We start from the raw sequence: 56161 nt of genomic DNA, 5'->3' as shown, positions 1-56161 counted from the left end.
GCGGCAGTGCCTCGGACAGGTTGAGCTTGAGGGCCGTGAATCCCTTCTCCACCTTGGCTTTGGCCTCGTCGACGAGTTGCGCGTTGTCGCGGCCGTGGACCCAGGTGTAGACGCGCGCCCGCTCCCGGACCGGTCCGCCGAGCAACTCGTGCAGGGGCACCTCGTGATAGCGACCCTTGATGTCCCAGAGCGCCTGGTCGATCCCGGCCAGCGCACTCGACAGCACCGGACCGCCGCGGTAGAAGCCGCCCTTCGCCATCACCTGCCAGTGCTCCTCGATCCGCAACGGATCCGCGCCGACCAGGTACTCCATCAGGGCCGCGACCGCGCCCTGGACGGCCTCCGCGCGTCCCTCGACGATCGGTTCGCCCCAGCCGCTGATCCCTTCGTCGGTGTCGATCCGCAGGAACTGCCACCGCGGCGCCACCAGGAACGTCTCGTATCCGACGATCTTCACACTGCCTCATTCGGTTGCCGGTCAGGGGCGGACAGGAGCGCAGCGACCAGTTGGTCGGTCTGACGGAGCACGAGTGCGGCGGCCCCGGACGCACCGGCGCGGGCGCCGAGGTCGAGCTCACCCGCGACGACGTCGGCGTCGCGGGTGAGTGACATCGCCGTACGGCGCAGAGTGGCGCGGATCGGATCCAGGATCAGATCGCCCGCCCGCGCCAGCTCGCCGCCGACGATGATCCGCTCCGGGTTCAGCAGATTGCAGATGTTCGCGAGCACCCGGCCGGTCAGCTCACCGGCTTCACGCAGCACTCGTAGGGTGTCCGGCTGACCGTCGGCGGCCGCCGCGAGCAGCTCGTCGAGGCCGGCGTCCTCACCGAGCACCGGCGCGAGAGCCGCGAGTACGGCGGGAAGCGACGCGTACTGCACCAGGCAGCCGCGATTCCCGCACGGACAGGGCGCACCGTTCGAGTCCGCCGACAGGTGGCCGATCTCGCCACCGCCACCGCGCGCCCCACCGTGGTGAAGGTTGCCGTCGACAAGCAGTCCGGACCCGATCCCGGTCGATAACCCGAGATACAGCACGTCGCGGACGTCCCGCCCAGCTCCCCAGGTGAACTCGGCTACCGCCTCCAGTCGCGTGTTGTTCTCCACCAGCACCGGTACGTCGAGACGCCGGCCGAACTCCGCCGCGACGTTCACCCCGGCCCAGGCCTGCCCCGGCAGCGACGGACCGACCACACCGGTCTGCAGGTCGATCGGTCCGGGCACACCGATCGCTACGCCGACCAGGTTGTCGCGAACGCGCCCTGTCTGCTTCAGCAGGCCGTCGAGCAGCTCGATCCCGCCCGCGAGCCGCTCCTGCCACGGGGTGTCCCGAATTACGCGGACGCCGTCGCTGGCCAGGGTCGCGCCGGACAGGTCGATGAGGTGGCACCAGACGCGCTCGAGCGTGAAGTCGAGGCCGGCAGCCGCACCGGCCGCCGGGTTGGCGCGCAGGAAACCGCGGGCCCGGCCGTCGACCTCGGACGCGTCGATCCCGGCCCGGGCGACCTGGTCGCCGACCACCTCGATCACCACGCCGCCGGTGATCAGGTCGGCCGCGATCGTCGACACCGTCGTCCGGGACACGCCGCAGATCCGCGCCAGCTCCGCCCGGTGCAGTGCTCCGTGCTCCATGAGCGCGGACAGCATCCGTTCGGAGTTGGTGCGCCGTAGCGCTCGCAGAGATCCGGTGTCCTTGGCAGCCACACGAAAAGTATTGACGAACTCCGAACCGGCGTCAACAAAACTGACAAACTGAGTTCACACTCTTGACACAAACCGCGAAGTGCTCGAACAATTCCAGCCACAGCTCGAGGATCATTCCCGAGCCCAGAACACCCGTACCTTCTCTGGCGAGAAACAAGAGAAGGCGGTGTCAGTCAAATATGTACTACAATGAGGTCATGGCTGAAGTTCCGATCCGGATGTTGAACCAGGAAACCGCCCGGGTGCTTGCCCGGGTGAAGCAAGGCGAGGAGATCGACATCACCGAACGCGGCGTGGTCGTCGCGCGCCTGGTGCCGGCCGAGCCGTCGCCAACAGCGTGGCTGCTCGCCACGGGGAACCTCCGGCCGGCTCGACTCGTCAGAGCCTTCTCACGGCCGAAGGGTGAGGTGCGCACTGATCACGAGGCCGGTGCTCTCTTGGAGCAGATGCGTGACGAGGAGCGCTACTGATGATCTATCTGGACACAGCGGCGTTGGTGAAGCTCGTCCGACGCGAGACCGCGTCGGACGCGCTCGTCGATTGGCTCAACGAGCAAGTTGATCGGATCTTCGTCTCATCGGCTTTGGTGGAGGTGGAATTGCCTCGCGCCCTCCGGCGATCTGAGCCTGCTCTTCTCACGTCCACCCCATCCGTCCTGGCCCACGTTTCCGTGTACGACGTCGATGAGACGGTCCGTAGCACCGCAGCTGCTTACCAGGATCCGTGGATCCGGTCGCTCGACGCGATTCACCTCGCGACGGCGGACGCGGTTCTGGGCGACGAGCTGACCGCGTTCGTCAGCTATGACCGGCGTCTGCTGGCGACAGCCAAGGCGATCGGGCTGCCCGTTGCCAGCCCTGGGATGTCCTGAGGTCAGCGGTTTGGCGGGGTGATCGGGCGGACCGGGTCGAAGGTGTCGCTGGGCTGGATGGGTTTGTGGACGCCTTGCTGGATCAGGCCGAGGGTGCTGCCGTCGGCGCGGCGCTGGGTGGTGCCGTCGTCGGTGGCGAAGGTGTGGTCCGTGATGCAGTAGTCGGCGATGATCCAGACCGGGTAGGACCTGGCGCGGCCGTGCAGGGTGACGACGAACGTTCGCTGGTCGATGTTGCCGCACCCCTTGGCGCGGGGTGATTGTGGACCTTCCGGCGAGCTGTTCACTCGCTGCCCGAACGCGGTCGCGGTCTCGCTGCCGAGCTGGGATCCAGACACGAGCGAGCCATGCCAGTACTCACAGACGTCGGCCGACGTGATCTGATCCTTCGCATCCAGACCCGTGCCCTGCGGTCCGAGGTCCGTCGGCGGGCAGCCGTAGTAGTCCGTGCCGGTGATCGGACGGGCCGAGTCCAAGATGCGGCGGCGGAGTGCGTCGTCCTTGGTCAGCACGCTGATCTTCGTGCCGGCGACGAGTCGGGTCTCCTCGGTCCACCCGGCGTCGTACCGCTTGATCCCGGGCGCCTGGACGTCGTCGAACCAGAGGTACGGCTGCCGTCTGTTCAGCGGTAGTACGGCGTCGCTGCAGGTGTACCAGTCTTTGCCGAGCCAGCCGTTCAACCGTCCGATCGAGGGGACGGCCGAGTTCGCGAACGTCGTACACGGTGCCGGGCCGGAGATGTACTGCGTCCAGCTCGACGGGACCTGGACCTGCACTGTTTTGTACGACTCCCACCGCCACCCGGCGTCTGCCGGTCCCGGCCGGCTCACCTGTGGGTCGGTCCGCGTCTCGGTGGTGAGGGAGTGCGCCGCGGTGATCGCAGTTGCAACGACCGCCGCGGCGACGACGGCGGTGCCGATCGAGCGACCGGTACGGCGGCGGCGCAGTCGAGCGTGGACGACGGCCAGGAGGTGGTCGTCGGCTGGTGCGTCGGCCGCGTGCTTCGACAGGGTGTCCGCGATCAGCTTCTCGGATGCGTCCATCAGCCCTTGACCTCCTCGGTTCCGATGGTGGTGCGGAGTGATGCCAGCGCACGGTGGATCTGTGAGCGGACGGTGGCGGGCGAGCAGTCCAGGATCACGGCGATCTCCGCGTCCGGGAGATCCTCGTAGTACCGCAGTACGACAGCGGCCCGTTGTTTCGAAGGCAGCGTCGCGCACAGGGTCCACACCGCGTCCTGCTCTGCTTGCGCGTCGGCGTGATCCGGACGGGACGATGTCTGCACCGGATCAGCGGTTGGTGTTTCGCGGCGGAGGAAGCGGCGCCAGCGGGAGATGTCGGCGTTCACGATCGAGCGGCGGATGTACGCCTCGGGATCCTGGCCGCGGCAGATCCGGGTCCACCGGGAGTACGCGGCCATCAGCGCATCCTGCACTGCCTCCTCGGCGCGGGCGTGGTCGCGGGTGAGCAGGTAGGCGAACCGCAGCAGCGCGGCTCCCCGGTGTGCCACCCAGTCGTCGAAGTCGGGCGTTTTCATCCGGTACCTCCCACCCACATCACGCTGGTGGGCGCCGGAACGTTGCAGGGATCAGTCAGGTTCGGGGAGCGTCGGCGTCGGTAGCGCGACTTTCTCGTCCGGCTTCGCGGCCAGTACGTCGTTCACGTACGAGCGGGCCGCCTCCATCGTGTCGACCTCGTTACCGGCCTGCTCGGACAGGAACCAGCGGTGCTCGAGCACCTCGTGGAACACCTCGGCGGGCTCGAGTTTGCGCTTGAGGTCGCGGGGGACCGAGCGGACGACGGGTTCGAAGACCTCGGTCAGCCACTGGTGGGCGACGATCTCCTCGTCCTCGTTCTGCTGGTCGGTCGCGGCGGCGTACGAGTCCAGGTCGTTGAGCAGCCGGCGGGCCTGGTTCTCCTCGACGTCCAGGCCGGTGAGCCTGAGCAGTCGGCGGGAGTGGTGGCCGGCGTCGACGACCTTCGGCTGGATGCGGACCTGGCTGCCGTCCCAGTCGGTGATGATGTCGATCTCGGCGACGTCGAAGCCGAGTTCGTTCAGCCGCCGGATCCGCGTGTCGAGCCGGTGCATCTCGTCTTCCGCGAACTCCTCCGGCGCGGTGAGCTCCTTCCACAGCGCCTCGTACCGCGCGGTGATCGACTCGATGGTCTCCAGCGGATCGATGTCGTCGTCGAGCAGACCGCCTGCCTGCAGGTCGGACAGTTCCCCGAACAGGTTGATCTCCGCGGTGTAGAGGTCGTGCGCCCGCTGCCCGTCGGAGATGTCCTGGTGCAGTTCACCGGTCTCGGCATCAACCAGGTACGCCGCGAACGCGCCCGCGTCGCGCCGGAACAGGGTGTTCGACAGCGAGCAGTCGCCCCAGAAGAAGCCGAGCAGGTGCAGCCGGACGATCAACGCGACCAGGGCGTCGATGAGCCGGTTGACGGTGTCGGGGCGCAGCGTGCTGGAGAACAGTGCCCGGTACGGCAGCGAGAACTGCAGGTGCCGGGTGATCAGGATCGAGTCGATCGGCTCACCGTTGCGGTCGACCCGGTCGGTGATCACGCCGACGGGCTCGACGGACGGCGCCTCCAGCCGTTCGAGGTCGCGGAGCAGGCGGTACTCGTGCATCGCCAGGTGTTCGAGGACCTCCTTGATCGCGTACACGCTGCCGTTGACCCGGACGAAGCGGACCACGTGCCGCGAGATACCGCGCGGCAGCGCGACGAGCTGGTCTTCGGGCCAGTCCTCCAGCGGGACGTCCCATGGGAGCGACAGCAGACCGGTGTCCGGGCGGGTGGCGACGAATCGAGGCACGGCTCCCAGTGTGTCAGGAATCCTGAGCGTTCAGCGAGGTACCGACCACGCCTCCGCTCTCCTGCCTTCCCCCGGCAGGTGGAGAAATTGACGCAAGTACTTGCAAGTTCTTGCGTGAATAGGCGTAGAGTTTGCGTCATGACACGACGACTTGCAGAGGTGGCCAAGAAGGTCGGCGTCAGTGAAGCTACCGTGAGCCGGGTGCTGAACGGGAAGCCCGGCGTGTCCGAGGCGACCCGGGAAGCCGTCCTGACCGCGCTCGACGTGCTCGGGTACGAGCGGCCCACGCAGCTCCGGGGTGACCGTGCCCGGCTGGTCGGCCTGGTGCTGCCGGAGTTGCAGAACCCGATCTTCCCGGCGTTCGCCGAGGTCGTCGGCGGAGCCCTCGCGCAGCAAGGGTTCACATCGTTGCTCTGCACCCGGACGGTCGGCGGCGTGTCCGAGGCCGACTATGTGGATCTGCTCCTGCAGCAGCAGGTGTCGGGGGTCGTGTTCGCCGGCGGGTTCTACGCGCAGGCGGACGCGCCGCACCAGCACTACGAGTTGATCCAGGAGCGGAAGCTGCCGACCGTACTGGTCAACGCGGCCGTCGATCACCTCGGCTTCCCGCAGGTCTCGTCGGACGACTATGTCGCGGCGGAGATGGCGATCGGCCACCTCCGTGCCCTTGGACACCGGCGGATCGGGATGGTCCTCGGCCCGCGCGACCACATCCCGTCGCGGCGCAAGCTCGAAGCGTTCATGGCCGCGGAGGAGGCGGATCCGGGGCTGGTCGAGCACACGATGTTCTCGCTCGAGGGCGGGCACGCGGCGGCGACCAAGCTGGTGAACTCCGGTGTCACCGGGATCGTCTGCGCCAGCGACATCCTCGCCCTCGGTGCCATCCGCGCCGTACGGCGAGCCGGACTGAGCGTCCCCGACGAGGTCTCGGTGATCGGGTACGACGACTCCGCGATGATGAACTGCACCGACCCGCCGCTGACCACCGTCCGGCAGCCGATCGACGCGATGGGCCGCGCCGCCGTCGACATGCTGGTCGCCCTGATCGAACGCGCTGCTGTCCCCGCCGACGAACTCCTCTTCGAGCCTGAGCTCGTCGTCCGCGCCTCCACCGCGCGAGCCCGCATCTAGCCACCTAACACCAGGCAGCCGCTGACCGATGAGGTCGGCGGCTGCTGTCGTTTGCCCTCCCGCACGCAATCTCCCATGGGAAGTCACGATTTTGCAATCCCAGATCGAAGTATTGCGTTCACGCGTCCAGTTCCCTACGGTGTCGGCACGAGTCAAGGGAGAGGGTGGAGATGACCACAACGCGCCGCGGGCTCAGCCTGCTGCTGGTGATGGGACTCGGGCTGGTGGCCGCGTCCTGTGGATCGGACGACAAAAAGGCCGCGGGGGCGGCCGACGGTCCGGTGACGATCACGGTCGGCTGCGAGCCGCCGAAGAGCAACCCGAAGGAGCGCGAGGCCTGGGAGGCGGATGTCGCCGCGTTCCACCAGGCGCACCCGAATATCACGGTCGAGGGCAAGGATGCGTTCCCGTGCATCAACCCGGACACATTCCAGGCGAAGCTGGCCGGCGGGACGCAGGAGGACGTCTTCTACGTCTACTACACCGACGTCCGGAAGATCATCGACAAGAAGCAGGCCGCGGACATCAGCCAGTACGTCGGCACCGTGAAGCCGGTCAACGACCTGCGCAAGGACGTGATGAGCGTCTTCAAGGACGGCGACAAGACGTACGGCCTGCCGCGGAACAACTACAACATGGGCCTGGTCTACAACCGGAAGCTGTTCACGCAGGCCGGTCTCGACCCGGCCAACCCGCCGAAGACGTGGGACGACGTCCGGGCGGCCGCGAAGAAGATCGCCGCACTCGGCCCGGGGTACGTCGGCTTCGGTGAGTACTCGGCCGGGAACACCGGCGGCTGGCACTTCGCCGCGGAGCTGTACGCGCGCGGCGGGTCGATGGTCAGCGACGACGGGAAGACCGCGGCGTTCAAGAGCGACGAGGGCAAGGCCGTCCTGGAGAACCTGAAGAAGATGCGCTGGGACGACAACTCCATGGGCAGCAAGCAGCTGCTGCAGTGGGAGGACCTGATGCGCATGATGGGCGGCGGCAAGCTCGGCATGATGATCGGTGCGCCGGACGTCGTGCAGTCGGTGAACAACGACTTCAAGGGCAAGTTCGAGGACTACGGCGTCACCGCCGTACCGGAGTCCGACGGGAAGTCGTCGCTGAGTGGTGGCGACGGGTACATGTTCAATCCGAAGGCGTCGCCGGAGAAGATCAAGGCCGGCCTGCTGTGGCTGGAGTTCCACGAGCTGACGCCGGGCCAGGGCCAGTTCAACTACGCGCGGTCGAAGGAACAGGGCCGGCCGGTTGGTCTGCCGATCCCGGACCTGTACGGGAACAGTGCCCCGGGCAACGAGATCACCTCGCTGCGCAAGCAGTACGCGACCGTCCCGGTCGACAACTTCACGCCGTACGTCGCCGCGCAGGGAAACATCACCAACAAGCTCGAACCCCCGAAGGCGCAGGAGCTGTACGCCGTGCTCGACGTGGCGATGTCCGCGGTGCTGACCCGCAAGGACGCCGACATCGACAAGTTGCTCAGTGACGCCGAGGGCAAGGCCAACAAGATCCTCGCGAAGAACACGTAATGACGGTGACCGAGGAGCGGGTCCGTCGTCCTCAGTTGGGGGCGACGGACCCGCGATCCGACGACCACGGCGCCCTGCGCAGGGCGGTGGGGCGTAATCTCACCGCCTACGGGTTCTTGTGCGCTGCGCTGATCTGTTTCGCCTTGTTCTCCTGGTATCCGATGTTCCGGGAGATCGTGCTGAGCTTCCAGCAGAACAACTTCGTCGACCCGGGGGAGTGGGTCGGGTTCGACAACTTCCGCACGGTGATCGCGGACCCGGCGTTCCGGGCCGCGTGGCTGAACACCGCGGCGTTCAGCGGGCTGGCTCTCGTGATCGGGTACGCCGTACCGTTCGTGCTGGCCGTTGTGCTCAACGAACTCAAGCACGCGAAGGCGTACCTGCGCTTCGTCGTCTACCTGCCCGTGATGCTCCCGCCCGCGGTCGCCGTACTGCTGTTCAAATGGTTCTACGACCCCGGAGCCGGCCTGTTCAACCAGGCGCTCGACGCGGTGCATCTCCCGCCGTTGAGCTGGCTGGACTCGACGAGTACGGCGCTCGTCAGCCTGGTGATCGTGTCGACGTGGATGAACCTCGGCACCGGCACGCTGATCTACCTCGCCGCACTGCAGAGCATCCCCGGTGACCTGTACGAGTCGGCGGAGCTGGACGGAGCCGGCCTGTTCAAGCGGGTCAGGCATGTGACGATCCCCCAGACCAAGCTGATCCTCCTGGTGATGCTGCTGCTGCAGGTCGTCGCGACCATGCAGGTCTTCATCGAGCCGTACCTGCTGACCGGCGGCGGCCCGGAGAACGCGACCGTCACCGTCGCGTACCTGATGTACCAGTACGCGTTCAACTTCGGTGACTTCGGCGGCGGATCGGCTCTCGGCCTGATGCTGATGATCGTTCTGCTGGTGTTCTCCACGATCTACCTGCGCGTGTCCCGCGAGGAGGCCGAGCGATGAGAACCCTGGTGTCACCCCTCGCGCTCCGCACCCCACGCGGCCGGATCATCTACTGGACGATCCTCACGGTCACGGTCGTCGGCTTCACCGGCGCGTTCGTCTTCCCGTTCTACTGGATGGTGAGCGGCGCACTCAAGTCGCCCGACGAGCTCGCGCAGATCCCACCCAGCTTCTTCCCGAAGTCGGTCGACTTCAGCGTCTACAAGGAGGCCTGGGACCAGCTTCAGTTGGGCGTGTTCCTCAAGAACACCGCCGTGTACGCCGGTGGCGCCTGGCTGTTCACGCTGGCGGTCGACGTGTCGGCGGCGTACGCGCTGTCGAAGTTGCGGCCCGTTCTCGGGAAGCTCGTGCTCGGTGCGATGCTGGCGACGTTGATGATCCCGCCGATGGTCCTGCTGCTGCCGACGTACCTGGTGGCGAAGGACCTGCCGATCCTGCACGCGGACCTGCTGAACACGCCGTGGGCGATCTGGTTGCCCGCGGCAGCGAACGGGTTCTTCGTGTTCCTGCTGAAGCGGTTCTTCGACTCGATTCCTCGCGAGCTGCTCGAAGCGGCCGAGATCGACGGTGCGTCGCCGTTGCGGATCCTCTGGTCGATCGTGCTGCCGGTGTCACGGCCGATCATCGGCGTGGTGTCGATCCTGTCCGTGGTCACGGTCTGGAAGGACTTCGTCTGGCCGCTGCTGGTGCTGCCGGAGACGGACAAGATGTCGATCAGCGTCGGCATCGCGTCCCTGTCCGCCCAGATGCCCCAGAACGTCCTGATCGCCTCACTGGTGATCGCCAGCCTGCCCACAATCCTCGTCTTCTTCGTATTCCAGCGCAGCATCATGGCCGGCCTGACGGCCGGAAGTCTCAAGGGATAAGAGAACCGCCCCTCGCTCCGCTCGGGGGCGGGGTGGAGTGGAGGGGCCGGAAGCCTCAAAGGATAAGGAGATTCGATGGCCGACGAATGGTGGCGTGGAGCTGCGATCTACCAGGTGTACCTGCGGAGTTTCGCGGACGGCAACGATGACGGTATCGGTGATCTGGCCGGTCTGCGCGCGAAACTGCCGTACCTGGCGGAGCTCGGGATCGACGCGATCTGGCTGAACCCGTGGTACCCGTCGCCGATGGCCGACGGCGGGTACGACGTGGCCGACTACCGCGCGATCGACCCGGCGTTCGGCACCCTCGCCGAGGCGGAGGCGTACATCGCGGAGGCGCACGCCCTGGATATCCGGACGATCATCGACATCGTGCCGAATCATGGGTCCGACCAACAGGACTGGTTCGTCCAGGCGCTCCAGGCCGGCCCCGGATCACCCGAGCGGGAGCGGTTCCTCTTCCGCCCGGGCAACGGCGACGGACCGCCCAACGAGTGGCAGTCGATCTTCAACGGACCCGCCTGGTCCCAGGTCGAGGACGGCGAGTGGTACCTGCACCTGTTCGCCCCCGAGCAGCCCGACTTCAACTGGCGCAACCCCGAGGTGGTCGAGGAGTTCCACGACATCCTCCGGTTCTGGCTGGACCGCGGCGTCGACGGGATCCGGATCGACAGCGCCGCCGTACTGTTCAAGGATCTGGACAGCGTCGAGGAGTCGTACACCGACCACGACGAGGTGCACGAGGTGTACCGCGGCTGGCGGCGGATCTCCGACGCCTACGACGGCAGGTTCTTCGTCGGTGAGATGTGGATGCCGGATCAGGAACGGTTCGCGCTGTACCTGCGGCCGGACGAGATGCAGACCGCGTTCAACTTCGACTTCCTGTCCCGTCCTTGGGAAGCCGCGGAACTGAAGGCGTCGATCGACCTCACGCTCTCCACCCATGTCCCGATCGGAGCGCCGCCGACCTGGGTCCTGTCGAACCACGACGTCACGAGACCGGTGACGAAGTACGGGCGCGCGGACACGTCCTTCTCGCACCAGGACCGCAAGCACGGGATGCGGACCGATCTGGTGCTCGGGGAACGTCGTGCGCGGGCGGCCGCGCTGTTGGCGATGGCGCTACCAGGTGGTCTGTACGTGTACCAGGGCGAGGAACTTGGGCTGCCCGAGGTGGAGGACCTGCCCGACGAACTGCTGCAGGACCCGATCTTCACGCGCTCGAAGGGCGCCGACCGCGGACGAGATGGTTGCCGTGTGCCCCTACCGTGGTCCGGCAAGGAGCCGCCGTTCGGTTTCGGAACGGGTACGCCGTGGCTCCCGCAACCGGCCGACTGGAAGAACCTGACGGTCGAGTCCCAGCACGACGACCAGAACTCGATGCTGACTCTCTACCGCACCGGCCTCCACCTCCGCCGCACCCTCCTGGGCGACGGAGCCTTGACCTGGCTCGACTCCCCGCCCGAAGTCCTCACCTTCCAACGCGAGAACCTCACCAGCATCACCAACCTAAGCCCCACCCCCGTCCCCCTCCCACCCCACGAGGAGATCCTCCTAACAAGCATCCCCCTAGACCACGGAGCCCTCCCCCCAGACACCACAGCCTGGGTTCGGTGAACAAGAAGTGGGGGCCTTGCACAGGCAATAACCTGTGCAAGGCCCCCATGAACCGTCAGCTGAGCGGGCGGAATCTCCGCAGTCGCAGGCTGTTCGACACCACAAACACCGAGCTGAACGCCATCGCAGCCCCGGCCAGCATGGGGTTCAGCAACCCCGCGGCCGCCAGCGGGAGAGCAGCCACGTTGTAGGCGAAGGCCCAGAACAGGTTGCCCTTGATCGTGCGGAGCGTGCTGCGGGAGAGCCGGATGGCGTCCGCAGCGGCGCGCAGATCACCACGCACCAGCGTCAAATCACTCGCCTCGATCGCCACGTCGGTCCCGGTGCCCATGCTCAGCCCGAGGTCGGCCTGGGCGAGGGCCGCCGCGTCGTTGACGCCGTCACCGACCATCGCGACCACGCGGCCCTCGTCCTGCAGCTTCTTCACCGCGTCGACCTTGCCGGCCGGCAGGACCTCGGCGATCACCTCGTCGATACCGACCTCACCGGCCACCTTCGCCGCCACCGCTTCGTTGTCACCGGTCAGCAGTACCGGACGCAGACCCAACGACTTCAGCTGAGCGATCGCCTCCACGGACGTCGGCTTCACGGTGTCCGCGACGACCAGCACAGCCCGTGCAAGCCCATCCCAGCCGACCGCTACCGCCGTACTGCCCTCGGCCTCGGCATGCTCCTTCGCGTGCGCGAGCTGTGATGGCAGGTACTGGCTCCACTCCTCCAGCAACCGCGTCCGCCCGACAAGTACGGCGTGCCCGTCGACGATCCCCTGCACACCAAGGCCCTCGACGTTCCCGAAGTCCTCGACCTCCGGCAGCTTCCCCGCCTCCAGGGCGGCCCGCGCCACGGCCTGCGCGATCGGGTGCTCGCTCGAGTGCTCGAGCGCCCCGGCCAACCGCAGTACCTCGGCCCGATCCTGATCCGGAGCGAGCAGTACGTCGACCAACTCCATCCGGCCCGTGGTGACGGTGCCCGTCTTGTCCAGTACGACGGTGTCGACCCGCCGCGTGGACTCCAGCACCTCCGGCCCCTTGATCAGGATGCCCAGCTGCGCGCCCCGACCGGTACCGACCATCAGCGCGGTCGGCGTGGCCAGACCCAACGCACACGGGCAGGCGATGATCAGTACGGCGACCGCGGCCGTGAACGCGACCTCGAGCGGCGAACCGTTGCCCAGCCAGAAACCTAGCGTTGCTAGCGCCAATCCGATGACGATCGGCACGAAGATCCCGGACACCTTGTCGGCCAGCCGCTGTACGGCGGCCTTCCCGTTCTGGGCGTCCTCGACCAGCCGCGCCATCTGCGCCAGCTGCGTGTCCGAGCCGACCCGGGTCGCCCGCACCACCAGCCGGCCACCGGCATTGACGGTCGCGCCGACGACCGGGTCGCCCTCGCCGACCTCGACCGGCACGGACTCGCCGGTCAGCATCGACGCGTCGACCGCGCTGCTGCCGGTGACGACCACGCCGTCGGTGGCGATCTTCTCGCCCGGCCGGACGACGAACTCGTCACCCACGACGAGCTGGTCGGCCGGAATCCGGGTCTCGGTCCCGTTGCGCAGAACGGCGACGTCCTTCGCGCCGAGTTCGAGCAGGGCCCGCAACGCGGCCCCCGAGCGGCGCTTCGCCCGCGCCTCGAAGTACCGGCCGGCCAGGATGAACGTGGTGACGCCGGCCGCGACCTCGAGGTAGATCTCCTCCGCGCCGCTCCCGCGGGACGGGATCAGCGTGAACGGCATCTTCATGCCGGGCTGGCCGGCCGAGCCGAGGAACAGCGCGTACAGCGACCACAGGAACGCGCTCACCACACCCAGCGAGATCAGTGTGTCCATCGTCGCGGCGCCGTGCCGCAGGTTGGTCCAGGCGGCCTTGTGGAACGGCCACGCCGCCCACGTCACCACCGGGAACGCCAGCGTCAGCGACGCCCACTGCCACGACTCGAACTGCAGCGCCGGGATCATCCCGAACGCGATCACCGGCACCGCGAGCACGATGCTCGCAATCAGCCGCTCCCGCAGGGGTTTCAGCTCGTCCGGCTCCTCGTCCTGCGACTCGACGGCGGGCGTCGGGAGCGAGGCGGTGTATCCGGTCTGCTCGACCGTGGCGACCAGATCGTCGGTGGAGATGCCGTCCGCGTACGTCACCTTCGCCTTCTCGGTGGCGTAGTTGACGGTCGCGGTGACACCGTCCATCCGGTTCAGCTTCTTCTCCACCCGGGCGGCGCACGAGGCGCACGTCATACCACCGATGATGAGTTCGACGGACTGACCGGGCTCGGTGCTGGTCATGATGAAGCGCCTCCTCTCAGTGGCCGTGCGGCGTTTCGGCGTGCCCAGGGGTCTGGGTTGCTGTGGTTGCAGTCGGTACGGCGGTCGCGGTCGAGCCCACCTTCACGGTGAACTCGGCGGTGTGGACCTTGCCTGCGTGCTGGAAGTCCAGGAACAGGCTGTACGCGCCGGCGGTCGGGAACGTCGTACCGAAGGTGATCGTCGGTCCGCCCTTCATGCCCGGCTCGGCGTGCTGCGACGGGTGGTTGTGCAGGTAGGCGAGGTCGCCGCCGCGCAGCGAGACCAGGTGCCCGAAGGCGCCCAGGTACGGCTGCAGGTCGGTGACAGGCTTTCCGTTGCGGTTCACCGCGAACGTCAGCTCGGACTCCTTGCCGGCGACCGGGGTGCCCTGCAGCGTCACGTCGTACCCGTCGAAGCTGTAGACGCTCGCCGGTTCGGCGACCGGGACCGGGACGTACAGGCCGGTGACGTTCACATCCGTGCCGAGGGTGATGGTGCTGTCGTGGCCGGCCGGCTGGAAGTCGGCGTACAGCCGCCAGGTCCCGCCCGCGGTGAACGTGAACGGAATGCTCCACGTCCCGTCCGCCGCCAACGTCGGATGGATGTGGTGGAACCCGGACAGGTCCCGCCGCACCACGATCAGGTGCAGGTCCTTCTCGTGGGTCTTCGTGTACTTCGTGACCGGTTTGCCGTCCGGTCCTTGGATCGTGAAGCGCAGCGCGGTCTCTGTGCCGCTGGTGAAAAACGTTTTCTCCGGCGCGAACGTGTAGCCGGCGTCGGACACCGCCAGCCCGGGCAGCTGCCCGGCCGACTCGTGTCCGCCGTGTTCGGAGCTGCCTGCAGGCTGCTCCATGCCACCCATCTCCTCTCCGTGGGCCGGTGCCGCGGAGGTGTCGTCGGCCGCCGCGATCGGGTCGATCGCGGAGCCGATGCCGTACGCCGCCCCGAAGGCGAGCGCCACCGCACCGGCGAACGCGCCGAGCCGGAGCGCGACGGCACGGCTCACGACGCCGCCAGCTCGTAACCCGCCTCGTCGACCGCGTCGCGTACGGCGGCCTCGTCGAGAGCGGACTCACTCGTCACGTGCACCGCGGAGGTGCCACCCGCGACGAGGTCGATCTTCACGTCCTGCACACCGACAAGCTTGCTGAGCTCCTCGGTAACAGCCGAAGTGCAGTGCCCACAGGTCATACCGGAAACGGAGTAGGTCGTAGTGGTGCTCATATCAATGCTCCTTGCTCGAAACGGGGTGATTGTTGGAGATGTGGTCCGGCTGCGGACGAGCTGGTCCATTCGCGGATAAGGCTGGTCCAGTGGCGGGCGGTTGTGGTTCAGCCGCGGGCGGATGTGGTTCAGCTGCTGACGAAAGCGGATCAGCTGCGGACGAAGGCGATCTGCTGCGGTCGGAGGTGGATCAGCCGTGGATTGATGTTGTTCAGCTGCGGACGAGGCGGGCGATTGCGTCGGAGGCCTCGCGGACCTTCTCGTCGGCCTCGGGACCGCCCTTCTGCGCGGCCTCGACCACGCAGTGCGAGAGATGCTCGTCGAGCAGCTCCAGCGAGAACGACTGCAACGCCTTCGTGGCCGCCGACACCTGGGTCAGGATGTCGATGCAGTACTTGTCCTCCTCGACCATCCGCTGCAGCCCACGAACCTGACCCTCGATCCGCCGCAGCCGCTTCAGATGACTGCTCTTCTCGGCGGTGTACCCGTGCACGTGTCCCTCGTCGCTGCTCATCTCGCAACCCTCTTCCTAGCCCTCAGCTACCCCTCCGGGGTATCTCCACGAGGAAGAAGTTACCCCCTACGGGTATAGAACGCAAGCCCTCCACCAATACCACCCAGGGGTATCTCTCAACTGCATCAGTCCCGCGACCCCACCCGCATCAACCACCCCCGCCCCGCGGAGCACGCCGCCGCCAGCGCACAACCGCAGTACGCCAACGCACGACCGCCGTACGCCAACGAACGACCGGCCGTACGCCGGGGCGTAACCGGGTCTCCGGTGGGGCAGCACAGGTTATTTCCTGTCCACCGCCCCCGCCGGGGGTGCACCGGGCCCCACCCGCTCGACAGCGCGCGACTTTGTGCACCGTAGTCGCGTCAACGGGCGCCTGAGCTGCGGATCCCGTGCACAAAGTGGCGTAGAAAAGGCGGCCCGGCACAACAGTTGCCTCGGGTGTTGCGTGTGCGGGTGGTGAACAAAACTGGCACGCTGTGCGTCTGCTCAGGGACGAAGTGGATGAGAGGGGCGTGGATGTCCGAGGTGGCCGTCAGTACGCGGGGGTTGCGTAAGACGTACCGGACGCGGCGGGGGCGCAAGGTGGTGGCGGTGCAGGGGCTGGATCTGGAGGTTCCGGCTGGTGGGGTGCACGGGTTTCTCGGGCCGAACGGGTCGGGGAAGACCACGTCGATCCGGATGTTACTCGGGCTGGTGCGTGCCGACGGGGTCGATGAGGGTGTTCGGTCAGCCGGTGCCGGCGCAGTTGCCGGAGGTGGTGGGGCGGATCGGTGCGATCGTGGAGTCGCCGAAGTTCTTCCCGGCGTTCACGGGGCAGAAGAACCTGGAGTTGCTCGCGGAGGCGATCGGTGCACCGCGTGCGCGGGTCGGTCAGGTGCTGGAGCAGACGTCGCTCGGCGAGCGGGGCAAGGACCGGTTCCGGTCGTACTCGTTGGGCATGAAGCAACGGCTGGCGATCGCGGCCACGCTGCTCAAGGATCCCGATCTGCTGATCTTCGACGAGCCGACCAACGGCCTCGATCCGGCCGGTATCCGGGAGATCCGCGAGACCATGCGCGGACTCGGCGAGCAGGGGAAGACGGTCCTGGTCAGCAGCCACATCCTGGCCGAGGTCGAGCAGGTCGCCGACACTGTGTCGATCATCGGCCACGGTCGACTGCTGGCATCCGGCACGGTCGCGGAAGTCATCGGCGGCGGTACGGCGCCCACGGTGAAGGTTGCCGTCGGAAACGGCACCGCCAACCACGAGTCCGCGACCCGGATCCTGACCGCAGCCGGTATGGCGGTTCGTGCCGACGGCAACTATCTGCTCGTCGAAGGCGCTCCGGATCCCGCCGACGTGACGCGGCGCCTCGCCCATCAGGAGCTGTACGTGTCCGAGCTGACCCCGGTCCGTGCCGACCTCGAGTCGGTCTTCCTGGAGCTCACCGAAGGCGAGGGCCTGTGATGATTCGCCTGACCAAGGTCGAGCTCCGCCGGCTGATCGCGCGCCGCTTGACGGCGATCGGACTCGTCGGCCTGTTCCTGATCACGATCCTGCTGCTGGTCGCCACCTGGTTCGACGCGCGGCCGTTGTCCGCCGCCGAGCAGCAGCAGGCGCAGCAGCAGTTCGAGCTGGCGCACAAGGACTGGGTCGAGCACGCGGCCGAGATGCGCACCCAGTGCGAGGCGGACTGGAAAACGCAGTCCGACCCGAAGCCGAAGCTCGAGGAGATGTGTACCTTCACCGAGCCCAAGGCGGAGGATTTCGGCAAGCCGCCGACCGTGTTCGCGCAGATCATGCCGGACCTGTTGCAGGGTTCGTCGTACTTCCTGGCGTTCGCCGGGTTCCTGATCGGCGCCAGTTTCCTCGGCGCCGAGTTCAGTTCCGGTGCCATCGGCAACTGGTTGACGTTCGAGCCGCGCCGGCTCCGGGTGTACGGCAGCAAGCTGGCCGCGGCCGCGACCGGGTTCGTGCCGATCGCCGCGGTGGTGCTGGCGATCGTGCTGTTCGGAACGTTCCTGATCGTCGACCACCTGGGTGATACGGCGAGTACGACGGGGAAGGTCTGGGGCGATCTGTCCGCGATCGCCGGTCGCGCCGTGGTGACGACTGCACTGGCGGCCGCGCTCGGCAGCGTCGTCGGCCTGCTACTGAGGCACACCGCCGCCGCGATCGGTGTCGTGATGGCGTACCTGGTCCTTGCGGAAGGCGTTTTCGCTGCGTTCCTGGAGAAGGCCCAGCCGTGGTTGGTGAAACTCAACTTCGATGCCTTCGTCCGGCACGACGCGCAGTACTACGTGACGGAATGCAAGACCGGTACCGACGGCAGCTACGCCTGCGACTACGTGCAGAAAACGCTTTCGTTCGAGCACGGCGCCTGGTATCTGGCGATCTTCGCCGTCGTCGTGATCCTGCTCGGCGGCTGGGTCTTCCACCGCCGGGACGTCAACTAGCGGTGCGCCGCCGCCGTCGTACCGCGCCGATCAATGCGATTCCGAGCGTGGCTACGGCGGCGGCTGCACCGATTGCCAGGCCGCGGCGGAGCCCCGGCGGCGTGAACGTGCAGTCCACCCGGTCCGCCGTACCCGTCAGCGGGACAGCGATCAGACCGCCGAAGTCCCGCGGGGTCTGCGCCTTGGCGCCGGCGACCGAGCAGGTCCAGCCGTCGATCTTCGGTACGCCGACCACCGCCCAGCCCTTGCTGCCCGTGGGCAGCGTCGCGTGGAGGGAATGACCGGTCGTCTCCACGTCCGTCGCCCCGGTCGCCCGCAGCTTCTTCACCGCGCTGTTCAAGGCCTTCTGATCGAGGCAGCCGAGGGCGTTCCGCGGCGGAATGCCCTGCGGGTCCTCGCCGAAGTTGACCTCGACCAGCACGATCCCGGTTGCCGGCACAGTGCCGAGGCCGATCATCGCGCTGCTGGTGTTGATCCCGGGACGACGTGTCGAGCTCAGCTCGTGCCACTGGCCGCCGGCCAGCCGGGCGCGTCCGCCGACGCGCCGCATGAACAGGTACGCCGTGCTTCCCGGCGCACAGGCAGCGACCAGCTTGACGTCACCGGTCGCGAACCGGGTGCCCTTGTACTCCGGGACCTCGTACACCTTGGTCCCGAGCAGGCGCTCCTGGGCGGCGTACGCGTTCGGGGCGTTGGTGTCGACCGGAACCGCCTCATCGAGCCGCCGCCGTACCGTGACCAGCGGCGGGACCGTCGTCAGGGTGATCTTCGGGTTGCCGTCCTCGACGAGCCGCATCCGGGCCCCGACCGAGAAGATCGTGTCGGTGACCGGGTTGTCGAGCGTGCGCGCCGCGCGACCGTACCCGGACCAGCCGAAGCCGAGTCCCGTCATCATCTCGTTCACCGAGTGCGGCAACAGGCTGCTGTATAGGCCGGCGCCCTGACCGCCGAGCAGAATCGGATCGTTCGGCGTGACGGACGTCCCCGGCTCGGTCCGGTACTTCGGCCACCCGTCGGCTTCCCGCAACGCGTCGTACCGCGTGGTCTGCTTGGCGTCCCACGCCGCGTTCGACGTACTGAGCACCTTCGAGCGCTGCTCGTCGGTGATCACCGCGGTCCACGTGGTCTCCGCCGCCACCACGAGCAGCAGTACGGCGAACGCGGCGACCACCGGCCACTTCACCCGGCGCGTCCGCGGGAACCGGCGCAACGTCCAAATGGTGCCGAACGCAACCAACCCCACCGCCGCGGACGCGATCAGCACCTCCATCCAGTGCTCGGTCAGGAGCGGACTGCCGTCGGACAGTACGGCGATCAGCGCCAGCAGGACCGCACCGCCCAGAAGGGCGATCGGGCCGGGCAGCTTGTGGGCGACCGAGACCCACGCGACCGCGACGAGCAGGCCGCAGAGCACGAACGCCTCGCGGTACTGGCTGCCGTTGGGGGTGTCGAACGCGTGCCAGAACTTCTGCGTCGGCGCCCAGCGGAACGACAACGCCACCAGGACGGTCGTGATCACCCAGACCGCCTTCGGCCGCCACGGGACGAACTTGTTGAACGGCATCGTCAGCGCGAGCAGCAGGGCGATGGTTCCGACGTACAGGCTGGCGGTTCGGCCGACGCCTTCGGACAGGGGGAGCAGTCTGGAGAGGAACAGGTCCATCGCCGAGGCGTGGAAGATCCCGGACGGGGACGGCGTTGCGGCGCGGTTGGTGGTGATGATCGGTAGCAGGATGGGCGCGACCAAGGCCATGCCGAGCACGAACGAGACGCCGTGCCGGACGACCGACCGGAGGCGCAGCGACCAGCTCAGGTCGCTGCTGAGCAGCCGGGCGAGCAGGTAGATCCCACCCGCGATCGTTGCCATGTAGGCGGTGTAGAAGTTGGACAGCCAGAAGACGGCGACCACCAGCACACTCAGCACCCGGTTGGTCCGGCGCAGTGACCACTCGGCGACCAGGAAGAACATCGGCAGGGCGATCAGGCCGTCCAGCCACATCGGCACGTAGGATCCGTCGTCGAGTGCCCAGCCGCAGACGCCGTACGAAACTCCCAGGATCGCCGCAACCCAGCGGGGTCCGGGACGCATCGTAAGGAGTGCGGCTGCCATCGCGGCCGCGGCCAGGCTCAGCTTCAGCGTGGTGATGACGAAGACGGCGAGGTCGATCTGGTCGCGGGGGAACAGACCCACCAGCAGGGACAATGGGCTGCCGAGATCGACCCCGACGTCCGCGAGGAAGCCGACACCGAACGCGCTCTGCCAGTTGAACAGCAGATCGCCCTGGCTCTGGCCGTGCAGGACGTCCCAGAGGTGGGCGAAGAAGGGGATGTACTGGGTGCCAAGATCGTTGGTACTGCGGGACAGCGAACCGAAGGGAAAGGTACCGCGGATGATTCCGGAGGCGGCGAACACCGCCGCCACCACGACAGCGGCGACGGCTGCCGGCAGCAGCGCCGAGCGCCGCCGGACAGCCCCTCCGTCAGCACTGTCCTCGGAAACCATTGGCCGCCCCTTCGTTCCGCTCACCCGGTCGCCAAAGCTAGCGGGTAGTTCTGGTCTGGACAAGAATCGCATCATGGTCGACGTACGGGGCGGATGGGGACAGCGATGCGATTGAGTCTGGTGGTGCCGTGTTACAACGAGGTCGAGGTGGTCTCGCGGTTCCATCAGGCGCTCAGCCGCGAGCTCGAGGAGACCGGGCGACCCTACGAGATCCTGTACGTCGACGACGGTAGTTCTGATGGGACGCTCGAGGCCCTGGTGGAGTTGTCGGCGACCGACGAATCGGTCCGGTACCTGTCGTTCAGCCGGAACTTCGGCAAGGAGTCCGCGATGCTGGCCGGCCTGCGGTACGCGACCGGCGACGCCGTGGTGATCATGGACGCCGACCTGCAGCACCCGCCGGAGCTGATCGGCCGGATGCTGGAGGAGTACGAGCGCGGGTTCGACCAGGTGATCGCGCGGCGCAACCGGACCGGGGACCCGGCGACCCGGACGCTGCTCGCGCGGGCGTACTACTGGCTGATCAACAAGTGGGCCGACGTCGAGCTGACGGATGGGGTCGGCGACTTCCGCCTGCTGTCCCGGCGCGCGGTCGACGGGCTGCTCGAGCTGAACGAGTACAACCGGTTCTCGAAAGGGCTGTTCGCCTGGATCGGGTTCGAGTCGCTCCTGTTCGAGTACGACAACGTGAAGCCGCCGCCGGACCGCAAGAGCCGGTGGACGTTCCGGCGGCTGCTCGAGTACGGGCTGGACGGGCTGCTGTCGTTCAACAACAAGCCGCTGCGGATGGCGATCTACGTCGGCCTGCTGCTGACCGCGGTGGCCGCCGGGTACGCGATCTGGGTGATCGTGGCCGCGATCGTGCACGGTGTCGAGATGCCCGGGTACGTCACGCTGATCGCCGCGATCACCGGGCTCGGCGGACTGCAGATGGTGATGCTCGGCGTGATCGGCGAGTACATCGGCCGGATCTACTACGAGACCAAGAAGCGCCCGCACTACCTGCTCAAGCAGACCAACATGAACCCCGCGGACAGGCTGGAGCGGAGTAGCTGAACAGACACCGGCCCCGGGTGGACGAACCACCCGGGGCCGGTGACAGCTACTGCTGACGATCAGGCGGTGATCCGCTCGTCGGTCGAGGTGGAGAACAGGTGCAGCTTCTCCGGCACGGCCGCCAGGCGGATGGTCGAACCCTTCTCGACCGTCATCCGGGCGTCGATCCGGGCGACGATCTGCTGGTGCTCGCCGTTGTGCTCCGACGTGCCGTACAGGTACGCGTCCGCGCCGAGCTCCTCGACCACGGCGACCTTCACCGGCAGGCCCTCGTCGGCGACCTTGAAGGCCTCCGGGCGAACGCCCACGGTCAGGGTCTTGTCGCTGCCGGCCTTGGCCAGTACGTCGCGGCCGATCGGGATCACGTAGTCGCCGACCTTGGCGCCACCGTCGGAGATGTCCGCGGTGAGCAGGTTCATCGCCGGCGAGCCGATGAAGCCCGCGACGAACTTGTTCTTCGGGTTGTCGTACAGGTTCAGCGGGGTGTCGACCTGCTGGAGCAGACCGTCCTTCAGCACCGCGACCCGGTCGCCCATCGTCATGGCCTCGACCTGGTCGTGGGTGACGTAGACGGTCGTGACGCCGAGACGCTGCTGCAGCTCGGCGATCTGCGTACGGGTCTGCACCCGCAGCTTGGCGTCGAGGTTCGACAGCGGCTCGTCCATCAGGAAGACCTGCGGGTTACGCACGATCGCGCGACCCATCGCGACGCGCTGGCGCTGGCCACCGGACAGTGCCTTCGGCTTGCGGTCCAGGTACTCCTCCAGGCCGAGCAGCTTGGCGGCTTCGCCGACCCGCTTCGCCCGGTCCTCCTTGGAGACACCCTGCATCTTCAGCGCGAAGCCCATGTTGTCCGCGACCGACATGTGCGGGTACAGCGCGTAGTTCTGGAACACCATCGCGATGTCCCGCTCCTTCGGCGGACGGTGCGTGACGTCGCGGTCGCCGATGTAGATCGAACCCTCGTTGACCTCTTCGAGGCCGGCGAGCATCCGGAGCGAAGTGGACTTGCCGCAACCCGACGGGCCGACGAGCACCATGAACTCGCCGTCCTCGATCTCGAGGTTGAGCTTGTCGACGGCGGGGGTGTCACCACCGGGGTAGATCCGGGTTGCCGCCTTGAACGACACAGTAGCCATGACTGATCTTTCCCTTCACCGGCAGGAACGTGCCGGACGATCCGAGTAAAGGCCCCCCAAGCCGGGGGAGTGCGCCTATCCTCACCTGGCGCGCTCGTCCTGACAAGGTATGCGGCGTGTGACGTGTCCATTCTGTTCACGGAGTGGACACCAGCGCGCAGTCTGCAAGTTCTTGCAGGATCTTGCTGAAAAGTCAGGAGCGCCTGGGTACAGTGCCGGGCGTGAGCAGCAGCGTTGGTGGTAGGGCACGGCTGGCGGACATCGCGGCCAAGGCGGGGGTCAGTGAGGCGACGGTCTCGCGGGTACTGAACGGGAAGCCGGGGGTCGCCGAGGACACCAAACAGTCCGTCCTGACCGCCCTCGACGTACTGGGATTCGAGCGGCCGTCACGGTTGCGGCGGCGGTCCGCGGGGCTGATCGGGCTGGTGATGCCGGAGCTGATCAACCCGATCTTCCCGGCGTTCGCCCAGGTGATCGAGTCGGCGTTGTCGCAGCGCGGGTACACCCCGGTGCTGTGTACGCAGTCGCCGTCCGGCGCGACCGAGGAGGAGTACGTCGAGATGCTGCTCGAGCGCGGCGTCTCCGGGATCATCTTCGTCTCTGGCCTGCACGCGGACACCGGCGCGGACCACGAGCGTTACCAGGCCCTGGTCGAGCGCCGGCTGCCCGTGGTGTTCGTCAACGGCTGGCTGCCGTCGGTCGAGGCGCCGTTCGTGTCGTCGGACGAGTACGCCGCGATGGAGCAGGCGGTCACGCACCTGGTGGCGCTCGGGCACCGCCGGATCGGTTTCGCGTCCGGGCCCGAGCGGTTCATCGTCGTCCAGCGGAAGCTGGCCGGGTACCTGACCTCGATGAAGGCCCAGCTCGGCCTGTCCGACGAGGACCTGAAGCCGATGGTTGCCTTGAGCATGTTCGGCGTGGAGGGCGGCGAGGCGGCCGGCCGGCAGCTGCTGGACGCCGGGGTCACCGGGGTCGTCTGCGGCTCGGACATGATGGCGCTCGGCGTCATCCGCGCCGCCCGGCAGCGGGGGCTCACGGTGCCCGGTGACATCTCGGTGGTCGGGTACGACGACGCGCCGATGATGGAGTTCACCGACCCGCCGATGACGACGATCCGCCAGCCGGTACAGGCGATGGGGCTGGCCGCGGTCCAGTCCCTGCTGGAAGAGGTCCGCGGCCACGCCACACCACACACCGAGTTCCTGTTCCGCCCAGAACTCGTCGTACGCGGCTCGACCGGCCCCGCTCGCTGAAGGCTCCGGCTCGGGACCGTCCCCTGCCGGGCGGCTCCGAGCCGGAGGATCGTGCACGCAGGCAGAACCCCCGAATCCGGGTGGTTTCTGCGCCGAAAGGCGGGTTCTGCCTGCGTGGGGGTCTACTTGGACGTGTGGAACGCGGCCTTGGCGGCGCTGGCGAAGCCGTTGGCCCACAGCTGGTTGACCTTGGAGCGCTCGGTCGAGTCCGGGTACGGGTTCGTGCAGGACGGGCCGGGGCCGCCGCCGGACATCAGCTCGGAGCACGGGCCGGAGTAGTGGTCCGGCAGGCCGAGTACGTGGCCGGTCTCGTGGGCGACGATCCGGGTCTTGTCGTACTGCTGCGACTGGGCGTAGTCGATGAAGATGTAGCCGCTGCCGTGTCCGTCGGTGGACGCGTACGAACCACGCGAGTCGTTGCCCTCGGTGTAATAGAAGTCGTAGTTGCTGCCTTCGACGAGCTTCACGTTGCTGACCGACGAGTTCCAGATCTGCGTGCTGGACGAGATCTGGGACGCGAACGTCGGCGCGTCGACGGCGTACGTGACGGTGACCGCGGTGACCTTCCGGCCGGCCTTCGCCTGCGTGGCCAGCTTGGACTGGGCGGACTTCATCACGGCGTCGTAGAACGCCTTCGTTGCGGCCTCGTCCTGCGGCGAGCCGACGTACGCCGCGCGAGTGGTGACGGTGGAGACGTGCGAGTCGACGGCGGGCGCGGCAGTCGAGGGGGACGCTGCCAGCGCGGGGACAGCCAGCGCGGCGGCGGCGAGCCCCGTGAGGCTGGAGAGGATACGGCGATGCGACATGGAGGGCCTCACTCCGAATCGGTGGCGGATAGCGACGGGCGGATTACCGATCGCCACCATCGGATGCTCCCAAGACTCCCGATGTTCCGCATCGCTTCCCGCAAAACCCTCGGGTTAACCCGCGAATCCTCCGGCCCGTTCTATGCCGCCCATAGCGGCCGGGTTATGGGTTTCAATGGTCGTACGCCGCGAGGAAACTGCTCGTCGAAGTAGTGGAGCGCGGCCTGCTGTCCTAGGCGCGCTGTCCTGGTGGGCCTGCTGTCCTGGTGGGGTTAGGCCTCGCCGGGGATGCCTACGTTGAGGAGGCGGGCGCCTGGGCCCCGGGTGGAGAGGCGGTCCTCCTTGTTGTAGAGGTTGCAGCGCTGGAGGCTGAGGCAGCCGCAGCCGATGCAGGAGTCGAGGTCGTCGCGGAGACGTTCGAGCTCGGCGATGCGTTCGTCGAGCCGGCTGCGCCAGGTCTTCGACAGCTTGCTCCAGTCGGCGCGCGTCGGCGTACGGTCCTCGGGGAGCGAATCCAGCGCCTGCTTGATCTCCGCGAGCGCGAGGCCGACCCGCTGCGCCGCCTGCACGAACGCGATCCGCCGCAGCGTGCTGCGCTGGTACTGCCGCTGGTTGCCGGCCGTACGCCGGGACGCGATCAGGCCCTGATCCTCGTAGAAGCGCAACGCCGACGCCGCGACCCCGGACCGATGCGCGATCTCCCCGATCGAGAGCCAATGCTCCTTGCTGGGGACGTTCTCCTCACCCATACCCGCCACCCTAGAACCCCGTCCCAAAAACTCAACCACGCTTGAAGTGCGGGGAGCGGACCGCCGGCACTCAGCAAGTCGCCGGAGCCGGCGGGTCGCACGCTCCGGCCCGCTCGGCGGTGCGGTCGGGAGTGCGGTTGGTGAGTGCCGGAGGTCCGCAAGACCAGTCGGGTCGGTGGTCTGCCGGTCGGGCGTTACGTCGGGTGGGTGGTCGGGGCAACGGTCACGATCGGTTATACTTTTGGGGTGTCGGTGCGCGCGTCGCGTCACCAGAGATGTTCCCAGGCGCTCCGACCCGTCGGTTTCGGCATCCGCTGAAAGTCCGGCGACATGGGTGCAACGCGATAGCACCCGCAGGTCGATGCCCGTCTCCTGCTGAGCACGTTGTTGTCCGGTCATGTTCGTGACCGGCGCTCCCGTGCGGCTGCGATCCGGCAATTCGTCCGTGAATCCGAGAGAGAGTTTGCGTGACCCAGCACGACCCCGAGTCCGCCGACGGGCGGATCAAGAAGCCCCGACACAAGAAACACCAGAACCAGTCGTACGGCGAACGCCTCGCGGCGGACCCGACCTATGTCGCACCACGCACGGACAGCACGCCCGTCAAGGGGTACCGCGCCGAGCAGGCGCGCCCCGACCGCGGCCAGCGCTCCACCGACCGCACCCGCGACGAGCGCCCGTCGTACAACCGCGACGACCGTCCCGCGCGCAACAACCGCGACGACCGTCCGGCGTTCCGCCGCGACGACCGCGCCCAGGACAACAGCGCGCGCTCCAACCGCGACGACCGCCCGCAGTACAACCGCGACGACCGTACGTCGACCAACCGGAGCGACCGCCCGTCGTACAACCGTGACGACCGTTCCTCCTACAACCGGGACGACCGTACGTCGTCCAACCGGAGCGAGCGCCCGTCATTCAACCGTGACGACCGCCCGTCCTACAACCGGGACGACCGGTCGCGTTTCAACCGTGACGACCGCTCGCAGGGCAACCGCGACGAGCGTCCTCGGTTCAACCGTGACGACCGCCCGTCGTACAACCGGGACGACCGTACGTCGACCAACCGGGGCGACCGCCCGTCGTACAACCGCGACGAGCGCCCGTCCTTCAACCGGGATGACCGTTCGTCGTTCAACCGGGATGAGCGGCCGCGCTTCAACCGTGACGAGCGTCCGTCCTTCAACCGGGACGACCGTTCGCAGGGTGAGCGGACCGAGCGGCCGCGGTTCAACCGCGACGACCGTCCGTCGTACAACCGGGACAACCGCGACGACCGGCCGCAGTACAACCGGGATGACCGGGCGCAGGGCAACAGGGACGAGCGGTCGCGGTTCGATCGTGACGAGCGTTCGCAGTACAGCAAGGATGACGGTCCGCGGTTCGCGCGGGACGAGAAGAGCTATCGGAGGGACGAACGAGTGAGCAACCGGGACGACCGGCGGAGTGAGCAGGCAGAACAGCCGGTGGATCTCGGTACTGTTGCTGAAGACAACCAGTTCGCGGCGCTCGGCCTCGCGCCGCGGCTCGTGCAGCGGCTGGCCCGGGACGGGATCAGCTCGCCGTTCCCGATCCAGGCCGCGACCATCCCGGACGCGCTGGCCGGCAAGGACGTGCTCGGCCGCGGTCAGACCGGCTCGGGCAAGACGCTCGGCTTCGGTCTCCCGACGCTGATGCGGCTGTCCGGCGGTCACACCGAGTCGCGCCGCCCGCGCGGCATGATCCTGGTGCCGACCCGTGAGCTCGCGATGCAGGTGCACGACGCCCTCGAGCCGCTCGCGCATGTGATGAACGTGTCGCTGAAGCTGATCGCCGGCGGTCTCCCGTACCCGAAGCAGATCGACGCGCTCCGTCGCGGCGTCGACCTGCTGATCGCCACCCCGGGCCGCCTGATCGACCTGTGCGAGCAGGGTGCCGCCGACCTCGGCGCGATCGAGGTCGCGGTGCTGGACGAGGCCGACCACATGTGCGACATGGGCTTCATGCCGGCCGTCACCACGTTGCTCGACATGACGCCGCCGGAAGGTCAGCGCCTGCTGTTCTCGGCGACGCTGGACAACGACGTCGACAAGATCGTCCGTACCTACCTGAAGGACCCGGTGCAGCACTCGACCGAGTCCGGGCAGGCTTCGGTCAGCACGATGGAGCACCACCTGCTGGTCATCGAGCCGGCGCACAAGCAGTCGCTGACCGCCGAGCTTGCCAGCCGGGAGGGCCGGACCATCGTGTTCGTCCGGACCAAGCTGGGCGCCGACCGGATCGCGACGCAGCTGCGCGACCGCGGCGTGATGGCGGCGGCTCTGCACGGCGGCCTCACCCAGGGGATGCGGAACCGGACGCTGGACCAGTTCAAGGACGGTTCGGTACCGGTGCTCGTGGCAACGGATGTCGCGGCCCGCGGTATCCACGTCGACGACGTCGGCCTGGTCGTCCAGGCTGACCCGCCGGCCGAGCACAAGGACTACCTGCACCGCGCCGGTCGTACGGCACGTGCCGGTGGCAAGGGCGCGGTCGTCACCCTGCTTCTTCCGCACCAGCGGCGCGGGATGATCCGGATGGCCGAGTCCGCCGGTGTCAAGGCCGAGCCGGTTCGGGCCCGTCCGGGCGACGAGCTCGTCACCGAGCTGACCGGCGGCAGCAAGCCGTCCGGCTACCCGGTGAAGCTTCCGGCCCCGAAGCCGCAGCGCTTCAACAAGGGCGGCGGCGGCAAGCGTTACGGCAGCACCCGTCCGGGGCGCGGCCACGACAGCCGCGGCGGCAGCGGTCCGCGTCGCAGTGGCAACGGCGGCCGTCGTACCGACGGAAAGTCCTACCAGCACTGAGAAGTAGTTCTGGCGGGGACGTACCAGCCCTGATACACAACAAACGGTGGGCCGGCACAGGGAATAGCCTGTGCCGGCCCACCGTTTTGTGTGCAGCGGGTCAGGTGAGGACGGCCCACAGGCGTGCGAGGACGGTTGCGATCTCGTCGGGGTTCAGGGGGATGAGCTCGAGCATGATTTCGCCCTCGGCCATCCGGTCGGTCATCACGTAGATGGGCGGTGTGCCGGCTTCCAGTTCGGTGGCGACGCGTTTGGCGTCGGGGACCTTCAGCAGGACCCGCGACACCTGCAGGCCGGTCGGATCCGGGACGACCTCGGTCGTGACGCCAGGGATTCGCGCGACCGCGGCGACGAACGCATCCACCTTCGCGAGCTCGTCGGCCTCCCATTTCATCCGGTCGAACGCCTGCCACTCCTCGAGCGCCGCGAGGACGCCGACGATCGCCTCCTTCGTCGGCTTCATCACCCGCCCGATGCCCTTCTCCTGCGCCCGCAGCGCCTGCACCAACGCCCAGCTCCCGGCCGCCAGCCCAGCAGTCGGCGAGCCGAGGTACTTCTGGCCGCTCACCAGCACCAGATCCGCGCCGGTCGCGAGCAGGTCCGCGATCCGCGGGAACTGCGCCGCCCCGTCGATGATCGCTGGTACGCCGCGACGGTGGGCGGCCCGCACTGCGGCCACCAGGTCGATCGGCTCGCCCGTCGTCAACCGCGACGACACCAGCATCAGGCAGGCGATGTCGGGCCCGTCGAGCTCGGCCTCCAGGTCCGCGATCGTGCAGCTGTCCTCGTCGCCCGCCAGGTCCACCTGGGCGCCTGCGAGCCGGATGCCCTGCAGGTTGGAGTGCCCGTAGTCGACGACGTGGCAGGCCGGCAGGACGACGCGGTTGTGCATGTCCGTGGCGTCCGGCAACGCCGCCGTACGTCGGGGGTCGCCGCCGGTCATGGTGGCCGCGACCGCGAGCGTGATGCCGGCCGCGGCGCAGTGCACGACGGCGCCCGCCTGGGCGCCGGTCACTTGGGCGATGGCTTCGCTCGCACGGTCGCCGAGCTCGTCCATCACGAAGAATTCAGGCAGTGCCTGTGCGACGGCCGCCGCCACCCCGTCGGAACTCCTCGACACCCCCAGTGGCGTGTACGTCCCCTTGGCGTTGATCACCACACTCAACCGATAACGATCGTGGATGCTCATGGTGTTGCCGAGCGTAGTGGTCACGCACTGCAATTGGCGAGGGGCTGACAGCAGTCGAGATCTTGACCCGAAGCTACTCGTGAGTCATTCTCACTTTTACCGACCTGAGGAGGGAACCGTGCCCCGCCCCGCACTCCGAACCCGCCTTCGTACGACGCTTGCCGCGGCAGCCGTCACCGCCGTCCTCGCGGCCGTGCCCGCCCCGACCCAAGCGGCCCCGCAAGCCACGTCGCAAGTGGTATCGCAAGTGGCATCGCAAGTCATTGCCGCGAGCCCCGATGACTATTGCCTGGAGCAATGTCGCGACATCCTGCCGCCGGGCCAGAACGGCAACGCGACCTTCACGGATCTCCTTGCTTTCAAGGCGTTAGGGGTCCGCCCGGCCCATTTCAGCGACACGGTGAAGCCGTACCAGGACCTGGTCTGGAACTCGCAGGGGATCACCGACGCCGGCCTCGCGCCGTACTACGACGACTCGTCGTTCGGGGTGAAACCGGACGACGTGGCCAGCACCGTCCAGCCGCGCAGTGACGTCACGATCGTCCGGGACAAGTCGCGCGGCATCCCGCACATCACCGGTACCACTCGACTCGGCACGATGTTCGGTGCCGGGTACGCCGGTGCGCAGGACCGGCTGTTCGTGATGGACGTGTTCCGGCATCTCGGGCGCGGCCAGCTGACCCCGTTCGCGGGTGGCGCGGCGGCGAACCGCGAGTTCGAGCAGGAGTTCTGGCGGACCGCGCCGTACACCGAGGCGGATCTGCAGCGGCAGTTCGACGACGCGGACGACCTGTACGGCGCCGACGGCCTGAAGATGCAGCAGGACATCCAGGCCTGGGTCGACGGCGTGAACCACTACATCGACACGGTCGGCATCGCGTACCCCGGTGAGTACGTCGCCCTCGGTCTCGACTGGCCGACGCCGCACTGGAAGGTGACCGACGTCGTCGCCACCGCGGCCGTGGTCGCGGGCATCTTCGGCACCGGCGGCGGCGCCGAGGTCACGTCCGCGCTCGCGCTCCTCGAGGCGCAGGCGAAGTACGGCGTTGCCGCGGGTACCAAGGTGTGGGAGTCGTTCCGTTCCCAGAACGACCCGGAAGCCAGTACGACGGTGCACAACGGCACGACCTTCCCGTACGGCACCACCGGCCCGAACCCGGCCGGCCGCGCGCTGCCCGACCGCGGCTCGGTCACCCCGGAGCCCGAGGTGGTCGATCAGACGGCCAACAAGACGGCCACCGCGATTCCGGCGCCGGAAAACGCGGAAAGTCTGAGCGGAATCTTCGATGGCGGACTCTTTCCGGAAGGTTTCGGAAAGAAGGGCATGTCGAACGCACTACTGGTTTCCGGCGCGCACACCGAGTCCGGCAACCCGATCGCGGTCTACGGCCCGCAGACCGGGTACTTCGCCCCGCAGTTGCTGCTCCGCCAGGAACTGCAAGGCCCCGGCGTCAGCTCGCGCGGAATCGCGTTCGCCGGCCTGAACTTCTACACGCTGATCGGCCGCGGCCCCGACTACTCGTGGAGCGCCACGTCCGCGGGGCAGGACATCACCGACACGTTCGCCGTACCGCTGTGTGAGCCGAACGGCGGGACGCCGACCAAGACCTCGCAGTACTACGTTTTCCGTGGCCAGTGCGTGCCGATCGAGCGGCTCGAGCGGCACAACGCGTGGTACTCCAGCCTCGGCTCGTCGGAGCCCGCCGGGTCGTACACATTGGTTGCCCTGCGCACCAAGTACGGAATCGTCACGCATCGCGGAACGGTCGGCGGAAAACCCGTCCTGTTCACGAAGAACCGGTCGACGTACGGCAACGAGGCAGGGTCGGCGCTCGGGTTCATGCAGTTCAACGACCCCGACAAGATCCACTCCGCCGCCGACTTCCAGAAGGCCGCGGCGAACATCGGGTACACGTTCAACTGGTTCTACACCGACAAGAACTCGATCGCGTACTTCAACTCCGGCGACAACCCGGTCCGCGCGGCAGGCGCCGACCCGAACCTGCCGACCTGGAGCTCGTACGAGTGGCAGGGCTGGAACCCGACCACGAACCGCGCGACGTACACACCGCCTGCCCAGCATCCGCAGGTGGTGAACCAGGACTACCTGACCAGCTGGAACAACAAGCAGGCGCCCGGGTTCTCCGCTTCGGACGGGCAGTGGGGTTACAACGCGGTCTACCGGAGTCAGCCGCTCGACGACCGGATCAAGGCGGTCATCGACAACGGCCAGAAGTTCACCCGCGGCAAGCTGGTCGAGGCGATGGAGGACGCGGCCACGGTCGACCTCCGCGGCGACCAGGTCCTGCCCTATCTCCTGCGAGTCCTCAAGTCGGCACCGATCACCGATCCGGCCGTCGCCGACGCGGTCACGAAGCTGACCGCCTGGGAGCAAGCCGGTGCGCATCGGAAGAGCCCGAACGCGTCCTCGAAGACCTACGACAACGCCGACGCGATCCGGATCCTCGACGCCTGGTGGCCGCTGCTCGTCCCGGCCGAGTTCAAGGACCTCGGCCCCGACCTGTACGGCGCCCTGGTCGCGAACCTGAAGATCGACGAGCGACCGAGCGCGCAGGGATCCTCGTTCCAGAGCGGCTGGTGGGGATTCGTCCAGCGAGATCTCCGGAAGGTGCTCGGTGATCCGGTCAAGACAGATCAGCCGGTGACGTACTGCGGTGCCGGATCGCTGGCCGCGTGCCGCAGCACCCTCACCGAGACCTTGCTGGCGGCAACCAAGGTGCCGGCGGCGACGACGTACCCGGCGAGCGCGGACTGCGCGGCGGGCGATCAGTTCTGCGCCGACCAGATCGCGCACAACCCGATGGGCGGCATCACCCAGGACCGGATCGCCTGGGTGAACCGGCCGACCTACCAGCAGGTGGTCGAGTTCCCGGCGAAGCGGGGTGACGACGTCAGCAACCTGGCGGCCGGGAAGACGGCGACCGCGAGCAGCTACGAGAAGGGCTGGTACAACTCGCCGCCGGCCCAGGCGGTCGACGGAGAGCTGGACACCCGGTGGGCCAGTGACTGGTCCGATCCGCAGTGGCTGAAGGTTGACCTCGGCAACGAGCAGACGGTCAGCCGGGTGGTGCTGCGGTGGGAGGCTGCATACGCGAAGGGCTACCGCGTGGAAGTGTCGCGGGACGGGTCGACCTGGCAGCAGGTGTACGCGACGACGGCCGGGGACGGCGGGGACGACGTGGTGCGGTTCGGCGCCGTACCGGCACGGTATGTGCGGGTGACGGGGACGCAGCGAGCGACGTCGTACGGGTATTCACTGTATGAGCTGCAAGTCTTCAGATGGTGATGCCCCGGGGCCTGTCAGGATTAGCGCATGAACCAGAACTTTCCCCCGAACCAGCCGTATCCGCCGCAGCAGCCCGGTTATCAGCAGGGGCCGCCGCCTGGGTACCAAGGTCCGCCGCCACAGCAGCCGGGGTATCAACAGGGGCCGCCGCCGCAGCAGGGTCCGCCGCAGGGGTACGGCCAGCAGGGGTACGGGCAGCAGGGCAACTTCCAGCCGGCGCCGCCCGCGGTGCCGCATGTCGCTCCGCAGGGTTCGCCGTACCCGGTGCTGGTCTCGACCATGAACGACCTGCCCGGGTACACCGCGGAAAACGTGTTCGGCGAGGTGTTCGGGCTGACCGTGCGGAGCCGGGACTTCGGGTCGAACTTCACCGCGAGCTTCCGGTCGCTGGGCGGCGGCGAGGTGCCGGAGTACACCCAGATGCTGGCCGAGTCGCGGCACGTCGCGGTCATGCGGATGTGCCAGATGGCGCAGCAGATGGGTGCGAACGCGATCCTCGCGATGCGGTTCGACTGCAACGAGATCGCGAACACGATGAGCGAGGTGGCGGCCTACGGTACAGCGGTCGTCGTCCGGAAGGTCGAGCCGCCGCGGCCGCAGGACAACAAGCCCGAGGATGATGCGAATGACAGCTGAGCCAACGTTTCCGTCCGGTTTCCGGTGGGGGGTCTCGACGTCGGCGTACCAGATCGAGGGTGCCGTGGCCGAGGACGGCCGCGGTCCCTCCACCTGGGACACGTTCTGCGCCGAGCCCGGCCGGATCCTGAACGGCGACACCGGCGCGATTGCGTGCGACCACTATCACCGCTACGCCGAGGACGTCGCGCTGATGCGTGAGCTGGGGGTGGACACCTACCGGTTCTCGTTCTCTTGGCCGCGGATCCAGCCGTCGGGGAGCGGCCCGGGGAACGCGGCCGGCCTGGACTTCTACGACCGGCTGATCGACACGCTGCTCGGCGCCGGGATCCAGCCGGCGCCGACGCTGTACCACTGGGACACCCCGCAACCGCTCGAGGACGCGGGCGGCTGGCTGTCCCGCGACATCACCGACCGGTTCGCGGAATACGCCGGAATTCTGGGCGCTCACTTCGCGGACCGGGTGCCGATGTGGATCACCATCAACGAGCCGATGGTCCTGACGTTGATGGGCTACTCGCTCGGCGCGCACGCCCCCGGTAAGGAGCTGCTGTTCGACGCGCTCCCGGTGGCGCATCACCAGCTGCTCGCCCACGGCCGCGCGGTACAAGCGCTCCGGGCGGCCGGCGCATCGAGCATCGGCATCGCGTCCAACCACGCGCCGACCTGGCCCGCGAGCGACAGCGCGGAGGACAAGGAAGCGGCCGCGCTCTACGACAACCTGATCAACTGGTTGTTCGCCGACCCGATCCTGCTCGGGGAGTACCCGTCAGGCATGGGCGACGCGATGCCCGGCCCGGTCGCCGACGACCTCGCGATCATCTCGACGCCACTCGACTTCTTCGGCATCAACCACTACGCGCCGGTCTCGGTCGGCGTCGCCACCGGTCAGGCAGACACCGCGGCCACCGACGGCGTGCTGTTGCCGCCGGGCCTGCCGTTCGAGCCGCGGACGTTGCCCGGGTACCCGACGACGGACTTCGGCTGGCCGATCGTGCCGGACGCGTTCGGCGAGATCCTGCGGATCTTCAAGGAGCGGTACGGCGACAAGCTGCCGCCGATCTACATCACCGAGAACGGGTGCGCGATCAACGACGAGCCTGTCGACGGGGTGGTGTCGGACCAGCGGCGGATCGACTACCTGGACGGGTATCTGCGGTCGTTGAAGGCCGCGATGGACGACGGGATCGACGTCCGCGGGTACTTCCAGTGGTCGCTGCTGGACAACTTCGAATGGGCGGCCGGGTACTCGCAGCGGTTCGGGCTGGTGCACGTCGACTTCGACACGTTGCAGCGGACCCCGAAAGCGTCGTACCACTGGCTTCGTGACCTGATAGCTCAGAGTCGGCGATGATTCCCGAGCCGGGCGTGGTGCCGTCCGCGTTGGCGGAGCCGACTGTCCGGGTACGGAGCGGCTGGACGGCTGCCGTCGTACTGGCGAACGTCGGGGTGTTCGCGGCTTGGCTCGGGCCGATCCAGGTGCTGCTCGCGAAGCAGTCCGAGGCGGTTGCTCCAGGCAACAAGGAATTCGTTTTCGGGCTGGTGACCGGCGTCGGTGCAGCGGTTTCCGTCGTCGCGAACCCGGCCTTCGGCGCGATCTCCGACCGGACCGCTTCCCGCTTCGGGCGGCGGGTCCCGTGGGTGGTCGCCGGCGCGGTCGGTGGCGCGATCGGGCTCGGCATTCTGTCGGGTGCACACGTGATCGCGTTGATGCTGATCGGCTGGTGCCTGATGCAGCTCTTCGGCAACGCATTGCTCGCCGCGGCCACCGCCGTCGTACCCGATCGTGTCCCGGTCGCGCAGCGCGGTGTCGTCGGTGGGTGGGTCGCGATCTCGCAGGTCCTGGGCGCGTTGGTCGGGACAGCGCTTGCGGCCGCGTTCAACAGCTTCACCCTCGGGTACGTCGCGTGCGCCGTTTTCCTGCTGTTGTCGGTGGTGCCGTACCTGCTGCGGAGCGGCGATGCGGTGTTGACGGAGCGACCCGCGTTTGTGTTCGGCGAATTCGTGAAGAGTTTCTGGATCAGCCCGCGGCGCTACCCGGACTTCGGGTGGGCGTGGCTGACGCGGTTCCTGTTCAACGTGGGCAATGCGTTGGGGACGCTGTACCTCTTCTACTACCTGCAGGACGAGGTCGGTGTCGCCGACGCGGACACCGGCGTACTGATCCTGACGGCGATCTACAGCGTGTGCGTTCTGGTGACGGCGATCAGCTTCGGCCGTTGGTCGGACCGAACCGCACGGCGCAAGGTGTTCGTCACCGCGTCCGGGTGGGTGATGGCGGCAGCCGGCGTCGTACTCGCGGTGTGGCCGACCTGGCCGGGCGCGGTCCTCGGCGCGATCATCCTCGGCGCAGGCTTCGGCGTGTACCTGTCCGTCGACTTCGCCCTGCTCACCGAGGTCCTCCCGAACGCCCGCAACCGCGGCAAGGACCTCGGCGTCATCAACATCGCCAACTCCCTGCCCCAGGTCCTGGCCCCAGCCATCGCCGCCCCCATCGTCAAACACCTGGGCGGCTACCCGGTCCTCTACCTCCTGGCCTCCGCAGTAACCCTCCTGGCCGGCGTACTCGTCACCCGCATCCGCTCCGTCGCCTAGCTCACTGGGAACGGTCCGCGGGGACTAGGAACAGGCAATCGGTGGTTCCCAGTCGCCAGGGCTTGTTCCCAGTTAGCTGGGGAGATGGTGGGACAAGGCGCGGGCGGTCGGTCCGTCGGCGGGTACGGCGATGTGCTCGAGGTCGAGCCAGTCGGCCATCAGGCGGAGCTCGGTGGCTAGTTGGGCTACGAAATCGGGAGCGTCTGGTTCGGGGGTGAGGGTGGGGATGACCAGGGTTGAGGTTTGGCGGTCGGCTTTGAGGTCTACGCGGGCTACGAGTTGGTCGCCCAGGAGGAACGGCAGGACGTAGTAGCCGTGGATGCGTTGCGGGGCGGGCGTGTAGATGCTGATCCGGTAGAAGAAGTCGAACAGGTGATGGGTGCGGTCGCGGTTCCAGATCAGCGGGTCGAAGGGGGACAGCAGCGCCCGCGCGTCGATCGGGCCGTCCTTCGCTTCGTGCCAGCGGTAAGCCTGCTGCTTCACCCCCTCCAAACGAACCGGGACCAGATCGCCCGCCTCGACGAGCTCACCGATCACCTCGCGACCGGTTGCCGCGGGCAACGGAAAGTGCGCCTGGCCGCTGCCGCCGCAGAGTTCCTTCAGAGTCGCGACCCCGAGGCCGCGGGCCGCGATCCGGACCAGCTCGCGACGCGCCTCGTCGGCGGTCGGCTCCGGGGCGTCCAGTACGCCGGCGGGCAGCACCCGCTCCGTCAGGTCGTAGATCCGCTCGAAGTGCCGACGGCCCGCGATCGTCACCTCGCCCGTGCAGAACAGGTACTCGATCGCGATCTTCGCGTCCTGCCAGTTCCACATCTTGCCGGTCGTCGGATCCGGGTGCGGGTCGGTGCGCTTGCGCCGTACGCCGTCCGGACTCGCCTCGCCCGCGGTCAGCGGCCCCCGTTCCGTCACGAGCTGCCGGACCTGGTCGACGTACCCGGGTCGCTCCGCCGTCAGTCGCCGCATTCCCGCGACTACCGACCACGGTGCGGTCACCTCCGGGCTCAGCTCCTCGTCCCACACCTGCCGCTCGGCCGCCCGCATCCGCCACCGCAGCAACGGGTACGCCGTCAACGGGAGCAGCGCAGCCTTGTGACCCCAGAAATACTCGAACAACTCCCGATCCGGACCCCAACTCAGCTCGTCGAGACCCGCCCGCGAGTAGTTCCCCACCCGCGCGAACACCGGCAGATAATGCGACCGGCACAACACATTCACCGAATCCAACTGCAGTACGCCGGCGCGCCCGATCGCCCGCCGTACATCCCCACGCCCCCGCGGCTCCCCGAACCCCTGCGCCCCCAACGCAATCCGCCGCGCTTCAGTCCCCGAGACCTCATCTCCAACGGCCGCCATACCCCGAACATAGCGGGACACTGGGCCCATGCAGTCCGTCACCATCGGAAAACCAACCGAGTACCTCAGGTTGACCGCCGTACGGTGGCCATCGGAGAAGGCCCCGGACCATGTGCCGAGAGAGAAGCGCCGGTACCTGCAGGCCGAGCTTCGGATCCGGCAACTCACAGCAACCAGCAGGCTCGACCTGCACGACGACTACGCCGGCTTGGTGCAGTTCTTCGACCAGGCTGTCGCGACCTGGCGTGACTGGAACAACGCCTCCGCAGTCTGGGGGTTGTCCAGCGGGATGCGGCTCGAGCTCGTCAGAGGCCCCCGACCGGCGCTCGGCCCGGATCACCTGGTCCTCTGGATCAAACTGCAGGACGGTGGTGGTTACCACCACCGGCCCTGGACGGTCGAGACAACGCTGGTTCTCTCGCCGGAGGACCTCGACGCCTTCGCTCGCGACTTGCATGCCCTCACCGACTGATAGGCCAAGGCAATGCCGCAGCCTCACGGGATTGACATGGCTTCGCGGAGCGTTTCGAAGTCGTCGGGGTCGAGGGGGACGAGGCCGCGGCGGAGTTGGTAGCCCCAGTTAGGGCCTTGGGTGAGCTTCAGGGCGACGTCGCGGAGGGGCGCGCGGTGGACGGGGAGGAACTCGATTCGTCGTCGCCACGGTTCGACCGTGCCGCGGGTGCCCATCGACATCGGTTCGGCCTGGTACGGCGCGGCGTCGGCGACCACTCCGAGCGCGGTGAACGCCCGGAGCGGCTCCTTGGACCCGTACCGCTCGGTCGGGGAGTAGATCGCGAACCCGTCACCTTCGCGCAGCCGCGCAACGCCGTACCGCTTGCCGTGGTTGAGCTGGATGAAACCGCCTTCGACGGCCCGCTGAGTGTGATCCGCGGAGATCACACCCAGCCAGGCCCTGCGCTGATCGTTCATGCACCTACTGTCAGCCCGAAAGTACGACATCTTTCGTCATAATTTTCCGGCGGAGTTTGGCGAGCAACGGCGCCGTGATCATCAGCAGGATGACGGCGTAGATCACGTAGGCGATCGGCCCGCCGACCAGCCCCGAGGCGTCGCCGTTGGACAGTTGCAGCGCCATCCGGGCCTGCCGCTCGGCGATCGGTCCGAGAATCACGCCGATGATCAGCGGCAGCACGGGCAGTCCGAAGCGGCGCATCGCGAAGCCGAGCAGGCCGAGCACCAGGAGCAGCAGCAGGTCGAGCGGCTGCGCATTCACGGCGTACGCGCCCATCGAGGCGAAGAAGATGATCCCGGCGTACAGGTACGGGCGGGGGATCTGCAGCAGCTTCGCCCAGGCTGGCGCGAGCGGCAGGTTGAGCAGCAACAGGAACAGGTTGCCGATGAACAGGCTCGCGATCAGCGCCCACACCAGCTTCGGCTCGCGCTGGAACAGCAGCGGTCCGGGCTGGATGCCGTACGACGTGAACGCCGCGAGCATCACCGCTGCGGTCGCGTTCGTGGGCAGACCGAGTGCCAGCATCGGGACCAGCGTGCCGGCCGCCGACGCGTTGTTCGCCGCCTCCGGTCCCGCCACGCCCTCGATCGCGCCGTGCCCGAACTCCTCCGGGTGCTTGGACAGCTTCTTCTCGGTCGCGTACGAGAGGAAAGTCGGGATTTCCGCGCCGCCGGCCGGCAGCGCACCGATCGGGAAACCGTATGCCGTACCGCGCAGCCACGGCTTCCACGAGCGACGCCAGTCCGCCTTCCCCATCCACGGCCGCCCGACCGGGATCACGGTGCCCGGGTTCCGCCGCAGATGCGCCGCGACCCACAGCGCCTCGCCGACCGCGAAGATGCCGACGGCAACCACTACGACATCGATGCCGTCGGCAAGCTGTGGGATCCCGAGCGTCAGCCGTTGCTGGCCGGTCACCTTGTCGATCCCGACCAGCCCGATCACCAGCCCGAGCAGCAACGCCGCGAACCCGCGGATCCGCGACGATCCGAGCACCGACGTGGCTCCGGCGAACGCGAGCAGCATGATCGCCAGGTAGTCGGGCGCGCCCAGGCTGATCGCGAACTTCACCACCTGCGGCGCGACCAGCACCAGCAGCAGCGTCCCGATCGTCCCGGCCACGAACGACCCGATCGCGGCCGTCGCCAGCGCCTGCGCGGCCCGTCCGGCCCGCGCCATCTTGTTGCCCTCGATCGCCGTCACCACCGATGACGACTCGCCGGGCGTGTTGAGGAGGATCGAGGTGGTCGAGCCGCCGTACATGCCGCCGTAGAAGATGCCGGCGAACATGATGAACGCCTGCACCGGCTCCATCCCGTAGGTGATCGGCAGCAGCAGCGCCACGGTCATCGCCGGGCCGATCCCGGGCAGTACGCCGACCGCCGTACCGACCGTGACTCCTAGCAGTGCTAGCAACAGGTTGATCGGCGTCAGCACGTCGCCGAACCCGTTGAGCAGGTTCGTCAGGTTGTCCATCAGAGAATCCCTTGCAGTACGCCGGCCGGCAGGTTGACCCCGAGCCCGATCGCGAACGCGTAGAACGTGATCAGCGACAGTGCGACCGCGATGAACACGTTCCGGATGTGGTGCCGGCTGCCGAGCGCGAACGCCGAACCCCAGAACAGCAGGGTTCCGCTGATCACCCAGCCCAGCGGCTCGATCAGCACCAGGTTCACCACGAACGCGGCGATCAGGAGCAGTACGGTGCGCCAGTCGATCGCCGACGTGACGTCGACGTCCTCGCCTTCCTCGGCCTCGCCGGTGCCGCCGCGGGCGACGTCGACGGCGTACAGCACGGCGACCACGAGCAGCAGTACGCCGAGCACGATCGGGACCGGCTTCGGGCCGATCGGATCGTTGCTGTTGGCAATGTGCTGGATCCGGGCGGCGTCGACGATCACCAGGACGCCGACGACCGCCAGGAACCCACACACTCCGTACTGCGCTGTGTCCCGCCGAGTCTCTCGTGGAGCCTCGGCGGTGCTCATGCCGCCAGGCCCAGTTTCGTCAGGATTTCCGCGACCGCCTTGTCCTGTTCGGTGAGGAACGTGCCGAACTCGTCACCGGTCACGAACGCGTCGGTCCAGCCGTGCTTCTGCAGCTCGGTCTTCCACTCGGCGGAGTCGTGCATCTTGGTCAGCGCGTTGATCCAGACCTTCTTGTCCGCGTCGCCGATCCCCGGCGGAGCGACGATGCCGCGCCAGTTCGTGAACACCAGGTCGATCCCGGAGCCCTTCAGCGTCGGCACGTCCTTGAGCGCGTCGACCGGCTTCTCGCTGGTCACCGCGAGTACGCGGACCTGACCGCTCTCCACCTGGTCCAGGAACTCGCCGAAACCGCTGGCCCCGAACGCGATCTTGCTGCCGAGCAGCGCCGGCAGGAGCTCGCCGCCACCATCGTACGAGACGAAGTTGACGTCCTTCGGGTTGATGCCGACGGCCTGCGCGAGCTGCATCGGCAGCAGATGGTCCGGCCCGCCCGGCGACGAGCCGCCGCCGACGGCCAGCCCCTTCGGATTCGCCTTCCAAGCCGTGACGAGATCCTGGATCGTCTTGTACGGCGAGTTCTTCGGCACCACGATCGCGCCGGCCTCCTCGATCATCTTGGCGATCGGGGTGGTCTGGGTGAGCGTCGCCTTCGACTTCGACGTGTACGTCGCGCCGACCACGCCGAGCCCCATCTGCATGGCGAGCTTGCCGTTGCCCTTCTCGTTCACGATCCGCTGCAGGCCGACCGTGCCGCCGGCGCCGGGCAGGTTGAACACCTGCACGCCGGTCGCGATCTTCGCGTCCTCCATCACCTTCGCGGCGGTCCGGGCGGTGGTGTCGTACCCGCCGCCCGCGGTGTTCGGCACCATCAGCCGCAGGCCGGTGGCCGGCTTTCCGCTGTCGGCGTTCGATGTGTCGGATTTTTCCGCGGTCGCGCCACAGGCGGTCGCGGTCACCAGCGCGACCAGCGCCGTGGTGACCCAGAGCATCGGCCTAGACCTCATCAGGCGAGTCCTTTCGGGAATGGTTCAGGTGGCGACGATCGTGGACCTCCGGTGGTCGGGGCGTCTGCATTGTGGCCGCAAGGGTGGTTGAGTTCATTGTGGTCACAGGCGGAACCCGGCTGAAGTGTGGCCCTCGGGCGCTGGACCGGGTGATCATGCGGCAGGACGTGCGAGGAGGTGAACATGGCGGTACGACTAGGACGAAGGCCTACGCTGGCCGGCCAATTGCTGGTCCTGCAGCTGGCGATCGTGGTGATCGTGCTCGTCGCCGTCGCTGCGGTCTCGCTCGCCCAGTCGGCCGCCACGTTCAACCGGGTCGAGGGCCGCAGGGTCACCTTGCTGGCCGAGCAGTTGTCGTCGAGTCCGGCGCTGCGGTTCGGGATCCGGAACCCGGCGCCGGCGGAAATGCTGGCGCCCGCGCTGCAGACCAGCCTGGCGCAGTCCGGCGTCAGCTCGATCACGGTCGCCAACTCCGCAGGAAAGGTGATCGCGGCAACCAATCCGACGCTGATCGGGACGTCGCTCACACTGGGTGTTCCTGAGGTGGCCAAGGGTCGTGGTTGGTCGGGTCAGTTGCGCGGCGACGACGGGATGGAGCTGGTCGCGCAGGTCCCGGTGCTGAGCGAGGGCAAGGACGCGAAGGGCAATCCGGACGGGACTCTCGGCGACCACATCGGGACCGTGATGGTCGGTGAACGCGCTCCGTCCGTACTGCAGCGGTTGCGCGGCGCGTCGTCGTACCTGGCCATCTATCTCGGGATCGCCTGTGTACTGGGGCTGCTCGGGTCGTGGCTGCTCGCCCGGCGGATCAAACGGCAGACGCTCGGGCTCGAACCGCGGGAGATCGCGGGGCTGGCGGAGCACCGGGAAGCCATGCTGTACGGGCTTGCCGAGGGAGTTGTTGCCTTGGACCCGCATCTGCGCGTGACGCTGGTGAACGACGTCGGCCGGCGACTCCTCGATCTCCCTTCGGACGCCGTCGGAAAGTCCTTGCGGGAACTGGGCGTCGAAGGACGCCTGCGGGAGGTGCTCGCCGGCGAGGACGAGGCGCGCGACGCGGTCGTCGTACGGCGTGGGCGAATCCTCGTGATGAACCGGATGAGCGTCACCAAGGACGGGCGGTCGCTCGGATCGGTCACCACGCTGCGGGACCGGACCGAGCTGGCGCAGCTCGAGCGCGAACTGGGCTCGTTCCGTTCGTCCGCCGAGTTGCTGCGGGCCCAGACGCACGAGTTCGCGAACCAGCTGCATACGATTTCGGGGCTGATCCAGATCGGTGAGTACGACGAGGTGGTCACGTACGTCGGCGCGCTCAACCGCTATCGTGAATCGCTCGACCTGACCGTGACCCGGCGGGTCCACGACACCACGGTCGCCGCCCTGCTGATGGCGAAGTCGTCGCTCGCGGCCGAACGCCGCGTCGAACTCCGGGTGTCCGAGCGAACCACGCTGCTGCGCCTAGATCCAGCGCTTTCCGCCGACATCGCGACCGTCCTCGGCAATCTGGTCGACAACGCCGTCGACGCGGCGGCGCAGTCCGGTACGCCGCTGTCGCCCGCGTGGGTCGAGGTCGAACTGCGACAGGACGCGACAAGCGTGGAGATCGTGGTCCGCGACTCCGGACCGGGCGTCGCACCCGAACTGGCGCAGGAAGTGTTCGCACACGGTTTCACCACCAAGGCCGCGGCCGAGGGCGAACGCGGGATCGGCCTCGCGATGACCCGCCTGATCTGCCGGCGCCGCGGCGGCGAGGTCGCAGTCACCAACCTGACCGAGGGCGGGGCCGCGTTCGTCGCCCGGATGTCCACCCAACGCACGCCGGAAGGAGCCCGATGATCACCGTCCTGGTCGTCGACGACGACTTCATGGTCGCCCGCATCCACCGCGGATTCGTCGACCGCGTCGACGGCTTCGAAGTCGTCGGTACGGCGAACTCCGGCGACCAGGCCGTGGCGGCGCTCAGTGACCTCTCTCCTGACCTGGTTCTTCTGGACCTCTACCTCCCGGACGTCTTCGGCCTCGACCTGATCGCCCGCCTGCGCGCCGTCCAGCCCGACGTCGACATCCTCGTCATCACGGCCGCCCGCGAGGCGGACGCGGTCCGCGGGGCGGTCCGGCAGGGGGTCGTGAACTACCTGCTGAAACCCTTCGGTTTCGAGGACCTCCGGGCGCGGCTCCGCGAGTACGCCCGGCGCCGCGCCAGCGTCCCCGACCAGGTCACCTCCCAGGCCGACGTCGACCGGGTCCTGGCCCCCGCCCGCCAGCTGGTCAACCGGCTCCCCAAAGGCCTCAGCCAGGAAACCGCCGACCTGGTCACCGCCGCCCTCCGCGCGACCCCCGACAACCTCTCCGCCGCCGAATGCGCCGAGAAAGTCGGCATCTCCCGCGTCAGCGCCCGCCGCTACCTCGAGTTCTTCGCCGCCCAAGGCCAAGCCGACGTAACCCTCCGCTACGGCACCACCGGCCGCCCCGAACGCCGCTACACCTGGCGAATCTGAAACCTGCAGCTCGACAGGAGAAGTAGCTGGATTCGGCGCCGCCCTACGGTCAGCTGAGCGTGAATCGCGCGTCTGGTAGACGTATACGTACTGTCGAGCTTGCCACTCAGGCGTCGGCGGCGCGGGCTGCGCGTTCTATTTGGTCGCGGTGGGCGGTCCAGTCGGTGTGGTGGCGTCGGCGTGGTCGCGGGCGCGGCGGTAGTTGGTGAGGATCAGCTCCCGCGGTTCGTGTTCGGTGACCCACAGGTGGTCGCGGTTCGCGTAGCCGGGATCGGTGAAGCTCGGGAGCGGGTCGGCGTACGGGCGGTCGAAGATCTCCCCGAGGTAGCGGGCCTCGGTGATGGTGAGGTGTTTGATCAGGCCGAGGAGGTTGGTGCCGGTGTGGGAGAGGGGGCGGCGTACGTCGTACTCCGACAGTCCCTCGATCTTCGTCAGGAGCGACTCGCGGACCCAGCGCAGGCTGTCGTGCAGGTATTCCTTGGCGAATTCGTCGATCACGGCTCTACTGACGCCCTCAGTCCTCGATGAGTTCGACAGTTGCGGCGTGGCGTTCTGCTAGCGCGTGATAGACGGCGGCGTTGTGGTCGACGAAGAGCTTTGCGGTGCCGTCCAGCGGGATGATCTTCTTGGCGGGGCTGCCCATCGCGACCGACTCCGGTGGGATGACCGCGCCCGGCGTGACTGTGGAGCCGGCAGCGACGAGTGAGCGTTTTCCGACGACCGCGCCGTCCAGCACGATCGCGCCGTTTCCGACCAGCGCCTGTTCGCCGATCGTGCAGTCGTGAACCAGGCACTGGTGCCCGATGGTCGCGTTCGGCCCGATCTCGCAGCCGTTGTGGCCGACGTGGATCACCGTGTTGTCCTGGATGTTCGCCCCGGCGCGGATCGTGATCGTGCCCAGATCGGCCCGAATCACCGCGCCGTACCAGATCGACACCCCCGCCTCGACGACCACGTCCCCGACCAGCGTGGCAGTCGGCGCGATCCACGCGTCGGGATGAACAGTCGGACCCTTACCTTCGAACGAGTACAACGGCATGCGCCACACCCTACGTCTCCAACTAGGGTGGGCGGATGCTCAAACCAGTCGCCGGGTTCGTTGCGTTCGGTCTGTTTTGGGGGGCGTGGGGAGCGATACTGCCCGCGATCCGGGTCGGCGCTGGTGTGAACGACGGTGAGCTCGGTCTGGCGTTGCTGATGATCGGGCTCGGAGCACTGGGGTCGATGCGGTTCACCGGTTACCTGATCGACCGGTACGGCGGCGTCGTGCTTCCCGTGGTGACGGTGCTCTTCGCGCTCTGCGGCGTACTGCCCGCCCTGGCCGGCTCGGTCGGCACACTGTGCGCGGCGCTGTTGTTGCTTGGAGCAACTTCTGGCGCGACGGACGTGGCGATCAACGCGACCGGATCCCACGTCGAACACACCACCGGACGGCCGGTGATGAACCTTGCCCACGGCATGTTCTCGGTCGCGGTCGTGGTGGCGAGCCTCGGTACGGCGGGACTCCGGGCGGCCGGTGTGGGAGCACTGCCGGTGCTGATCGGTGTGGCGGCGCTGATCGTGATCACGGCGGCTGCCGCCCTCGCGCCGGGAGCAACCAACGTCACCGGAACCCCCAGGACGCACTCCGCAAAGCCGAGAACCAGGCTCGAGCCGGTGCTCCTCGTGTTCGGCGTGCTGTGTGCGCTGGCCTACCTGGTCGAGAACGCGTGGCAGAGCTGGAGCGCAGTACACCTCGACACCTCACTGCACGCCGCGGCCGGCCTCGCGTCCAGTGCTCCCGCGGTCTTCGCGGCTGCGGCCGCCACCGGCCGCTTCGCGGGCAACGCCCTGCTCGCGCGGGTCCGCCCGGTGCAACTCCTCGTCGTCGGCGGCGCGGTCGCTGCCGTCGGTTCGCTCGTCGCGGCGACCGCGAACAATCCCTGGACGGCACTGATCGGGATCGGCGTCGCCGGCCTCGGTACGTCGGTCTGCGCGCCGACCATCATCGGGATGGCGGGCGCGTGGGCGGGTCCCGAGCGGCGCGCGGCAGCGATCTCCACGGTGACCACGATCGCGTACCTCGGTTTCCTGATCGGCCCGGTAGCGGTCGGCGCGGTCTCGTCTGCGTGGTCGCTGCCGGTTGCCCTGGGCGCGGTCGCCGTCATCGCGGTCGTCGTTGCCGGCCTCGCACCGGTCGCGGACCGCGTCGCCAGGCCGCGAACGAGCCGCCAGCTGAGCTGAGTGCGGCCCGTCGACCCACGCCGAAAGGGATGTGAAAGGAACCGCTGCGACGCTACGGTGACGAGGTCGATCGAGGAGGGTGGCATGACGGAGATCGCGAAATCCGGGGCCGCGGTGATCAGCCGGGCGGACGGGCGGGACGACGGCGAGGAATGGACCGAGAACTACACCGAGCTGCCGGGTGGCGCCGGTGTCTCGCTGATTCTCGAGTCGACCACGCAGGAGGGCGTCGGGCCGCGGTTGCACCTGCATCCGTACGCCGAGACGTTCATCATCCGGCGTGGTTCGGCGACGTTCACTGTGGACACCGAGGAGATCGTCGGCAAGGCCGGCCAGATCCTGGTCGTCCCGGCCGAGACGCCGCACAAGTTCCGCACCGGGCCGGGTGGCTACGAGGCAGTGCACATCCACGCCAACCCGACCTTCGAAACGACCTGGCTGGAGTAGCTACCCAGCCTTCGGGGGAGTGAACGCCGCCAGCAAGGTCGCGGTGATGTACGGCGCGGCCTGGGCGGACGTGATCCGCCCGGCCTGGATCTCGCTCGCGGCGCCGTGCATCACGTTGTGCATGACACTGACCAGCCACGACGTCGGCAGATCGGTACGGAAAACGTTTTCGGTACGGCCGCGTTCGAGCAGGCGCTCCACGCGCGCCATCGGATCGGCGTGAAGCTCGCGTACCCGTCCGGGCGGCAGCGCGTCCTGCGCCGCGAGCAGCAGCGCCCGGTACTGGTCGACCAGGTGCCAGCTCGACTCGATCAACCGGGTCAGCGCGTCGCGTGGATCACCGGTCAGATCGACCTGCCCGAGCGTCTCCTCACCGGTCGCGATCGCCTGGACGAAGACGGCGTCGACCAGCTCGGCCCGGGACGGGAAGTGGCCGTACAGGGTGACCCGCCCAACCCCGGCCGCCTTCGCGATCTCCGACGTACTCGCCGCCGGATCACGCGCCAGGCACGCGGCCGCCGCGGTCAGGATCGCCGCGATGTTCCGTTGTGCGTCCGCGCGCCGGGTGGTGACAGCCATCGGCCCTCCCTGATCTCGAACACCGCTGCATCTCGAACACCACTGTACGAATTCCTCTTGTCGAACACCAGTGTGCGAGTTACCGTACCGACCATAACCCGTACACGACTGTTCAACTTAAGGACGAGATCATGAATCGACCCGACCCCCGGCGGTGGCGACTGCTGGGGCTGCTCGCCGCCGCGCAGTTCATGCTGATCCTCGACGTCACCGTGGTGGCGATCGCACTGCCGAACATCGAGACCGACCTCCACCTGCAGCGCGAGACGCTGACCTGGGTGGTCAGCGCGTACACGCTGATGTTCGGCGGCCTGATGCTGCTCGGCGGTCGCGCCGCCGACCTCTTCGGTTCCCGCCGCGTCGTACTGACCGGCCTGCTGGTGTTCACGCTGGCGTCGCTCGTCACCGGTCTCGCCAATGGGCCTGAGGTCCTGCTGGGCGGCCGCGTCGGGCAAGGCATCGGCGCCGCGATGCTCTCGCCGGCGGCCCTGTCCGTGGTGACGAAAACGTTTTCCGACGCGGAGCGCAACAAGGCGCTCGGCATCTGGTCCGCGATGGGCGGTGCCGGCTCCGCGATCGGCGTACTGCTCGGTGGTCTGCTGACGGCGGGCCCCGGCTGGCAGTGGGTGTTCTACATCAACCTGCCGATCGGTCTGGTCGTGTTCGCGTTGCTCATCCGGATGCTCCCCGCCGACAAGCCGAGCGAGCAGCCAGGGCGTCTCGACGTACCGGGCGCCCTGCTCGTCACGGCCGGCACGGGTACGGCGATCTACGCGCTGATCAACGCCGGCGATCGCGGCTGGCTCTCGCTCGCGACCCTCGGCACGCTGGCCGGAGCTCTGGTTCTGTACGGCGTCTTCGCCTGGGTCCAGCGCGCCGTACGGTCACCGCTGATGGACCTGCGGATCTTCACCCGCCGCCCGGTCACCGCCGGTATCTTCATGATCCTGGTCGCGACCGCGCTGATGATCGCGATGTTCTTCCTGGGCTCGTTCTACCTGCAGCACTTCAAGCAGTACGGCGCTTTCCGCACCGGGTTGTTGTTCCTGCCGGTGGCGATCGCGGCGATCGTCGGCGCGCAGCTCGCCGGGCACCTGGTCGGCCGGACCGGCGCGCGGCCGATCGCGATCACCGGGTTCCTGATCACCGCGGCCGGCGTGGCTGTCCCCGCGATCTGGGAGGGTGCTGCCGTGGTCGTGGTCGGGATGACCGTGGGGACGGTCGGGCTGGGCGCCGCCTTCGTGGCTTCGTCGACCACGACGTTCGCGCAGATCGACTACCGGGAAGCGGGTTTGGCGTCCGGGTTGCTGAGCACGTTCCACGAGTTCGGTGCCTCGCTCGGCGTCGCTGTGGTGTCGAGCGTCGCGGCGGCGAGCCTTGCCGGGACCGTGTCGACCGGGTTCACCCGTGGGTTCACATTCGCCGCGGTCACTGCCGCGGTGGCGGCCGTCCTCGCGCTGGTCGTCGTACCGGCGTTCAAGCCTTCGACTGGAGAAGTCCATGCCCATTGAGATTCGCCGCGCGGTTGTCGCAGATGCCGAGACGGTGCTGACCATGTTGCGCGAGCTGGCCGAGTACCAGGACCAGGGCGCTTACCTGACTGCGAGCGTCGAGGACTGGCAGGGGTTCCTCGGGCGCGAGGACGTGATCGTGCTGATCGCGGAGGTCGACGGAAACGCGCCGGGGTACGTTTCCGCGCTGCGACGGCCGTACCTGTGGGTCGGCGGAGACCAGCTGGCGCTGGACGATCTCTATGTCCGGGAGCAGTTCCGCGACGCCGGCGTCGGACGGCAGCTCATGCTCGAACTGGCCCGGCACGCGCTGCCGGATCGGCTACCGATCGGCTGGGGCCTGCGCCTGGAGAACACAGCCGGCTACCGCTTCTACGAACGCCTCGGCGCCAACCTGGTCACCAAGACCGCAGCCGGTTGGTCCCCCGAGGCGTACGAGCGTCAGCTGAGCGAGTAGGTGGCCGCGACCGGGAGGTGGTCGGACGCGTAGTTCATCTGCAACCGCGCCGCCAACCGGGCCGGCTGGTCCATCCAGTTGCTGCGGGCATCGAAGTACTTGTCGACCTCCTGCAGGCCGACGACCGTGGCCCCGGACGCCTCGATCGTCTGCGCGACCCGCTCGAGGTCGAGCTTGCCGTCGACGCCCGCGCCGTGGTGGATGTTGAACGTCAGGGCCTCCACGGTCGTGGCCGCCACCTTCGCGTGTGCCGTCAGCGGCGACGCGGCCAGCAGGAGACAACCAGCCACAACAGCGAGCGTTCCCGATCGACGCATACCTCAGTATCTCGAGGTATCGGGGTCAGCTACGGGCGCACATTGTGGTTGCCGGCGAAAACGTTTTCCGGATCGTACTCGCGCTTCACGGCCGCGAGCCGCTCGTAGGTCTTGGCCGGGTAGACCGCGGCGACATCGGCGTCTTCGGCGTCGGACAGGAAGTTCGCGTACGCGCCGCTGACCTGCGGGCTCAGGCGATCCCACAGTTGCTGCCGCGCCGGACGCGACGCCTCGATCACCGGCGGCGGACCGACGGTCATCGTGACGAACATCAGCTCCGCCTGTCGGTGTGCGTACGCCGTCGCGTCGTCGGCGACCTGCGCCACGGCCACGCCGACGCTGCGGATGGCGATCACCGGAGAACCCTGCGAAGTGCCGGCCTCGACGAGGATCCGCAGTACCTCGGGCACGGAATCCTTGTCGACAAAGGCACTCCGGGTGGCGAACTGGATCCCCGGCGGCGGTACGGCGCCGTCCACGAGCACCTCGGCGTACGGCGTCAGCGTGACGTCGTCGGCGAGCACGGTGCCGAGTGCGCGGATCGGGTCGATCGCCTGCGCGGCGAGTTCCGCGTCGTCGCCGTCGTACGCGACCTGGATCTCGAGCGGCGCCTCCGGACCGCCGAAGAACGGGTTCGCGAACGACGCGATCGACGTCAGCTCCGCAGGCGCGGTCCGCAGGTACTCGGCCCAGCGGGGCAGGACCTCCGCGATCTCGTTCGCCGGAAACACGACCTTGCCGAAGTGGATGTCGGTCGTCGGATGCGCCGCGAACTCGAACGCGGTCACGATTCCAAAGTTTCCGCCGCCACCACGGATCGCCCAGAACAGCTCCTGGTTCTCGTCCGCCGACGCCCGTACGACGTCACCGTTGGCGGTCACGACCTCCGCGGCGACCAGGCTGTCCAGCGCGAGCCCGTATTTGCGGACCTTCCATCCGATGCCACCGGTCAGCGTCAACCCGCCGACGCCGACGCTCTTGGTGTCGCCCGACGAGATCGCCAGCCCGTGCGGCGCCAGCGCGGCCGCGACCTGGCCCCAGGTGGCGCCGCCGCCGATCCGTACGACGTGCTTGTCCTTGTCCACAAGTTCGATGCCCGCCAGGTCGACGAGATCGATCACCACACCGCCGTCGTTCGTACCGAATCCCGGGAACGCGTGTCCACCACCGCGCACCGCGAGCGGCAGTCCGCTCCCGGCGGCGTACCGGACCGCTTTCCGGACGTCCTCGACGGTTGCCGGCCTGAGGACGTACGCCGGGCTGCCCCCGACCAGCACGGTCCGGCTCGCGGCGTCGTACCCCGCGTCGTCCGGTCCGACAATCTCTCCAGCGAATCCTTCGACTACAGCGCTCATGACGTTCCTTTGCGTTTGCCCTCATCGAACAAACACCTGACGCCGGCCGAGCGCCGCATGTGACGTGAACAACGCCACATCACAAAACGTTCGGCTATTTCGTCTGAGCGTCGGTCTTGTGGCTGAACGCGCACCGCCAACCGTCCGGCGTCTGCACCCAGACCTGGCTGATCCACTCGTCCGCGCGGTACGACGTGCCTTCCCAGGAACCCGTGCTGGTCTTGCGCGCCGTGACTACGACGGCATCACCGGCGCGCGCCACGCGCTGCTCGCCCACCACCCACCATCGAGGCCGCCACCAACCACGTACGACGAGACATCCGGACTCCCCTCGGAACAGTCCCGCCGACCCTCACCCCACCGAATGAACACCACCACCCCATCCCATGAACCCCCGGAAACCCCACCTGCGTGCGAGGGTGGGGTGATGATTTATCGGTTCTCGGTTGGGCGGTTGGAATGTGTGGTGGTGAGCGACGGTCAGCCGGGGCCGCCGTTCGAACCTCCGCTGGAGGAGTACTTCACGCCTGAGTCCGGCGTACCTGACGACGCACTGCGGGACGCGTGTGAGGGGCGGTCGACGCTGACGTGCGGGTACAACTGTCTGTTCGTGAGCACCCCGGACGGGACAGCGGTGATCGACACGGGGCTGGGGGCGAGCTTCCTCGGGTACGGCGAGTACATCAAGCCGCTCGTCGGACAGTTGGACGGCGGCATGACCAGCGCCGGACTGTCACGGTCGGATTTGGCTGCGGTCGTGTTCACGCATCTCCACCAGGATCATTCGCGCGGGGCGATCTGGTCGGGTGAGCTCACGTTCCCCGCGGCGACCGCGTTCGCGCATGCGTCGGAGGTCGCGTTCTGGTCGGGCTCCGTCGACCTGCCGTCGGCGCAGCCGCATCTCGAGGCTGCTCGAGAAACGATCCGGCTGTTCGGCGAGAAGCTGCGGCCGTTCGAGTACGACGCCGAGATCCTGCCCGGCGTACACGTTGTCGCCGCCCCCGGTCACACACCCGGCCACTCAGCCATCCTGCTGCAGTCCCAGGGCGAACGGCTGCTCTGCGTGGGCGACACGTTCTACGATCCGCTCCAACTCACCAACCCCGCCTGGGCCACCCCATGGGACCTGGACGCAACGGCCTCCATCACCACCCGCCGCCAACTCCTCTCCCGCGCCGCCGACGACCACCTCCTCATCCACGCCTACCACCTCCCCTTCCCCGGCCTCGGCCACGTCCAACGCAGCAGCCAAACCTTCACCTGGCACCCCCTCGAGGCCCGGAACAACGGCTAGCGGTCGACCTCCTCGCCTCCACCCCACAAGCCCCGACCCGCGCCTCCACTCCCCGACGCACGACGCCTACATCCGACGCCCGCTTCCCGCGCACGACGCCGCTTCCCGCGCACGACGCCCGCGCCTCGCGCCTGACGCCCGCCCCGCGCCTGACGCCCGCCCCGCGCCTGACGCCCGCGCCTCGTACACCAGGGGAGAACACCTTCTGGGGGCTGTGGACAGGGAATACCAGGTTCCACCCCACCAGAAGCTGTCTCACGGGCCCGCAGTTCACCGACGCATCGGACAGGAGGCCGGGTGCCCACTCGGGTTGCTGGGTTGGGTCGCGGTTGGGCCGGACGCGGTCGAGTGGGGTTGTGCGCGCCGTGCGCCCCGCGCCATCCAGCTAGCGTCCGCTCGTCCACCCAACCCTGACTCATGAGCAGGACGACAGGTCCGGGGCGACTACGCGGACGACTGAATCACGGGAGCGCCCATTTCTGGTTCGGGCCGTTGTTGCAGGTGTAGAGGATGAGTTTGGTGCCGTTGGCGGCGGAGGCGCCGGCGGCGTCGAGGCAGAGGGGTACGGCGGCGTTGACGAGGGATCCGTTCGGTTGGGGGATCCAACGTTGGCCGGGGGAGTTGTCGCAGGTCCACAGCACCGCGGGGGTCTTGAGGGCGGTGTCGCGTGCGGACAGGCACTTGCCCATTGTGCGGATGGTGCCGTCCTCCGTCGACGGTGTCCACTGCTGGTTGACGGCGCCCTTGCAGGTGTAGAGCGTGGTCGGCGTACCGTCTGCGGTCGAGGCCTGGTAGACGTCGATGCACTGGCCCGCGATCCCGACGGCCGGCCCGGTGTCCTGGTACACGCCGAACTCCCAGAACGAGTAGTAGCTCCCGGCAACGGCTCGCTGTGTCGCGACCATCCGCACGTACCGCGCGTAGTTCGGCGCGAACGTGACGAGGTCAGTCCCGCCGTCCCCGCTCACCGTCGACGCCACGGTCTTCCAGCTGCGCCCGCTCCCGGACACCTGGAGCTGGTACGACTTCGCGTACGCCGTCGGCAGCCAGTTCATCATCACGCGATTGACCACCTGGACGGACCCCAGATCGACCTGGAACCACTGCGGATCCGTCCGCGCACTCGACCACGCGGTGCTCATCGAACCGTCCACGGCCTTCGACGCCTCACGCCCGGCAACATAGGTGCTGGAGGCAACAGCAGGACGGCCGCGGGCGAGGTTCCGCTTCGTACTGAAGGCCGCCGTGTACGTCGTCGGCGTCGCCGGCGCGACCAGGTTGTGGTCACGCGCCCCACCGTCCGACCACAGCCCGAACCCGTAGAGCTGATTCGTCAAGCTCTGCACCGGATCCGTCGCCACCGAAACACTGGAACCGACGATCGTCGTGACGCCGAGCGGACTCTTCCCGCTCTTGTCGAGCACCGTCACCGGCAACCCGGTCGGTGTGGTCGCGAACGTGGTTCCGACCGTCTTCGGATCGAGCCGCACGCTCTTGACGTCCGTCAGCCCTTGAGCATCCTGTGCCGTCAGCTTCAGTTCGATGTACGACGGATACTCGTGATCCGGCGCCGTGAACGAGCCGCTCGCCCCGGTCAGCGTGGTGATCGTATGCGTGTGGCAATCGCTCGGACAGTGATGCATGATCAGCGACCACGTCAACGCGGACTCCGGCAACGTCCCCTGCTCGGGGTCCGTCGCCGAACCCGAGAAGTTGATGGTGTCCCCAACTTTCCACGTCGTCGCCGGACCAGGAGACGTGATCGTCGCGGTCGGCGCGGTGTTCGCGACATTGATCTGCGTCGACGCCACACCGCTCGCCGTCCCGTCGGACACCCGCAATCGCGCGATCACGGTGCCCGCCGTCGTGTAGGTGTGCTGCACCACGGCGGCCGTCGAGTCGTCGTACACGCCGTCGCCGTCGAGATCCCACGCGTACGTGAGCGGTTGGCCGTCTGCGTCGTTGGACGCGGTGCCGTCGAACGTCACCGTCAACGGCGTCGGCCCGCTCGATGGGTCCGCGTGGATGATGGCCGTCGGCGGGTTGTTCGTGCCGTTGTAGACGTAGCGCAGGATCCGGCCGTTGTCGTAGTCGACCGTGAAGAGATCGCCACCGGGGCCGGTTTGCAGGCGCACGGCGCCGTACCCGGACGCGAAGAGCTGGATGTTCGCCGGATTCGGCAGGCCGTTGCTGCCCGGCATCATCGCCCACACGCACTTGCGGCTGTAGTCGGTGAAGAACAGCGAGCCGTCGTACGTCGAGGGGTAGTTGCCGCCCTTGTAGAACGTCAGCCCGGAGATGGACGAGCTGCCGGTCGAGCACGTGCCGCCGACCTTCTCGGTGTGTTGGTACGTGTAGTACGGCGACGCGACCGCGGAGGTGCCCGCGGCGTACAGGTTCTCGCAGATGTTCAGGTTCGCGCCGTCGTACCCGGGCTGGCGGCCGGCTCCTTCGTAGCACGGCCAGCCGAAGTTGGTGACGCCCGCGGTCGGAGCCACGACGCGGTCGATCTCCTCCCAGGTCTGGTACCCGACGTCGCCGATCCACAACTCGTTCGTCCCCGGGCGGAAGGTGAACCGCATCGGGTTGCGCAGACCTTCCGCGACGATCCGGCGGGCGTTCAGGTCGGGGTTGCTGATCAACGGGTTGTTCGGCGCGGCCTGCCCGGTGTCGGGATCGATGCGGATGATCGAGCCGTCCAGACCGGTCGGATCGCCTGGTGTGCGGAGGTCCTGCGCACGGAGCGCGCCGCCTTCGGCAGTCGGCGGAATGAGCGTCGCACCGACCGGAGCAGGCCCGTCACCGCATGGGTTGTCGGGCGTCAGATCCGACGCGGGCTGGCTGTCCTGCCCGTAGTCGATGTAGTTGAAGCTCCCGCCGTCACCGCCGCCGGCGTACAGGAACCCGTCCGGGCCGAACTCGATCGAGCCGATCGAGTGGCTCGGGAACACCTGGCACCAGTCCTCGACGAGTACCTGCTCGGCGCCGTTCGCGTTGAGCACCGAGAGTCGCGCACTGGCCTGGCATCCGTCACCGGTCGGACCGGGCGGTGACGGACACGGGTCGCCGTCGGTGTCCGGCGTACCCCACTTCGGTGTCGGTCCGCCGATCAGGCCGTCGTGCGTGTACAGCACGTAGATCCTTGGATCTGCAGGGAAATTGGGATGCAGCGCGAGTCCGAGCAGCCCGCGATCCCAGTAGTTGTAGACCTCGGTGCGTAAGTCGGCGTACACGCTGGGCGTCGGATCGTCGAGCGAGTCGAACACCTTGATCAGGCCGCTCTTCTCGGCGACGAACACCCGGCCGTCCGGCGAGAACGCGACGTTCGTCGGACTGCTCAGTCCGGTGAATGCCACTTGCTCACTGAAACCGGTGGGCGTGACTGCAGCCCGTGCTGGACCGATCGCCACGAATGGCAACAGAAGTACAACGCACAGTGCGGGCAGCGCAGAGCGCAGCCACCGGGCAGAAATCCTCACGAAGCCCCCCAGGCCAGATGTCCGGTACCCGTCCCCTCACAACCCCCTGCGGGCACTCGGATCGCGCCAGGATGACGTCCACCACGGACCGTGCGCAAGCCCCGGCCACTATTCGTTTCAAACAATCCACCGGCCGGTCACTCCACCGATCGAACCGTGCACACTGGGCTGATGATCCGGAGCGTTCGGGAGTTGCCGACAGGGCCGGGTGTCTATCGCTTTCGCGACGACGCCGGGAAGGTTCTGTATATCGGGCGGGCCCGTAATCTGCGGCGGCGCGTGCAGTCGTACTGGGTGAATCTCGGCGACCGGCCGCATCTGCAGCGGATGGTACGGCGGATCGCCCGGGTGGAAGGTGTCTGGTGCGATTCCGAACACGAAGCGGCATGGCTCGAACGCAATCTGCTCGAACATTCCAAGCCGCGCTGGAACCGTACCGAGGGCGGCGCGGAGGTCGTCGGCTACATCCGGCTCGCCGACGGATCGAAGCCCGGCTTGCGTTTCGAGCACACGGTCAGCGGTGGTGGACCGTATTTCGGGCCGTACCTCGGTGGGTTGCGGATCCGGCAGGCGATTTCCGGACTGCATCGGGTGCTGCCGCTGCAGTACACCGTGGAGGGGAACGGTTCGGCCGAGGAGTTCGGTCGGCTGTTCGGGATCGGGCCGGCGGATCGGGACGCGTTGGCG

51 protein-coding genes and 1 pseudogene (2 of these 52 cut by a window edge) are annotated in these 56161 nt (G+C 67.9%); 26 read left to right on the top strand and 26 right to left on the bottom strand.

The window, feature by feature from the left end; translation table 11 throughout:
• Positions 1-457, bottom strand: partial view of a galactonate dehydratase gene (gene dgoD / locus ACWF0M_RS18085; RefSeq protein WP_452236807.1) — the 5' end (the start) only. Its footprint begins 689 nt before the window's first position; the window shows 457 of its 1146 coding nt (coding positions 1-457); its start codon is at positions 455-457; the stop codon falls past the left edge of the window.
• The gene (locus ACWF0M_RS18080) at positions 454-1701 is read right to left on the bottom strand and encodes an ROK family protein (protein ID WP_452236806.1); all 1248 of its coding nucleotides are present in this window, start codon (positions 1699-1701) and stop codon (positions 454-456) included. The genes dgoD and ACWF0M_RS18080 overlap by 4 nt, the downstream gene beginning before the upstream one ends.
• 197 nt (positions 1702-1898) lie before the next feature.
• Here ACWF0M_RS18080 and ACWF0M_RS18075 point away from each other — a divergent pair, with 197 nt between their 5' ends.
• The gene (locus ACWF0M_RS18075) at positions 1899-2171 is read left to right on the top strand and encodes a type II toxin-antitoxin system Phd/YefM family antitoxin (protein WP_452236805.1); all 273 of its coding nucleotides are present in this window, start codon (positions 1899-1901) and stop codon (positions 2169-2171) included.
• A complete protein-coding gene (locus tag ACWF0M_RS18070) occupies positions 2171-2572 on the top strand; it encodes a type II toxin-antitoxin system VapC family toxin (RefSeq protein ID WP_452236804.1) in 402 nt (133 codons plus the stop codon). Before ACWF0M_RS18075 ends, ACWF0M_RS18070 begins: the two co-directional genes overlap by 1 nt.
• Positions 2573-2574: 2 nt before the next feature.
• On the opposite strand, the gene ACWF0M_RS18065 is transcribed toward ACWF0M_RS18070, so the two are convergent.
• From ACWF0M_RS18065 to ACWF0M_RS18055, 3 genes are read right to left on the bottom strand one after another with little or no spacing between them, the layout of a single operon-like run.
• Complete coding sequence (locus ACWF0M_RS18065) at positions 2575-3615, bottom strand: hypothetical protein (RefSeq protein WP_452236803.1); 1041 nt, start codon at positions 3613-3615, stop codon at positions 2575-2577.
• The gene (locus ACWF0M_RS18060) at positions 3615-4109 is read right to left on the bottom strand and encodes a SigE family RNA polymerase sigma factor (RefSeq protein ID WP_452236802.1); all 495 of its coding nucleotides are present in this window, start codon (positions 4107-4109) and stop codon (positions 3615-3617) included. Before ACWF0M_RS18060 ends, ACWF0M_RS18065 begins: the two co-directional genes overlap by 1 nt.
• 51 nt (positions 4110-4160) lie before the next feature.
• Positions 4161-5408, bottom strand: coding sequence for a DUF4032 domain-containing protein (locus tag ACWF0M_RS18055; RefSeq protein ID WP_452236961.1), 1248 nt, complete (start codon positions 5406-5408; stop codon positions 4161-4163).
• Between the two features lie 117 nt (positions 5409-5525).
• Here ACWF0M_RS18055 and ACWF0M_RS18050 point away from each other — a divergent pair, with 117 nt between their 5' ends.
• From ACWF0M_RS18050 to ACWF0M_RS18030, 5 genes are all read left to right on the top strand, one after another.
• On the top strand, positions 5526-6518 hold the full coding sequence (locus ACWF0M_RS18050; protein WP_452236801.1) for a LacI family DNA-binding transcriptional regulator: 993 nt from the start codon (positions 5526-5528) through the stop codon (positions 6516-6518).
• 170 nt (positions 6519-6688) lie between these two features.
• Positions 6689-8050: an ABC transporter substrate-binding protein gene (locus ACWF0M_RS18045; RefSeq protein ID WP_452236800.1), complete on the top strand. Its 1362-nt coding sequence runs from the start codon at positions 6689-6691 to the stop codon at positions 8048-8050.
• A complete protein-coding gene (locus ACWF0M_RS18040; protein WP_452236799.1) occupies positions 8050-8997 on the top strand; it encodes a carbohydrate ABC transporter permease in 948 nt (315 codons plus the stop codon). Before ACWF0M_RS18045 ends, ACWF0M_RS18040 begins: the two co-directional genes overlap by 1 nt.
• Positions 8994-9863 (top strand): carbohydrate ABC transporter permease, encoded by an 870-nt coding sequence (locus ACWF0M_RS18035; RefSeq protein WP_452236798.1) that lies wholly within the window; start codon positions 8994-8996, stop codon positions 9861-9863. Before ACWF0M_RS18040 ends, ACWF0M_RS18035 begins: the two co-directional genes overlap by 4 nt.
• A 75-nt stretch (positions 9864-9938) precedes the next feature.
• Positions 9939-11480 (top strand): glycoside hydrolase family 13 protein, encoded by a 1542-nt coding sequence (locus ACWF0M_RS18030; RefSeq protein ID WP_452236797.1) that lies wholly within the window; start codon positions 9939-9941, stop codon positions 11478-11480.
• A 55-nt stretch (positions 11481-11535) separates the two neighbouring features.
• Here ACWF0M_RS18030 and ACWF0M_RS18025 read toward each other — a convergent pair whose 3' ends face one another.
• The 4 genes from ACWF0M_RS18025 to ACWF0M_RS18010 form a co-directional block, all read right to left on the bottom strand.
• Positions 11536-13764 carry a heavy metal translocating P-type ATPase gene (locus ACWF0M_RS18025; protein WP_452236796.1) on the bottom strand — a complete coding sequence of 743 codons (2229 nt, stop codon included), beginning with the start codon at positions 13762-13764 and terminating at the stop codon, positions 11536-11538.
• 16 nt (positions 13765-13780) lie between these two features.
• The gene (locus ACWF0M_RS18020; protein WP_452236795.1) at positions 13781-14770 is read right to left on the bottom strand and encodes a hypothetical protein; all 990 of its coding nucleotides are present in this window, start codon (positions 14768-14770) and stop codon (positions 13781-13783) included.
• Positions 14767-14988, bottom strand: coding sequence for a heavy-metal-associated domain-containing protein (locus ACWF0M_RS18015; protein ID WP_134130638.1), 222 nt, complete (start codon positions 14986-14988; stop codon positions 14767-14769). Before ACWF0M_RS18015 ends, ACWF0M_RS18020 begins: the two co-directional genes overlap by 4 nt.
• A gap of 211 nt (positions 14989-15199) precedes the next feature.
• Positions 15200-15502 (bottom strand): metal-sensitive transcriptional regulator, encoded by a 303-nt coding sequence (locus ACWF0M_RS18010; protein WP_452236794.1) that lies wholly within the window; start codon positions 15500-15502, stop codon positions 15200-15202.
• Positions 15503-16006: 504 nt separating this feature from the next.
• Here ACWF0M_RS18010 and ACWF0M_RS18005 point away from each other — a divergent pair.
• From ACWF0M_RS18005 to ACWF0M_RS17995, 3 genes and pseudogenes are all read left to right on the top strand, one after another.
• Positions 16007-16156, top strand: a pseudogene (locus ACWF0M_RS18005) (ABC transporter ATP-binding protein); the annotation flags it as partial.
• Between the two features lie 61 nt (positions 16157-16217).
• Positions 16218-16952 (top strand): ABC transporter ATP-binding protein, encoded by a 735-nt coding sequence (locus ACWF0M_RS18000; RefSeq protein ID WP_452236793.1) that lies wholly within the window; start codon positions 16218-16220, stop codon positions 16950-16952.
• Entirely contained in the window at positions 16952-17941 is a 990-nt protein-coding gene (locus tag ACWF0M_RS17995; protein WP_452236960.1) for an ABC transporter permease subunit, read from the top strand. The genes ACWF0M_RS18000 and ACWF0M_RS17995 overlap by 1 nt, the downstream gene beginning before the upstream one ends.
• Here the strand turns inward: ACWF0M_RS17995 and ACWF0M_RS17990 are convergent.
• Positions 17934-20444 carry a YfhO family protein gene (locus ACWF0M_RS17990; protein ID WP_452236792.1) on the bottom strand — a complete coding sequence of 837 codons (2511 nt, stop codon included), beginning with the start codon at positions 20442-20444 and terminating at the stop codon, positions 17934-17936. The two genes, ACWF0M_RS17995 and ACWF0M_RS17990, sit on opposite strands and share 8 nt — an antisense overlap.
• A gap of 105 nt (positions 20445-20549) precedes the next feature.
• Here ACWF0M_RS17990 and ACWF0M_RS17985 point away from each other — a divergent pair, with 105 nt between their 5' ends.
• Entirely contained in the window at positions 20550-21500 is a 951-nt protein-coding gene (locus tag ACWF0M_RS17985; protein WP_452236791.1) for a glycosyltransferase family 2 protein, read from the top strand.
• Positions 21501-21559: 59 nt separating this feature from the next.
• Here ACWF0M_RS17985 and ACWF0M_RS17980 read toward each other — a convergent pair whose 3' ends face one another.
• Complete coding sequence (locus tag ACWF0M_RS17980) at positions 21560-22639, bottom strand: ABC transporter ATP-binding protein (protein WP_452236790.1); 1080 nt, start codon at positions 22637-22639, stop codon at positions 21560-21562.
• Between the two features lie 221 nt (positions 22640-22860).
• Between ACWF0M_RS17980 and ACWF0M_RS17975 the strand changes: the two genes are divergently transcribed.
• Complete coding sequence (locus ACWF0M_RS17975; protein WP_452236789.1) at positions 22861-23892, top strand: LacI family DNA-binding transcriptional regulator; 1032 nt, start codon at positions 22861-22863, stop codon at positions 23890-23892.
• Positions 23893-24014: 122 nt separating this feature from the next.
• Here the strand turns inward: ACWF0M_RS17975 and snpA are convergent, their stop codons facing one another.
• Both snpA and soxR read right to left on the bottom strand, forming a co-directional pair.
• The gene (snpA, locus tag ACWF0M_RS17970; protein ID WP_452236788.1) at positions 24015-24698 is read right to left on the bottom strand and encodes a snapalysin; all 684 of its coding nucleotides are present in this window, start codon (positions 24696-24698) and stop codon (positions 24015-24017) included.
• A 272-nt stretch (positions 24699-24970) separates the two neighbouring features.
• Complete coding sequence (soxR, locus tag ACWF0M_RS17965; RefSeq protein WP_355474198.1) at positions 24971-25447, bottom strand: redox-sensitive transcriptional activator SoxR; 477 nt, start codon at positions 25445-25447, stop codon at positions 24971-24973.
• Between the two features lie 467 nt (positions 25448-25914).
• Here soxR and ACWF0M_RS17960 point away from each other — a divergent pair, with 467 nt between their 5' ends.
• The gene (locus ACWF0M_RS17960) at positions 25915-28269 is read left to right on the top strand and encodes a DEAD/DEAH box helicase (RefSeq protein WP_452236787.1); all 2355 of its coding nucleotides are present in this window, start codon (positions 25915-25917) and stop codon (positions 28267-28269) included.
• Positions 28270-28369: 100 nt separating this feature from the next.
• Here the strand turns inward: ACWF0M_RS17960 and ACWF0M_RS17955 are convergent, their stop codons facing one another.
• Entirely contained in the window at positions 28370-29458 is a 1089-nt protein-coding gene (locus ACWF0M_RS17955; protein ID WP_452236786.1) for an aminotransferase class V-fold PLP-dependent enzyme, read from the bottom strand.
• A gap of 247 nt (positions 29459-29705) precedes the next feature.
• Here ACWF0M_RS17955 and ACWF0M_RS17950 point away from each other — a divergent pair, with 247 nt between their 5' ends.
• From ACWF0M_RS17950 to ACWF0M_RS17935, 4 genes are read left to right on the top strand one after another with little or no spacing between them, the layout of a single operon-like run.
• Positions 29706-32765, top strand: coding sequence for a penicillin acylase family protein (locus tag ACWF0M_RS17950; RefSeq protein ID WP_452236785.1), 3060 nt, complete (start codon positions 29706-29708; stop codon positions 32763-32765).
• A 27-nt stretch (positions 32766-32792) separates the two neighbouring features.
• Positions 32793-33401: a YbjQ family protein gene (locus ACWF0M_RS17945; RefSeq protein ID WP_452236784.1), complete on the top strand. Its 609-nt coding sequence runs from the start codon at positions 32793-32795 to the stop codon at positions 33399-33401.
• Positions 33391-34755 (top strand): GH1 family beta-glucosidase, encoded by a 1365-nt coding sequence (locus ACWF0M_RS17940; protein ID WP_452236783.1) that lies wholly within the window; start codon positions 33391-33393, stop codon positions 34753-34755. The genes ACWF0M_RS17945 and ACWF0M_RS17940 overlap by 11 nt, the downstream gene beginning before the upstream one ends.
• The gene (locus ACWF0M_RS17935) at positions 34752-35996 is read left to right on the top strand and encodes an MFS transporter (protein ID WP_452236782.1); all 1245 of its coding nucleotides are present in this window, start codon (positions 34752-34754) and stop codon (positions 35994-35996) included. Before ACWF0M_RS17940 ends, ACWF0M_RS17935 begins: the two co-directional genes overlap by 4 nt.
• 72 nt (positions 35997-36068) lie before the next feature.
• Here ACWF0M_RS17935 and ACWF0M_RS17930 read toward each other — a convergent pair whose 3' ends face one another.
• On the bottom strand, positions 36069-37349 hold the full coding sequence (locus tag ACWF0M_RS17930; RefSeq protein ID WP_452236781.1) for a winged helix-turn-helix domain-containing protein: 1281 nt from the start codon (positions 37347-37349) through the stop codon (positions 36069-36071).
• Positions 37350-37377: 28 nt separating this feature from the next.
• On the opposite strand from ACWF0M_RS17930, the gene ACWF0M_RS17925 reads away from it, so the two are divergent.
• Complete coding sequence (locus ACWF0M_RS17925) at positions 37378-37821, top strand: hypothetical protein (RefSeq protein ID WP_452236780.1); 444 nt, start codon at positions 37378-37380, stop codon at positions 37819-37821.
• 23 nt (positions 37822-37844) lie between these two features.
• Here the strand turns inward: ACWF0M_RS17925 and ACWF0M_RS17920 are convergent, their stop codons facing one another.
• Genes ACWF0M_RS17920 through ACWF0M_RS17905 form a run of 4 tightly spaced genes read right to left on the bottom strand, consistent with a single transcriptional unit; the run spans position 37845 to position 41314 of the window.
• Positions 37845-38279, bottom strand: coding sequence for an EVE domain-containing protein (locus tag ACWF0M_RS17920; protein WP_452236779.1), 435 nt, complete (start codon positions 38277-38279; stop codon positions 37845-37847).
• A gap of 10 nt (positions 38280-38289) precedes the next feature.
• Complete coding sequence (locus ACWF0M_RS17915; RefSeq protein WP_452236778.1) at positions 38290-39798, bottom strand: tripartite tricarboxylate transporter permease; 1509 nt, start codon at positions 39796-39798, stop codon at positions 38290-38292.
• Positions 39798-40310 carry a tripartite tricarboxylate transporter TctB family protein gene (locus tag ACWF0M_RS17910; RefSeq protein ID WP_452236777.1) on the bottom strand — a complete coding sequence of 171 codons (513 nt, stop codon included), beginning with the start codon at positions 40308-40310 and terminating at the stop codon, positions 39798-39800. The genes ACWF0M_RS17915 and ACWF0M_RS17910 overlap by 1 nt, the downstream gene beginning before the upstream one ends.
• The gene (locus ACWF0M_RS17905; RefSeq protein ID WP_452236776.1) at positions 40307-41314 is read right to left on the bottom strand and encodes a Bug family tripartite tricarboxylate transporter substrate binding protein; all 1008 of its coding nucleotides are present in this window, start codon (positions 41312-41314) and stop codon (positions 40307-40309) included. Before ACWF0M_RS17905 ends, ACWF0M_RS17910 begins: the two co-directional genes overlap by 4 nt.
• A gap of 183 nt (positions 41315-41497) precedes the next feature.
• On the opposite strand from ACWF0M_RS17905, the gene ACWF0M_RS17900 reads away from it, so the two are divergent.
• Positions 41498-43150: an ATP-binding protein gene (locus ACWF0M_RS17900; RefSeq protein ID WP_452236775.1), complete on the top strand. Its 1653-nt coding sequence runs from the start codon at positions 41498-41500 to the stop codon at positions 43148-43150.
• On the top strand, positions 43147-43812 hold the full coding sequence (locus tag ACWF0M_RS17895; protein WP_452236774.1) for a response regulator: 666 nt from the start codon (positions 43147-43149) through the stop codon (positions 43810-43812). Before ACWF0M_RS17900 ends, ACWF0M_RS17895 begins: the two co-directional genes overlap by 4 nt.
• 135 nt (positions 43813-43947) lie before the next feature.
• Here ACWF0M_RS17895 and ACWF0M_RS17890 read toward each other — a convergent pair whose 3' ends face one another.
• Together ACWF0M_RS17890 and ACWF0M_RS17885 are read right to left on the bottom strand one after the other, a co-directional pair.
• Positions 43948-44310, bottom strand: a complete 363-nt coding sequence (locus ACWF0M_RS17890; protein ID WP_452236773.1) for a mycothiol transferase — start codon at positions 44308-44310, stop codon at positions 43948-43950.
• A gap of 16 nt (positions 44311-44326) precedes the next feature.
• Positions 44327-44851, bottom strand: coding sequence for a gamma carbonic anhydrase family protein (locus tag ACWF0M_RS17885; RefSeq protein ID WP_452236772.1), 525 nt, complete (start codon positions 44849-44851; stop codon positions 44327-44329).
• A gap of 35 nt (positions 44852-44886) precedes the next feature.
• Between ACWF0M_RS17885 and ACWF0M_RS17880 the strand changes: the two genes are divergently transcribed.
• Both ACWF0M_RS17880 and ACWF0M_RS17875 read left to right on the top strand, forming a co-directional pair.
• On the top strand, positions 44887-46035 hold the full coding sequence (locus ACWF0M_RS17880; protein WP_452236771.1) for an MFS transporter: 1149 nt from the start codon (positions 44887-44889) through the stop codon (positions 46033-46035).
• Positions 46036-46119: 84 nt separating this feature from the next.
• Positions 46120-46482: a cupin domain-containing protein gene (locus ACWF0M_RS17875; protein ID WP_134003445.1), complete on the top strand. Its 363-nt coding sequence runs from the start codon at positions 46120-46122 to the stop codon at positions 46480-46482.
• On the opposite strand, the gene ACWF0M_RS17870 is transcribed toward ACWF0M_RS17875, so the two are convergent.
• A complete protein-coding gene (locus tag ACWF0M_RS17870) occupies positions 46483-47061 on the bottom strand; it encodes a TetR/AcrR family transcriptional regulator (RefSeq protein WP_452236770.1) in 579 nt (192 codons plus the stop codon).
• A 131-nt stretch (positions 47062-47192) separates the two neighbouring features.
• Here ACWF0M_RS17870 and ACWF0M_RS17865 point away from each other — a divergent pair, with 131 nt between their 5' ends.
• Positions 47193-48572 (top strand): MFS transporter, encoded by a 1380-nt coding sequence (locus ACWF0M_RS17865; RefSeq protein ID WP_452236769.1) that lies wholly within the window; start codon positions 47193-47195, stop codon positions 48570-48572.
• Entirely contained in the window at positions 48562-49029 is a 468-nt protein-coding gene (locus ACWF0M_RS17860; RefSeq protein ID WP_452236768.1) for an N-acetyltransferase family protein, read from the top strand. Before ACWF0M_RS17865 ends, ACWF0M_RS17860 begins: the two co-directional genes overlap by 11 nt.
• Here ACWF0M_RS17860 and ACWF0M_RS17855 read toward each other — a convergent pair.
• The 3 genes from ACWF0M_RS17855 to ACWF0M_RS17845 form a co-directional block, all read right to left on the bottom strand.
• The gene (locus tag ACWF0M_RS17855; RefSeq protein ID WP_452236767.1) at positions 49014-49319 is read right to left on the bottom strand and encodes an endonuclease/exonuclease/phosphatase family protein; all 306 of its coding nucleotides are present in this window, start codon (positions 49317-49319) and stop codon (positions 49014-49016) included. The genes ACWF0M_RS17860 and ACWF0M_RS17855 overlap by 16 nt on opposite strands.
• 56 nt (positions 49320-49375) lie before the next feature.
• On the bottom strand, positions 49376-50701 hold the full coding sequence (locus tag ACWF0M_RS17850; protein WP_452236766.1) for an FAD-binding oxidoreductase: 1326 nt from the start codon (positions 50699-50701) through the stop codon (positions 49376-49378).
• 94 nt (positions 50702-50795) lie between these two features.
• Positions 50796-50978 (bottom strand): hypothetical protein, encoded by a 183-nt coding sequence (locus ACWF0M_RS17845; RefSeq protein WP_452236765.1) that lies wholly within the window; start codon positions 50976-50978, stop codon positions 50796-50798.
• Between the two features lie 192 nt (positions 50979-51170).
• Here ACWF0M_RS17845 and ACWF0M_RS17840 point away from each other — a divergent pair, with 192 nt between their 5' ends.
• The gene (locus ACWF0M_RS17840) at positions 51171-51995 is read left to right on the top strand and encodes an MBL fold metallo-hydrolase (protein WP_452236764.1); all 825 of its coding nucleotides are present in this window, start codon (positions 51171-51173) and stop codon (positions 51993-51995) included.
• A 461-nt stretch (positions 51996-52456) separates the two neighbouring features.
• Here the strand turns inward: ACWF0M_RS17840 and ACWF0M_RS17835 are convergent, their stop codons facing one another.
• Positions 52457-55351: a PQQ-dependent sugar dehydrogenase gene (locus ACWF0M_RS17835; protein WP_452236763.1), complete on the bottom strand. Its 2895-nt coding sequence runs from the start codon at positions 55349-55351 to the stop codon at positions 52457-52459.
• Positions 55352-55645: 294 nt separating this feature from the next.
• On the opposite strand from ACWF0M_RS17835, the gene ACWF0M_RS17830 reads away from it, so the two are divergent.
• On the top strand, positions 55646-56161 hold the 5' portion of the coding sequence (locus tag ACWF0M_RS17830) for a GIY-YIG nuclease family protein (RefSeq protein ID WP_452236762.1). The gene runs 384 nt beyond the window's last position; the window shows 516 of its 900 coding nt (coding positions 1-516); its start codon is at positions 55646-55648; its stop codon lies beyond the right edge, outside the window.

It is taken from the genome of Kribbella sp. NPDC055110 (assembly GCF_053607525.1).
Note: the sequence above shows the minus strand (reverse complement) of the source record. Positions and strands in the feature narration are given on the sequence as shown.

What these genes read in the sequence shown, in the direction of transcription:
- ACWF0M_RS18075 (WP_452236805.1), top strand. Translation starts at nt 1,899, where the DNA reads ATGGCTGAAGTTCCGATCCGGATGTTGAACCAGGAAACCGCCCGGGTG.
- ACWF0M_RS18070 (WP_452236804.1), top strand. Translation starts at nt 2,171, where the DNA reads ATGATCTATCTGGACACAGCGGCGTTGGTGAAGCTCGTCCGACGCGAG.
- ACWF0M_RS18065 (WP_452236803.1), bottom strand. Translation starts at nt 3,615, where the DNA reads ATGGACGCATCCGAGAAGCTGATCGCGGACACCCTGTCGAAGCACGCG.
- ACWF0M_RS18060 (WP_452236802.1), bottom strand. Translation starts at nt 4,109, where the DNA reads ATGAAAACGCCCGACTTCGACGACTGGGTGGCACACCGGGGAGCCGCG.
- ACWF0M_RS18050 (WP_452236801.1), top strand. Translation starts at nt 5,526, where the DNA reads ATGACACGACGACTTGCAGAGGTGGCCAAGAAGGTCGGCGTCAGTGAA.
- ACWF0M_RS18045 (WP_452236800.1), top strand. Translation starts at nt 6,689, where the DNA reads ATGACCACAACGCGCCGCGGGCTCAGCCTGCTGCTGGTGATGGGACTC.
- ACWF0M_RS18040 (WP_452236799.1), top strand. Translation starts at nt 8,050, where the DNA reads ATGACGGTGACCGAGGAGCGGGTCCGTCGTCCTCAGTTGGGGGCGACG.
- ACWF0M_RS18035 (WP_452236798.1), top strand. Translation starts at nt 8,994, where the DNA reads ATGAGAACCCTGGTGTCACCCCTCGCGCTCCGCACCCCACGCGGCCGG.
- ACWF0M_RS18030 (WP_452236797.1), top strand. Translation starts at nt 9,939, where the DNA reads ATGGCCGACGAATGGTGGCGTGGAGCTGCGATCTACCAGGTGTACCTG.
- ACWF0M_RS18025 (WP_452236796.1), bottom strand. Translation starts at nt 13,764, where the DNA reads ATGACCAGCACCGAGCCCGGTCAGTCCGTCGAACTCATCATCGGTGGT.
- ACWF0M_RS18015 (WP_134130638.1), bottom strand. Translation starts at nt 14,988, where the DNA reads ATGAGCACCACTACGACCTACTCCGTTTCCGGTATGACCTGTGGGCAC.
- ACWF0M_RS18010 (WP_452236794.1), bottom strand. Translation starts at nt 15,502, where the DNA reads ATGAGCAGCGACGAGGGACACGTGCACGGGTACACCGCCGAGAAGAGC.
- ACWF0M_RS18000 (WP_452236793.1), top strand. Translation starts at nt 16,218, where the DNA reads ATGAGGGTGTTCGGTCAGCCGGTGCCGGCGCAGTTGCCGGAGGTGGTG.
- ACWF0M_RS17995 (WP_452236960.1), top strand. Translation starts at nt 16,952, where the DNA reads ATGATTCGCCTGACCAAGGTCGAGCTCCGCCGGCTGATCGCGCGCCGC.
- ACWF0M_RS17990 (WP_452236792.1), bottom strand. Translation starts at nt 20,444, where the DNA reads ATGGTTTCCGAGGACAGTGCTGACGGAGGGGCTGTCCGGCGGCGCTCG.
- ACWF0M_RS17985 (WP_452236791.1), top strand. Translation starts at nt 20,550, where the DNA reads ATGCGATTGAGTCTGGTGGTGCCGTGTTACAACGAGGTCGAGGTGGTC.
- ACWF0M_RS17980 (WP_452236790.1), bottom strand. Translation starts at nt 22,639, where the DNA reads ATGGCTACTGTGTCGTTCAAGGCGGCAACCCGGATCTACCCCGGTGGT.
- snpA (WP_452236788.1), bottom strand. Translation starts at nt 24,698, where the DNA reads ATGTCGCATCGCCGTATCCTCTCCAGCCTCACGGGGCTCGCCGCCGCC.
- soxR (WP_355474198.1), bottom strand. Translation starts at nt 25,447, where the DNA reads ATGGGTGAGGAGAACGTCCCCAGCAAGGAGCATTGGCTCTCGATCGGG.
- ACWF0M_RS17955 (WP_452236786.1), bottom strand. Translation starts at nt 29,458, where the DNA reads ATGAGCATCCACGATCGTTATCGGTTGAGTGTGGTGATCAACGCCAAG.
- ACWF0M_RS17945 (WP_452236784.1), top strand. Translation starts at nt 32,793, where the DNA reads ATGAACCAGAACTTTCCCCCGAACCAGCCGTATCCGCCGCAGCAGCCC.
- ACWF0M_RS17940 (WP_452236783.1), top strand. Translation starts at nt 33,391, where the DNA reads ATGACAGCTGAGCCAACGTTTCCGTCCGGTTTCCGGTGGGGGGTCTCG.
- ACWF0M_RS17935 (WP_452236782.1), top strand. Translation starts at nt 34,752, where the DNA reads ATGATTCCCGAGCCGGGCGTGGTGCCGTCCGCGTTGGCGGAGCCGACT.
- ACWF0M_RS17930 (WP_452236781.1), bottom strand. Translation starts at nt 37,349, where the DNA reads ATGGCGGCCGTTGGAGATGAGGTCTCGGGGACTGAAGCGCGGCGGATT.
- ACWF0M_RS17925 (WP_452236780.1), top strand. Translation starts at nt 37,378, where the DNA reads ATGCAGTCCGTCACCATCGGAAAACCAACCGAGTACCTCAGGTTGACC.
- ACWF0M_RS17920 (WP_452236779.1), bottom strand. Translation starts at nt 38,279, where the DNA reads ATGAACGATCAGCGCAGGGCCTGGCTGGGTGTGATCTCCGCGGATCAC.
- ACWF0M_RS17915 (WP_452236778.1), bottom strand. Translation starts at nt 39,798, where the DNA reads ATGGACAACCTGACGAACCTGCTCAACGGGTTCGGCGACGTGCTGACG.
- ACWF0M_RS17910 (WP_452236777.1), bottom strand. Translation starts at nt 40,310, where the DNA reads ATGAGCACCGCCGAGGCTCCACGAGAGACTCGGCGGGACACAGCGCAG.
- ACWF0M_RS17905 (WP_452236776.1), bottom strand. Translation starts at nt 41,314, where the DNA reads ATGAGGTCTAGGCCGATGCTCTGGGTCACCACGGCGCTGGTCGCGCTG.
- ACWF0M_RS17900 (WP_452236775.1), top strand. Translation starts at nt 41,498, where the DNA reads ATGGCGGTACGACTAGGACGAAGGCCTACGCTGGCCGGCCAATTGCTG.
- ACWF0M_RS17895 (WP_452236774.1), top strand. Translation starts at nt 43,147, where the DNA reads ATGATCACCGTCCTGGTCGTCGACGACGACTTCATGGTCGCCCGCATC.
- ACWF0M_RS17885 (WP_452236772.1), bottom strand. Translation starts at nt 44,851, where the DNA reads ATGCCGTTGTACTCGTTCGAAGGTAAGGGTCCGACTGTTCATCCCGAC.
- ACWF0M_RS17880 (WP_452236771.1), top strand. Translation starts at nt 44,887, where the DNA reads ATGCTCAAACCAGTCGCCGGGTTCGTTGCGTTCGGTCTGTTTTGGGGG.
- ACWF0M_RS17875 (WP_134003445.1), top strand. Translation starts at nt 46,120, where the DNA reads ATGACGGAGATCGCGAAATCCGGGGCCGCGGTGATCAGCCGGGCGGAC.
- ACWF0M_RS17870 (WP_452236770.1), bottom strand. Translation starts at nt 47,061, where the DNA reads ATGGCTGTCACCACCCGGCGCGCGGACGCACAACGGAACATCGCGGCG.
- ACWF0M_RS17865 (WP_452236769.1), top strand. Translation starts at nt 47,193, where the DNA reads ATGAATCGACCCGACCCCCGGCGGTGGCGACTGCTGGGGCTGCTCGCC.
- ACWF0M_RS17860 (WP_452236768.1), top strand. Translation starts at nt 48,562, where the DNA reads ATGCCCATTGAGATTCGCCGCGCGGTTGTCGCAGATGCCGAGACGGTG.
- ACWF0M_RS17850 (WP_452236766.1), bottom strand. Translation starts at nt 50,701, where the DNA reads ATGAGCGCTGTAGTCGAAGGATTCGCTGGAGAGATTGTCGGACCGGAC.